The sequence below is a fragment of the Ruegeria sp. HKCCD8929 genome (assembly GCF_013031405.1).
In the GTDB taxonomy this organism is placed as follows: Bacteria; Pseudomonadota; Alphaproteobacteria; order Rhodobacterales; family Rhodobacteraceae; genus Ruegeria.
Map to the genome: position 1 here is coordinate 225,338 of NZ_WPZY01000006.1, position 55,369 is coordinate 280,706.

General features: G+C 62.4%; 56 protein-coding genes and 2 tRNA genes (2 of these 58 cut by a window edge). 32 read left to right on the forward strand and 26 right to left on the reverse strand.

Annotation, left to right across the window (positions count from 1 at the left end; genetic code table 11):
- The 5 genes from GOX53_RS12095 to GOX53_RS12115 all read left to right on the forward strand — a co-directional run.
- Positions 1-217, forward strand: the 3' end of a protein-coding gene (locus tag GOX53_RS12095) for an ABC transporter permease (protein ID WP_171176620.1). It extends 761 nt beyond the left edge of the window; the window shows 217 of its 978 coding nt (coding positions 762-978); its start codon lies beyond the left edge, outside the window; it ends in the stop codon at positions 215-217.
- Positions 214-1,164, forward strand: a complete 951-nt coding sequence (locus GOX53_RS12100) for an ABC transporter permease (RefSeq protein WP_171176622.1) — start codon at positions 214-216, stop codon at positions 1,162-1,164. Before GOX53_RS12095 ends, GOX53_RS12100 begins: the two co-directional genes overlap by 4 nt.
- Positions 1,165-1,228: 64 nt before the next feature.
- Positions 1,229-1,495, forward strand: coding sequence for a hypothetical protein (locus GOX53_RS12105; RefSeq protein WP_171176624.1), 267 nt, complete (start codon positions 1,229-1,231; stop codon positions 1,493-1,495).
- Complete coding sequence (locus GOX53_RS12110) at positions 1,492-2,457, forward strand: ABC transporter ATP-binding protein (RefSeq protein ID WP_171176627.1); 966 nt, start codon at positions 1,492-1,494, stop codon at positions 2,455-2,457. Before GOX53_RS12105 ends, GOX53_RS12110 begins: the two co-directional genes overlap by 4 nt.
- Positions 2,454-3,419 (forward strand): ABC transporter ATP-binding protein, encoded by a 966-nt coding sequence (locus GOX53_RS12115; protein ID WP_171176629.1) that lies wholly within the window; start codon positions 2,454-2,456, stop codon positions 3,417-3,419. The genes GOX53_RS12110 and GOX53_RS12115 overlap by 4 nt, the downstream gene beginning before the upstream one ends.
- Positions 3,420-3,502: 83 nt before the next feature.
- Here the strand turns inward: GOX53_RS12115 and GOX53_RS12120 are convergent, their stop codons facing one another.
- The 4 genes from GOX53_RS12120 to GOX53_RS12135 form a co-directional block, all read right to left on the reverse strand.
- The gene (locus GOX53_RS12120) at positions 3,503-3,928 is read right to left on the reverse strand and encodes a GNAT family N-acetyltransferase (RefSeq protein WP_254446544.1); all 426 of its coding nucleotides are present in this window, start codon (positions 3,926-3,928) and stop codon (positions 3,503-3,505) included.
- Between the two features lie 240 nt (positions 3,929-4,168).
- The gene (locus tag GOX53_RS12125; protein ID WP_171176633.1) at positions 4,169-4,600 is read right to left on the reverse strand and encodes a universal stress protein; all 432 of its coding nucleotides are present in this window, start codon (positions 4,598-4,600) and stop codon (positions 4,169-4,171) included.
- Entirely contained in the window at positions 4,597-7,206 is a 2,610-nt protein-coding gene (locus GOX53_RS12130; protein WP_171176635.1) for a TRAP transporter permease, read from the reverse strand. Before GOX53_RS12130 ends, GOX53_RS12125 begins: the two co-directional genes overlap by 4 nt.
- 110 nt (positions 7,207-7,316) lie before the next feature.
- Positions 7,317-8,285, reverse strand: a complete 969-nt coding sequence (locus tag GOX53_RS12135) for a TAXI family TRAP transporter solute-binding subunit (RefSeq protein WP_171176637.1) — start codon at positions 8,283-8,285, stop codon at positions 7,317-7,319.
- Positions 8,286-8,595: 310 nt separating this feature from the next.
- On the opposite strand from GOX53_RS12135, the gene GOX53_RS12140 reads away from it, so the two are divergent.
- The 3 genes from GOX53_RS12140 to GOX53_RS12150 all read left to right on the forward strand — a co-directional run bounded on the left by GOX53_RS12140 (position 8,596) and on the right by GOX53_RS12150 (position 9,848).
- A tRNA-Leu gene (locus tag GOX53_RS12140) sits at positions 8,596-8,681 on the forward strand.
- 124 nt (positions 8,682-8,805) lie between these two features.
- Complete coding sequence (locus tag GOX53_RS12145) at positions 8,806-9,384, forward strand: YqaA family protein (protein ID WP_171176639.1); 579 nt, start codon at positions 8,806-8,808, stop codon at positions 9,382-9,384.
- Positions 9,381-9,848: a disulfide bond formation protein B gene (locus tag GOX53_RS12150; RefSeq protein ID WP_171176641.1), complete on the forward strand. Its 468-nt coding sequence runs from the start codon at positions 9,381-9,383 to the stop codon at positions 9,846-9,848. The genes GOX53_RS12145 and GOX53_RS12150 overlap by 4 nt, the downstream gene beginning before the upstream one ends.
- Positions 9,849-9,855: 7 nt before the next feature.
- Here the strand turns inward: GOX53_RS12150 and GOX53_RS12155 are convergent, their stop codons facing one another.
- Positions 9,856-10,446 carry an HNH endonuclease gene (locus tag GOX53_RS12155; RefSeq protein ID WP_171176643.1) on the reverse strand — a complete coding sequence of 197 codons (591 nt, stop codon included), beginning with the start codon at positions 10,444-10,446 and terminating at the stop codon, positions 9,856-9,858.
- Positions 10,447-10,659: 213 nt separating this feature from the next.
- Here GOX53_RS12155 and GOX53_RS12160 point away from each other — a divergent pair, with 213 nt between their 5' ends.
- On the forward strand, positions 10,660-11,268 hold the full coding sequence (locus tag GOX53_RS12160) for a pseudouridine synthase (RefSeq protein ID WP_171176645.1): 609 nt from the start codon (positions 10,660-10,662) through the stop codon (positions 11,266-11,268).
- 50 nt (positions 11,269-11,318) lie between these two features.
- A complete protein-coding gene (locus tag GOX53_RS12165) occupies positions 11,319-11,744 on the forward strand; it encodes a VOC family protein (RefSeq protein ID WP_171176647.1) in 426 nt (141 codons plus the stop codon).
- Between the two features lie 83 nt (positions 11,745-11,827).
- Here the strand turns inward: GOX53_RS12165 and GOX53_RS12170 are convergent, their stop codons facing one another.
- Genes GOX53_RS12170 through GOX53_RS12185 form a run of 5 tightly spaced genes read right to left on the reverse strand, consistent with a single transcriptional unit; the run spans position 11,828 to position 13,923 of the window.
- Positions 11,828-12,130: a putative quinol monooxygenase gene (locus tag GOX53_RS12170; RefSeq protein WP_171176649.1), complete on the reverse strand. Its 303-nt coding sequence runs from the start codon at positions 12,128-12,130 to the stop codon at positions 11,828-11,830.
- Positions 12,124-12,324, reverse strand: a complete 201-nt coding sequence (locus GOX53_RS29805) for a GNAT family N-acetyltransferase (protein ID WP_254446545.1) — start codon at positions 12,322-12,324, stop codon at positions 12,124-12,126. The genes GOX53_RS12170 and GOX53_RS29805 overlap by 7 nt, the downstream gene beginning before the upstream one ends.
- Before the next feature lie 29 nt (positions 12,325-12,353).
- Positions 12,354-12,629: a GNAT family N-acetyltransferase gene (locus GOX53_RS29810; protein WP_254446546.1), complete on the reverse strand. Its 276-nt coding sequence runs from the start codon at positions 12,627-12,629 to the stop codon at positions 12,354-12,356.
- Positions 12,629-13,294 carry an alpha/beta hydrolase gene (locus GOX53_RS12180; RefSeq protein ID WP_171176651.1) on the reverse strand — a complete coding sequence of 222 codons (666 nt, stop codon included), beginning with the start codon at positions 13,292-13,294 and terminating at the stop codon, positions 12,629-12,631. Before GOX53_RS12180 ends, GOX53_RS29810 begins: the two co-directional genes overlap by 1 nt.
- Positions 13,291-13,923 carry a DNA-3-methyladenine glycosylase gene (locus GOX53_RS12185; protein ID WP_171176653.1) on the reverse strand — a complete coding sequence of 211 codons (633 nt, stop codon included), beginning with the start codon at positions 13,921-13,923 and terminating at the stop codon, positions 13,291-13,293. The genes GOX53_RS12180 and GOX53_RS12185 overlap by 4 nt, the downstream gene beginning before the upstream one ends.
- 103 nt (positions 13,924-14,026) lie before the next feature.
- On the opposite strand from GOX53_RS12185, the gene GOX53_RS12190 reads away from it, so the two are divergent.
- A complete protein-coding gene (locus GOX53_RS12190) occupies positions 14,027-15,253 on the forward strand; it encodes an MFS transporter (protein ID WP_171176747.1) in 1,227 nt (408 codons plus the stop codon).
- A 4-nt stretch (positions 15,254-15,257) separates the two neighbouring features.
- Here the strand turns inward: GOX53_RS12190 and GOX53_RS12195 are convergent, their stop codons facing one another.
- From GOX53_RS12195 to cysS, 3 genes are all read right to left on the reverse strand, one after another.
- Positions 15,258-16,034: a squalene/phytoene synthase family protein gene (locus GOX53_RS12195; RefSeq protein WP_171176749.1), complete on the reverse strand. Its 777-nt coding sequence runs from the start codon at positions 16,032-16,034 to the stop codon at positions 15,258-15,260.
- Positions 16,035-16,036: 2 nt separating this feature from the next.
- Positions 16,037-17,671: a citramalate synthase gene (cimA, locus tag GOX53_RS12200; RefSeq protein ID WP_171176655.1), complete on the reverse strand. Its 1,635-nt coding sequence runs from the start codon at positions 17,669-17,671 to the stop codon at positions 16,037-16,039.
- Between the two features lie 151 nt (positions 17,672-17,822).
- The gene (gene cysS, locus GOX53_RS12205) at positions 17,823-19,289 is read right to left on the reverse strand and encodes a cysteine--tRNA ligase (RefSeq protein ID WP_171176657.1); all 1,467 of its coding nucleotides are present in this window, start codon (positions 19,287-19,289) and stop codon (positions 17,823-17,825) included.
- Between the two features lie 214 nt (positions 19,290-19,503).
- Between cysS and GOX53_RS12210 the strand changes: the two genes are divergently transcribed.
- Both GOX53_RS12210 and GOX53_RS12215 read left to right on the forward strand, forming a co-directional pair.
- On the forward strand, positions 19,504-19,854 hold the full coding sequence (locus GOX53_RS12210; RefSeq protein ID WP_171176659.1) for an MmcQ/YjbR family DNA-binding protein: 351 nt from the start codon (positions 19,504-19,506) through the stop codon (positions 19,852-19,854).
- A gap of 53 nt (positions 19,855-19,907) precedes the next feature.
- On the forward strand, positions 19,908-21,110 hold the full coding sequence (locus GOX53_RS12215; RefSeq protein WP_171176661.1) for a pyridoxal phosphate-dependent aminotransferase: 1,203 nt from the start codon (positions 19,908-19,910) through the stop codon (positions 21,108-21,110).
- Between the two features lie 63 nt (positions 21,111-21,173).
- On the opposite strand, the gene GOX53_RS12220 is transcribed toward GOX53_RS12215, so the two are convergent.
- On the reverse strand, positions 21,174-21,755 hold the full coding sequence (locus GOX53_RS12220; protein ID WP_171176663.1) for an outer membrane protein: 582 nt from the start codon (positions 21,753-21,755) through the stop codon (positions 21,174-21,176).
- Positions 21,756-22,112: 357 nt separating this feature from the next.
- Here GOX53_RS12220 and GOX53_RS12225 point away from each other — a divergent pair, with 357 nt between their 5' ends.
- Positions 22,113-23,657, forward strand: a complete 1,545-nt coding sequence (locus GOX53_RS12225; RefSeq protein WP_171176665.1) for a trimethylamine methyltransferase family protein — start codon at positions 22,113-22,115, stop codon at positions 23,655-23,657.
- A gap of 98 nt (positions 23,658-23,755) precedes the next feature.
- Here the strand turns inward: GOX53_RS12225 and GOX53_RS12230 are convergent, their stop codons facing one another.
- Together GOX53_RS12230 and GOX53_RS12235 are read right to left on the reverse strand one after the other, a co-directional pair.
- Positions 23,756-23,998, reverse strand: a complete 243-nt coding sequence (locus tag GOX53_RS12230; protein WP_171176667.1) for a hypothetical protein — start codon at positions 23,996-23,998, stop codon at positions 23,756-23,758.
- 642 nt (positions 23,999-24,640) lie between these two features.
- Entirely contained in the window at positions 24,641-28,312 is a 3,672-nt protein-coding gene (locus tag GOX53_RS12235) for a vitamin B12-dependent ribonucleotide reductase (protein ID WP_171176669.1), read from the reverse strand.
- Positions 28,313-28,443: 131 nt separating this feature from the next.
- On the opposite strand from GOX53_RS12235, the gene GOX53_RS29815 reads away from it, so the two are divergent.
- The gene (locus tag GOX53_RS29815; protein WP_254446547.1) at positions 28,444-29,307 is read left to right on the forward strand and encodes a hypothetical protein; all 864 of its coding nucleotides are present in this window, start codon (positions 28,444-28,446) and stop codon (positions 29,305-29,307) included.
- Between the two features lie 6 nt (positions 29,308-29,313).
- On the opposite strand, the gene GOX53_RS12245 is transcribed toward GOX53_RS29815, so the two are convergent.
- The 4 genes from GOX53_RS12245 to pdxH form a co-directional block, all read right to left on the reverse strand.
- A tRNA-Pro gene (locus tag GOX53_RS12245) sits at positions 29,314-29,390 on the reverse strand.
- Positions 29,391-29,459: 69 nt separating this feature from the next.
- Positions 29,460-29,924: a DUF192 domain-containing protein gene (locus GOX53_RS12250; protein ID WP_171176670.1), complete on the reverse strand. Its 465-nt coding sequence runs from the start codon at positions 29,922-29,924 to the stop codon at positions 29,460-29,462.
- A gap of 13 nt (positions 29,925-29,937) precedes the next feature.
- On the reverse strand, positions 29,938-30,465 hold the full coding sequence (locus tag GOX53_RS12255; RefSeq protein ID WP_171176672.1) for a cold shock domain-containing protein: 528 nt from the start codon (positions 30,463-30,465) through the stop codon (positions 29,938-29,940).
- 121 nt (positions 30,466-30,586) lie between these two features.
- Positions 30,587-31,192, reverse strand: coding sequence for a pyridoxamine 5'-phosphate oxidase (gene pdxH, locus GOX53_RS12260; RefSeq protein ID WP_171176674.1), 606 nt, complete (start codon positions 31,190-31,192; stop codon positions 30,587-30,589).
- A 134-nt stretch (positions 31,193-31,326) separates the two neighbouring features.
- Between pdxH and fabI the strand changes: the two genes are divergently transcribed.
- The 6 genes from fabI (at position 31,327) to GOX53_RS12290 (ending at position 38,143) form a co-directional block, all read left to right on the forward strand.
- A complete protein-coding gene (gene fabI, locus GOX53_RS12265) occupies positions 31,327-32,133 on the forward strand; it encodes an enoyl-ACP reductase FabI (protein WP_171176676.1) in 807 nt (268 codons plus the stop codon).
- Between the two features lie 5 nt (positions 32,134-32,138).
- A complete protein-coding gene (gpt, locus tag GOX53_RS12270) occupies positions 32,139-32,648 on the forward strand; it encodes a xanthine phosphoribosyltransferase (protein WP_171176677.1) in 510 nt (169 codons plus the stop codon).
- Positions 32,649-32,952: 304 nt separating this feature from the next.
- The gene (locus tag GOX53_RS12275; protein WP_256415870.1) at positions 32,953-34,146 is read left to right on the forward strand and encodes an aminotransferase; all 1,194 of its coding nucleotides are present in this window, start codon (positions 32,953-32,955) and stop codon (positions 34,144-34,146) included.
- Positions 34,147-34,236: 90 nt separating this feature from the next.
- Positions 34,237-36,081 carry a peptidyl-prolyl cis-trans isomerase gene (locus GOX53_RS12280; protein ID WP_171176679.1) on the forward strand — a complete coding sequence of 615 codons (1,845 nt, stop codon included), beginning with the start codon at positions 34,237-34,239 and terminating at the stop codon, positions 36,079-36,081.
- Between the two features lie 10 nt (positions 36,082-36,091).
- The gene (gene trpE, locus GOX53_RS12285; RefSeq protein ID WP_171176681.1) at positions 36,092-37,603 is read left to right on the forward strand and encodes an anthranilate synthase component I; all 1,512 of its coding nucleotides are present in this window, start codon (positions 36,092-36,094) and stop codon (positions 37,601-37,603) included.
- A gap of 3 nt (positions 37,604-37,606) precedes the next feature.
- Entirely contained in the window at positions 37,607-38,143 is a 537-nt protein-coding gene (locus GOX53_RS12290; protein ID WP_171176683.1) for a HutD family protein, read from the forward strand.
- Positions 38,144-38,211: 68 nt separating this feature from the next.
- Here GOX53_RS12290 and GOX53_RS12295 read toward each other — a convergent pair whose 3' ends face one another.
- On the reverse strand, positions 38,212-39,543 hold the full coding sequence (locus GOX53_RS12295; protein ID WP_171176685.1) for a divergent polysaccharide deacetylase family protein: 1,332 nt from the start codon (positions 39,541-39,543) through the stop codon (positions 38,212-38,214).
- 199 nt (positions 39,544-39,742) lie between these two features.
- Here GOX53_RS12295 and GOX53_RS12300 point away from each other — a divergent pair, with 199 nt between their 5' ends.
- The 6 genes from GOX53_RS12300 (at position 39,743) to lexA (ending at position 44,569) form a co-directional block, all read left to right on the forward strand.
- Complete coding sequence (locus GOX53_RS12300) at positions 39,743-40,324, forward strand: aminodeoxychorismate/anthranilate synthase component II (protein WP_171176687.1); 582 nt, start codon at positions 39,743-39,745, stop codon at positions 40,322-40,324.
- Positions 40,321-41,340, forward strand: a complete 1,020-nt coding sequence (gene trpD, locus GOX53_RS12305; protein ID WP_171176689.1) for an anthranilate phosphoribosyltransferase — start codon at positions 40,321-40,323, stop codon at positions 41,338-41,340. The genes GOX53_RS12300 and trpD overlap by 4 nt, the downstream gene beginning before the upstream one ends.
- On the forward strand, positions 41,337-42,149 hold the full coding sequence (gene trpC / locus GOX53_RS12310; protein WP_171176691.1) for an indole-3-glycerol phosphate synthase TrpC: 813 nt from the start codon (positions 41,337-41,339) through the stop codon (positions 42,147-42,149). Before trpD ends, trpC begins: the two co-directional genes overlap by 4 nt.
- Positions 42,149-42,622: a cyclic pyranopterin monophosphate synthase MoaC gene (gene moaC, locus GOX53_RS12315; protein WP_171176692.1), complete on the forward strand. Its 474-nt coding sequence runs from the start codon at positions 42,149-42,151 to the stop codon at positions 42,620-42,622. Before trpC ends, moaC begins: the two co-directional genes overlap by 1 nt.
- The gene (gene glp / locus GOX53_RS12320) at positions 42,619-43,791 is read left to right on the forward strand and encodes a gephyrin-like molybdotransferase Glp (RefSeq protein WP_171176694.1); all 1,173 of its coding nucleotides are present in this window, start codon (positions 42,619-42,621) and stop codon (positions 43,789-43,791) included. Before moaC ends, glp begins: the two co-directional genes overlap by 4 nt.
- A 79-nt stretch (positions 43,792-43,870) precedes the next feature.
- Entirely contained in the window at positions 43,871-44,569 is a 699-nt protein-coding gene (gene lexA, locus GOX53_RS12325) for a transcriptional repressor LexA (protein WP_171176696.1), read from the forward strand.
- Here the strand turns inward: lexA and GOX53_RS12330 are convergent.
- Positions 44,563-46,614: a ComEC/Rec2 family competence protein gene (locus tag GOX53_RS12330; protein WP_171176698.1), complete on the reverse strand. Its 2,052-nt coding sequence runs from the start codon at positions 46,612-46,614 to the stop codon at positions 44,563-44,565. The genes lexA and GOX53_RS12330 overlap by 7 nt on opposite strands.
- A gap of 78 nt (positions 46,615-46,692) precedes the next feature.
- Here GOX53_RS12330 and gltX point away from each other — a divergent pair, with 78 nt between their 5' ends.
- Both gltX and GOX53_RS12340 read left to right on the forward strand, forming a co-directional pair.
- The gene (gene gltX, locus GOX53_RS12335; protein WP_171176699.1) at positions 46,693-48,093 is read left to right on the forward strand and encodes a glutamate--tRNA ligase; all 1,401 of its coding nucleotides are present in this window, start codon (positions 46,693-46,695) and stop codon (positions 48,091-48,093) included.
- 123 nt (positions 48,094-48,216) lie between these two features.
- Entirely contained in the window at positions 48,217-49,512 is a 1,296-nt protein-coding gene (locus GOX53_RS12340) for a citrate synthase (protein ID WP_171176701.1), read from the forward strand.
- 93 nt (positions 49,513-49,605) lie between these two features.
- Here GOX53_RS12340 and GOX53_RS12345 read toward each other — a convergent pair whose 3' ends face one another.
- Complete coding sequence (locus GOX53_RS12345) at positions 49,606-50,148, reverse strand: dihydrofolate reductase family protein (RefSeq protein WP_171176703.1); 543 nt, start codon at positions 50,146-50,148, stop codon at positions 49,606-49,608.
- Between the two features lie 172 nt (positions 50,149-50,320).
- Positions 50,321-51,394: a PA0069 family radical SAM protein gene (locus tag GOX53_RS12350; protein ID WP_171176755.1), complete on the reverse strand. Its 1,074-nt coding sequence runs from the start codon at positions 51,392-51,394 to the stop codon at positions 50,321-50,323.
- Positions 51,395-51,690: 296 nt separating this feature from the next.
- Between GOX53_RS12350 and GOX53_RS12355 the strand changes: the two genes are divergently transcribed.
- Together GOX53_RS12355 and GOX53_RS12360 are read left to right on the forward strand one after the other, a co-directional pair.
- On the forward strand, positions 51,691-52,389 hold the full coding sequence (locus GOX53_RS12355; RefSeq protein WP_171176705.1) for a B12-binding domain-containing protein: 699 nt from the start codon (positions 51,691-51,693) through the stop codon (positions 52,387-52,389).
- Positions 52,390-52,633: 244 nt separating this feature from the next.
- Positions 52,634-53,287, forward strand: a complete 654-nt coding sequence (locus GOX53_RS12360) for a DUF1638 domain-containing protein (RefSeq protein ID WP_171176707.1) — start codon at positions 52,634-52,636, stop codon at positions 53,285-53,287.
- 8 nt (positions 53,288-53,295) lie between these two features.
- On the opposite strand, the gene GOX53_RS12365 is transcribed toward GOX53_RS12360, so the two are convergent.
- Positions 53,296-53,706 (reverse strand): SufE family protein, encoded by a 411-nt coding sequence (locus tag GOX53_RS12365; protein WP_171176757.1) that lies wholly within the window; start codon positions 53,704-53,706, stop codon positions 53,296-53,298.
- Between the two features lie 141 nt (positions 53,707-53,847).
- Here GOX53_RS12365 and GOX53_RS12370 point away from each other — a divergent pair, with 141 nt between their 5' ends.
- On the forward strand, positions 53,848-54,360 hold the full coding sequence (locus GOX53_RS12370; RefSeq protein WP_171176709.1) for a hypothetical protein: 513 nt from the start codon (positions 53,848-53,850) through the stop codon (positions 54,358-54,360).
- Between the two features lie 9 nt (positions 54,361-54,369).
- Here the strand turns inward: GOX53_RS12370 and rnd are convergent, their stop codons facing one another.
- On the reverse strand, positions 54,370-55,369 hold the 3' portion of the coding sequence (gene rnd / locus GOX53_RS12375) for a ribonuclease D (protein ID WP_171176711.1). 158 nt of this gene lie beyond the right edge of the window; the window shows 1,000 of its 1,158 coding nt (coding positions 159-1,158); the start codon falls outside the window, past its right edge — the gene reads right to left on this strand; its stop codon occupies positions 54,370-54,372.

Below are 55,369 nucleotides of genomic sequence, written 5' to 3' on the forward strand. Positions count from 1 at the left end.
GGGCTCGATCATCGCCTTTGCCATCATCACCGAGACGGTATTCCAGTGGCCCGGCGTCGGGCTTTTGTTCATAAACGCCATTCAGTTCGTGGATATCCCGGTGATGGCAGCGTATCTGATGCTGATTTCGGTGATGTTCGTGACCATCAATCTGATCGTCGACCTGCTCTACTACGCCATCGACCCGCGCCTGCGCATCGACGGGAGGACCGCATGACCGAAGTGACGCAGAAACCCGTCGAGGCCAAGCTCTCGCGGCTGGCCGAGTTCTGGAACAGCGATTTCGTCTGGTCCTTCCGCCATTCGCCGGTGGCCATCGTGGCGCTGTTCATCGTGGCGGTGCTGCTGTTGGCGGCGCTCTTTGCGCCCCTGATCGCACCACATGATCCGTTCAACCCGGCGACGCTGAATCTGATGAACGGCTTTACCCCGCCGGGTGAGCCCAATGCGTTCACGCAGGAAACCTTCCTGCTCGGCACCGACGACCAGGGCCGCGATGTGTTTTCGACCATCCTCTACGGTCTGCGCATCTCGCTCTTCGTGGGCATCTCGGCGGTGGTGCTGGCGATGATCGTCGGCGTCATCCTTGGGCTGGTCGCGGCCTATGTCGGCGGCTGGACCGAGACGCTGATCATGCGGATCGCAGACGTGCAGCTGACATTCCCGGCCATTCTGGTGGCGATGCTGATCTTTGGAATCGCCAAGGGCTTCACCCCGCCGGAATACCGGGACGAGATGGCGATCTGGGTGCTGATCATAGCCATCGCCCTGTCCGACTGGGTGCAGTTTGCGCGTGTGGTGCGCGGCGCGGCGCTGGTCGAGAAGAACCGCGAATACGTGCAGGCGGCGCGGATGATCGGCCGCTCGGGTCCTGCGATCATGATGCGGCACATCCTGCCCAACATCCTGTCACCGGTGCTGGTCATCGCCACCATCTCGTTGGCGCTGGCGATCATCGCCGAGGCAACGCTGTCCTTCCTCGGCGTCGGCGCGCCGCCCACCCAGCCTTCACTCGGCACCCTGATCCGCATCGGGCAAGGATTCCTGTTCTCGGGCGAATGGTGGATCCTGTTCTTCCCCGCAGTCACCCTTCTGGCGCTGGCCCTGTCGGTCAATCTGCTGGGCGACTGGTTGCGGGACGCTCTGAATCCGAAGCTGCGGTGACCTCGTGACGGCAACCTCAAGTATCCTACTGTCGTTTCTTAGAATGACCGCAAGACGACCGGGAATGTTCTTTGGTAGTAACGATCTCCGAGATGTTCACATCCACTTAGAAGGTTGGCGCGCGCACAGACGTTATGCCACCGACAAAGACTCCTTTGCGGACACCTTCTTCGAAGAATTTCACGGCTTTGTCGAAAGTCATTACGACGACCACCGCACGATCGGCTGGCAAGGCTTGATCTGCGAATACGAAGGCAAGGACAAACAATTTGAGAAGTTCATGGAACTCGTCGAAAAATTTTTCCGACAAAAAGTACTGGTCGAGAAATGACTGAACCGGTCCTCTCCGTCCGCGATCTCGTTGTCGAGATCCCGACCCGCCATGGCGTTCTGCGGCCCGTGGACGGCGTCAGCTATGACCTCGCCCCAGGCGAGATTCTCGGAGTCGTGGGCGAGTCCGGCGCCGGCAAGTCGATGACCGGCAACGCCGTCATTGGCCTGCTGGACCGCCCTGCCCATATCGCCAGCGGTGAAATCCTGCTGAACGGACGGCGCATCGACAACCTGCCCCTGCGCGAGATGCGCAAGATCCGGGGGCGCGAGATCGGGATGGTCTTTCAGGACCCGCTGACCTCGCTCAACCCGCTGATCCCGATCGGAGAACAGCTCTCCGAGACCATCGAAACCCACCTAGGCGTCTCCAAGGCCGAGGCGCGCAAACGGGCGCTGGCCTCGTTGGAAGAGGTCGGCATCCCTGCCGCCGCCGAGCGGCTCGACAGCTACCCGCACGAATTCTCTGGCGGCATGCGACAGCGGGTGGTGATCGCGCTGGCGCTCTGTGCCGAGCCGTCGCTGGTGATCGCGGATGAACCCACAACGGCGCTGGACGTGTCGGTGCAGGCGCAGATCATCGCGCTGCTCAAACGGCTCTGCCGGGATCATGGCACTTCGGTCATTCTCGTGACCCACGACATGGGCGTGATCGCCGAGGCCGCCGACCGGGTGGCGGTGATGTACGCGGGCCAATTGGTCGAGATCGGCCCGGTTCGCGATGTGCTGACCCACCCGAAGCACCCTTACACCGACGGGCTGGTGGGCTCGATGCCCGCGAACTCGCACGGTCAAGCCCGGCTGCGGCAGATCCCCGGCGCCATGCCACGGCTCAACGCCCTGCCCGAGGGCTGCCCGTTCAACCCGCGCTGCCCGGTTGCCGACGCCACCTGCCGCGCCGCGCCGCGCCCTGCCCTGACGGAGGGCGCCGCCTGCTGGCACCCGATCGGAGAACACGCATGAGCATGGTCACGATCCGCAACCTGACCCGCACTTTCGACGTGTCGAAGCCCTGGCTGAACCGGGTGCTGGAGCGACTGCCAAAGCAGACGCTGACCGCCGTGTCCGACGTCACCTTCGAGATCGAAGAGAAAACCGTTTATGCGCTGGTGGGCGAATCCGGGTCTGGTAAATCCACCATCGGCAAGATCTTGGTGGGGCTGCTGCCGCCTTCGAACGGCGCGGTTGAGGTTGAGGGGGTCGATCTCGCCCATGAGACCGACAAAGCAGTGCTGAGCGATCTGCGCTCGAACATCCAGATGATCTTTCAGGACCCATACGCCTCGCTCAATCCGCGCTGGCGGGTGAAGGATATCATTGTCGAGCCGGTCCGGGCGCGTGGCGGCAAGGTAGAGAGGCTGGCGGAGAAACTGTTGGAACAGGTGGGGCTGTCGGCGCTCGATGCCGACAAATTCCCGCACCAGTTCTCAGGCGGTCAGCGGCAGCGCATCTGCGTGGCGCGCGCACTGGCGTCCGAGCCGCGCCTGATCGTGTGCGACGAGCCGACCTCGGCGCTGGATGTGTCGGTGCAGGCGCAGGTGCTGAACCTGATGTCGGATTTGAAGGAAAATCTGGGGCTCACCTATCTGTTCATCAGCCACGACCTGACGGTGGTGCGGCACATGGCCGACCGGATCGGAGTGCTGTATCTGGGGCAACTGGTGGAAGAGGCCAGCCCGGATACATTGTTCGAAACACCGAAACACCCCTACACCCAGATGCTGCTGGCCGCCGCCCCCAAACTGGACCAGTTCGGGCGCGAGGAAGAGCCACCGCAGGGCGAAATCCCCGACCCGATCAACCCGCCACCCGGCTGTGTCTTTAACCCGCGCTGCCCGCTGGCCGCTGATCGGTGCCGCAGCGAACGTCCGGTGTTGCGGCGGGTGGGCGAGACGCGGGTCGCCTGTCACATGGTGGAGGGGTGATGCCGACACGGTTGGGGCTGTCCGAGACAACCTAACTGATCCACTGTTGGCGCAACTGCGCCTGAACGATCAGTTCGCAATCGCTACGAGATATCTTTGACAAAGAAATGCATATGTGGGCGCAGCATTGGCTGGTCATGATATGTGGTTGTCTCGATTGGATCCTCGACCTCGGTGAAACCGAGCTTGGGATAGAGGCTGCGCATTTCGACGTTCGGCGTCAGCGTGTCCACGACCAAGCGCTTCAGTCCCATTTGCCGCGCGGCCTCGACCCGAGCCTCGACCAGTTTTCGGCCTGCTCCGGTGCCGCGCGCTTCTTTGGTCACAAACAATCGCTTCAACTCTCCTGTCTCTTCGTCCAGGCACTTCAACATGCCGCATCCGACGATCTGCCCCGTCCCATCCCGGGCCAAAACCAGGCATCCTTTCGGGGGCAGATAATCCGTTGCATTCGCCCAAAACTCGGCAAGTGCGCTTTGCGGTGCGGCCGGGTCAATATCGAAACCCATTCCCCGCATTCTCTGAACAATCAGGTCGTAGTACTGGGTGAGTATTCCGTTCAACTGACCTCGGGGCGGCAGGCTGTCACAGAACTCAATTTCGACGTTTTTCAAAGGCATGTCAGTCAAGGGTTGGTGAGTAGGCGATGACAATTGAACTTAGTAGATCAGCATAGCTCCGAAAAACCACCATTGGGCAACAAAAAGCCCCGGACAATGTCCGGGGCTCAATCGATTTCAATAGATCGCTCAGCGCACCACGTAAACCGAGGCCGTTGAGTGCCGCACCACACGTGCGGCGTTGGGGCCCAGCAGATAGTCCTTGAGGTCGGGCGTGTGCGCGCCGATCACGATAAGGTCGCTGCCGGCGCCTTCAGCGGTCTTCAGGATCTCCTGATAGGCCGTCCCGGTCGCCACCACGTGCCGGATCGAGGCGTTTCGCTCTTCGCCCAACGCGGCAGCGCACAGATGCACCAGTTGGTCGTGCGCTTCGTTCACGGCCTTTTCGTGGAAGTCGGGCTCAAAGAACCCCGAGACCCAGCGTTCCCCGAAATCGGGCAGCACAGTCACCACGTCCAGCTGCGCCCCGTCCAGATCGGCCAGACGCGCCGCCTGTTTCAGCACCGGGGCGTCGTGATCGCCGTTGCTGATATCAACGGCGCAGAGCACGGATTTGGTCATGCGGGTACTCCTTCTCTGGCGGCCCGGCCGCGTTGCAGAAAGGCGATCAGGCCAAGCAGGATCAGCGCCGGGATGAACACCAGCTCTTTGGGCGGCTGGCTGGACGGCGCCTGGATCGTGGCGATCCGCACCGCGTCATCGGCGTAGAAATCGAAGCTGTCCAGATTGGCCGAGACCGGCGAGCCAAAGATCGGCTCTTCCAGCTTGACCAACCCGTCCTCTTCCAGCAGCAGCAGACCAAAGGCATCGACCCGCGCCTCGCCGCCCTCCTCCGGACCGACGGTCAGGATCAGGGTGGTGTCCTTCATGTTGCCGGTATCGAAGTCCGGGCCGCTTACCGTCAGGCGCAGCTCAGACCCCGGCTCGGCCTCACCCACGGCCTGCACGAAGCCGGCAGGTTCGATGACCTCAAACGGCGGAGCGATCCGGTTCATGAAGAAATCCGGCCGGAACAGCGCGAACGCGATCAGGATCAGCGCAACACTTTCATAGATCCGGTTGCGGGAGACGAAATAGCCCATCGTCCCGGCGGTGAAGACGAGGATCGCGATGGTGGCGGAGATCGCCACGATGATGCCCCCGATCCATCCCACATCGATAAGCAGTAGATCGGTGTTGAAGATGAAGACGAAGGGCAGCGCCACGGTCCGCAGGGAATAGAAGAAGGCCGTGAACCCGGTCTTGATCGCATCGCCCCCCGACACGGCGGCGGCGGCGAAACTCGCCAGACCCACAGGTGGCGTCACATCCGCCATGATGCCGAAATAGAAGACGAAGAGGTGCACCGCGATCAGAGGCACGATCAGGCCCGATTGCGCGCCCAGTTCCACCACGACCCCGGCCATCAGCGAGCTGACCACGATATAGTTGGCCGTGGTCGGCAGGCCCATGCCCAGGATAAGACTGAGCAGGCCCACCATCACCAGCATCAGGATCAGGTTGCCGCCGGACAGGAACTCAACCAGATCGGCCATCACCTGCCCCACACCGGTCAGCGTCACCGTACCCACGATCACGCCCGCGGTGGCCGTGGCCAGCGCGATACCGATCATGTTGCGGGCACCGTCGATCAGACCCTGCCACAGGTCGCGAACGCCTTCCATGAAGGTGTCAACCATGTTGCTCTGCCCGCGGAACATCGCCTTGAGCGGTTTCTGCGTCAGCAGGATCACGAACAGCAGTGCGGTGGCCCAGAACGCCGAGAGGCCGGGCGATTTCTGCTCGATCATCAGGAAATAGACCAAAACGATGATCGGCAGCAGATAATGCAGACCGGCCTTGTAGATCTCGGCTACGACCGGCAGTTCGACCTCCTTGGCATTGGGATCGTCGGGAACCAGATCCTCGACCCCGGCAGCCAGTTTGAGCAGCAGGATGTAAGCCACCACAACCGCCGCCGAGAGCGTCAGGCCCGAGGCACCGGGCATCAGGTCCGAGATCCAGCGCACGGGATATTGCACGCCGTAGCAGAGGCCCGCGAACCCGGCAAAGAACAGTGCCATGCCGCCAATGGTCCTGCCCATCGACACGACCCGGTTGCCCAGCGTCGGCATGTTCCGCTTCACCGCTTCGAGGTGCACGATATAGACCAGCGCGATGTAGGAAATCGCAGCGGGCAGGAACGCGTGGGTAATCACCTCGACATATGAGATGCCCACATATTCCACCATCAGGAAGGCGGCGGCCCCCATCACCGGCGGCATGATCTGACCGTTGACCGAGGATGCGACCTCGACCGAACCGGCCTGTTCGCTGGTAAAGCCCACGCGCTTCATCAGTGGGATGGTGAAGGTGCCGGTGGTCACAACGTTGGCGATCGACGAGCCCGAAATCAGGCCGGTGGCGGCCGAACCCACCACGGCGGCCTTGGCCGGCCCGCCGCGCAAGTGGCCCAGAGCACCAAACGCCATCTTGATGAAGTAGTTCCCCGCGCCCGCTTTATCGAGCAACGCGCCAAAGAGCACGAAGAGGAAGACGAATTTGGTGGACACGCCCAGGGCAATGCCGAACACGCCTTCGGAGGTGATCCACATATGGCTCATCGCCTTTTTCAGGCTGGCGCCCTTCCAGCGGATGACCTCGGGCACCCATTCCGAAGCGCCGAAGAAGACATAGGCCAGAAAGATCGTCGCGATGATGGCCATTGCCGGGCCAAGCGCGCGGCGGGCTGCTTCGAACAGCAGGATCAGTCCGACCAGGGCAACCCATTTGTCAGTGTCATCGGCCAGACCGCCCGCATTCACGATCTTCTGGTAGAAGATATAGCCGTAAAGCGCGATCACGGTGCCGACAATCCCCATGATCCAATCCTGGATCGGGATGTAATTTCGCGGGCTGGATTTCAGCGCCGGATAGGCCGAAAACGCCAGGAACATCGCAAAGGCCAGATGGATCTGGCGCGAGTTGTTCACCACCGACCCCGGCAGCAGCAGGTTCGAGACCGGCGAGGCCAGGATCACCTGAAACACGGACCAGATCACGGCCACGATGGCCAGAAACAGCCCGACATTGCCCGCCGGATCCCGCGCGCCCGCGTCCGACGATGCCACCAGTTCCTGTAGTTCTTCTTCGGATAGCGGACGATTGCCCTGAGAATCAGAGGTCATCAAAAAGTCTCCCCGTCCTGCCGCCCTCTTTTGTCCAGCGGCGTTTTTGACCCGGTATCGGGTGAGAACGAGGCGCCCGTAGGCGCCTCGTCAATTGCGCATCGGGTGGATTAATCGATCCAGCCCTTTTCCTTGTAGTATTTGGCCGCACCGGGGTGCAGCGGAGCGGACAGACCGTCCTTGACCATCTCTTCGGGCTTCAGGTTGGCAAAGGCCGGGTGTAGCTTTTTGAAGGCATCGAAATCTTCAAAGACCGAGCTGACCACCGCATAAACCGCGTCATCCGACACGTTCGCCGAGGTGACGAAGGTGGCGCCGACACCAAAGGTCTGCGTGTCCCCGTCCGAGCCGCGATACATGCCGCCGGGGATGGTGGCTGCGCGGTAGTACGAGTTGTCGTCGATCAGCCCCTGAATGGCATCACCGGTTACGTTCACCAGAACCGAATCGCAGGCGGTGGTCGCCTCCTGGATCGAGCCCGAGGGGTGACCCACGGTGTAGATCATCGCGTCGATCTGGTTATCGCAGAGCGCAGCCGACTGTTCAGCCGCTTTCAGTTCCGAGGCCAGAGCCAGATCGTCAGTGGTCCAACCCATCGCTTCAAGTACCACGTCCATCGTGCCGCGCTGGCCCGATCCCGGGTTGCCGATATTGACGCGCTTGCCTTTCAGGTCCTCGAAGCTCGAGATGTCCGCATCGGCGCGTGCGACAACGGTGAAGGGTTCCGGGTGAACCGAGAAGACGGCGCGCAGGTCCTCGAAGGGCCCCGCCTCTTCGAATTTCGAGCTGCCGTTATAGGCGTGGTACTGCCAGTCCGATTGCGCCACACCGAATTCCAGCTCGCCTTCGCGGATGGTGTTGATGTTGTAAACCGAACCGCCGGTCGACTCGACCGAGCAGCGCACACCATGTTCCTTGCGCCCCTTGTTCACCAGACGGCAAATGGCGCCGCCGGTCGGGTAATAGACGCCGGTCACGCCGCCGGTCCCGATCGTGATGAACTCTTCGGCATAGGCTGCCGGAGCCATGAGCGCCGCCGTGACGATTGCGCCGAGGCTGAGTTTGCTGGTTTTTTTCATTTATGAACTCCCAGATTTATTATTCAGCGGACGAAAGATGAGCTTGGTCATCCCCGTGATTGGGGATCGTGGCCTTGTAGAATAACCGCGCCTCTTTTGCCGGACGCAAATGTTTGAAATTCCTGTCTCTCCCGCTGAGCCGAGCGTTTCATTCCGATCACGGACTTGTCAAGTCTCGCTCTGAGATGAGGGCGCGTGAAACGCATATTTGGCGAGCGCAGGTGTTTTTTCCCCGTCTCTCTGCGATCCGGGGCCCATGCATTTTTGCCTCTGGACCTTCCCTGCCCCGGACGCTAATCCAATACCCGTGGCCCAAGTGGCGGAATGGTAGACGCAGGGGATTCAAAATCCCCCGCCTTCACGGGCGTGAGAGTTCGAGTCTCTCCTTGGGCACCACATCAATTCCAGCATTGCGATTTTTCGCAAATGGATGCCGCACGCTTCGGCGACACAGGTTGACGCCCGGCTATTGGCATGATTTGCCATCGGGACGATTTTCTTTTGCCGGATACTGCGTCCCATGTTGCAATCGCTTTATGACCGTACCATCCGCCTGGCGGAGCACCCGAATGCGATGTGGGCCCTTGCGGTGGTGGCTTTCCTAGAAAGCTCGGTTTTTCCGATCCCGCCCGATGTGCTGATGATCCCGATGATCCTCGCCCGGCCGTCCAAGGCCTGGCTCATCGCGCTGGTGGCGCTTGTTGCGTCGGTGCTGGGTGGGATGCTGGGCTATGCCATCGGTGCCTTCTTTTACGAGAGCATCGGCCAGCCGGTGCTCGCCGCCATGGGCAAGGGCGCCGCCATGGAAGAGTTCAACACGCGCTTCAACGATTTCGGCTTCTGGGCCGTGCTGACCGCGGGCGTGACGCCGTTTCCATACAAGGTCATCACCATCATGTCCGGCTGGACCGGCATGCCGCTGGGCACCTTCGTCGCCACGTCGATCCTGGCTCGTGCGCTACGGTTCTTTGTGGTGGCCGGGCTGCTTTGGGGCTTCGGCGAGCCCATCCGGGACTTCATTGAGAAGCGGTTGGGTCTTATGTTCACGCTGTTCATGATCCTCCTGATCGGAGGATTCGTTCTGGTACGGTACCTATGACACGACGCGATACATTGGTTCTTTTGGCGGCGGCCGGGTCGGCGGCAATGCTGCTGGGTGCCTTGGGATTCCAGCATCTGGGCGAACTGGCGCCTTGCAAGCTGTGTATTTGGCAGCGCTACCCGCACGGCGTGGCGGTTCTGATTGGTCTGGCTGCCCTGATGATCTCCGTCCGTCTACTGCCGGCCCTTGGTGCGCTGGCTGTGCTGAGTACAGCCGGCATCGGGATCTATCACACCGGGGTCGAGCGTGGATGGTGGGAAGGCCCCTCGACCTGCACATCGGGCGAGATCGGCGGGCTGACGCCGCAACAGCTCATGGAACAGATCATGGCTGCGCCGCTGGTGCGCTGCGATGAGGTGCCGTGGGAGATGTTGGGTCTGTCGATGGCCAGCTGGAACGCCGTAGTTTCGCTGGCGCTTATGTCTATCTGGCTGATGGCCATGCGCACACACGCGGCCTGAGGGCCGGTCAAACGTCGGCGTCGAGTTCCGCGTCCCAGTACAGAAAGTCCATCCAGCTTTCGTGCAGATGGTTAGGCGGGAATTTGCGCCCGATATTGCGCAACTCCTCAGCCTGAGGCTGGCGCGGCGGCTTACGCAGAGACATACCCGCCTGCCGCAGCGATTTGGAGCCCTTGCGCAGGTTGCAGGGGCTGCACGCGGCCACAACGTTCTGCCAGCTGGTCACGCCTCCTGCGGCGCGCGGCACGACGTGGTCAAAGGTCAGATCCCCCCGGCCACCGCAATACTGGCAGCAGAACTCATCCCTCAGAAATAAATTAAAGCGCGTGAAGGCCACGCGCTTTTGGGGTTTCACATAGTCCTTCAGCACCACGACCGAAGGTATTCGTATCTCGATACTCGGGCTGCGGACCACCTCGTCGTACTCCGCGACGATATCCACTCTGTCAAGCCAGGCAGCCTTGATCGCCTCCTGCCAGGGCCAGAGGGACAAAGGATAGTAGGAAAGCGGACGGTAATCGGCGTTCAGGACCAACGCGGGGTTTTGCCTCAACGCCCCCGGTTCCCTGACAAATTCGGTCCTGAAGTCTCCGTCCATTACAGATTCGCTCCTCGCTCTGAACTGCCCGTTGTGACACCAGAGCGGGGAGCACCCGCCCCGGCCTTACTACGACTATATATCGTGTTAAATCTCTGACAAGCCCCGAGTTTCCACAATATCTCGGCATCTGCATATCGCTGTCGGGTAACAGCGGCGTGACAGTTATCCACAGCTTGCCCTGCCACCGCGGGGCCGGTAAGGGCTTGGGTCATGTCCTGGTTTATCCGCTTCAACAAGCCCTTCGACGTGTTGTCACAATTCACCGATCGGGGTAGTGCGGAGTCGCCGCGCCGCACCCTGTCGGACTTCATCGACCTGCCCGGAGTGTATCCCGCGGGGCGGCTGGATCGCGATAGCGAGGGACTGATGCTGCTGACCGATGATGGGCGGCTGCAGGCAAGGATCGCCGACCCGAAACACAAGATGGCCAAGACCTATTGGGCGCAGGTCGAGGGCATTCCCGATGCTGCCGCACTCGCGACGCTACAGGATGGGGTCGAACTGAACGACGGTCTGACCCGCCCGGCCAAGGCCAGGGTCATTGACGAACCGCCCGGTCTCTGGCCTCGGACCCCACCGATCCGCGAACGGAGGTCGGTGCCTGATTGCTGGATCGAACTCACAATTCGCGAGGGCCGCAACCGGCAAGTGCGCCGCATGACCGCTGCCGTCGACCACCCTACCCTGCGCCTGATCCGCTGCCGGATCGGTGACTGGACGCTGGACGGCTTAGACAGCGGCACGTGGGAGACCCTACCTTTGCCACCACGATCAGAGGCACCCCGCAAAAATCGCTCCGGACGCAAACCGCGCCGCTGAGGCCTTGCAGCGCAGCTGACAGCACGGGACGCAGACGCTACGCTCTGGCCATGAACAAACTGCCTGACGCGCCCCGCCCTACTGCCATCCTCGAGGCCGCGCTTTATGTCGACGATCTGGACGCCGCCGAGCGGTTCTACGGCGAATTGCTGGGGCTCGAACGCATCCAGCGGGTGGGTGAGCGGCATGTGTTCTTTCGCTTGGGAACCTCAGTGCTGCTGATCTTCAACCCGGACCAGACCGAGTTGCCGCCAACCAACCCGCGCTTGCCGGTGCCACCCCATGGCGCGCACGGACCGGGACATGTGGCGCTGGTCATGACGCGCGCCGAGATGGAGACTATGCGGGATCGCCTGGCCGCCGCCGGTGTGCAGGTCGATGCCGAGTTCGATTGGCCCAACGGCGCGCATTCGCTTTACGTGCGCGATCCAGCGGGAAACTCCGTGGAGTTCGCCGAAGGGTGGCTGTGGGAATGAAGCTTCGAAGCTTCATTCGCCCGGCTCAGACCGGGCATCAAAGCCGCTTCAAGCGGCTTGTCACGGGGTGTCGACCTCGCGCCTCACCCCAAGGGCTGTTTCTCACCACCCACCACCCGGTAGATTTCGCGAGAGACCACGTCAACCTCACCCAACGCTGCCCGAAAGGCCGCCATATGCGGTGTTGCAAAATGCGCATCGAGCGCGGCCTGATCCCGCCATTCTTCATAGACCCGGAACCGGCTGTCCTGCCCCAGCACCTGGCTGAACTCATAGATCAAACAACCCGGCTCTTCTACTGTCTCGGCCACCATTGCTTGTGCAGCCGCGCGTGCCTTGTGCACGCCATCGGCGGCAACTTCGACCACTCCCGTCACGATCAGCATTCCATCTCCCCTTTCAGATCATAGCGTTTCGAGATCCGGTCCACCGGCGTGCCGTCCCGAAGCGGCACGCCATGTGCAACCGAATGCTCCTGAAATCCCATTCGGGAATAGTAGCCCAGGCCTGGCACATTATCCGCCCGGATGGTGGCGTTGATGGTGGCGAATCCCATGCTCCGGGCGGTCTCGGCAGTCACCGCGAACAGCGCCCGCCCCACACCCCTCACTACCGGGTTGCGGCGGCAAAGGTTGCGATATCGGCGCAATCGGCGGGCAACTCATCATATATGCCCAGCCATTGAAACCCTGCCACCCGGCCTGCGTCGTCCAGCGCCACGTGGCAGCAGATCTTGTCCGGCCCGTTCAGATAGCTTTGCGCGAACAGCGCCTCGGAGAACGGAATCTCAAAGGCGGTCGTCCCCCCGATCTCGATAATCTCGTTGAGAATGCGGCAGGCCGCGGGCACATCCTCGGGCATCATCGGGCGGACAGCGATCTGCATCAGAGGCTCAGCTTGTCCCGCATGAAGGCCAGCGCCACGCTCAGCCCGTCCGGCGCGATGCCGTGCCCAGTGCCCTTCATCACATGGGCATAGACCTCCTTGAACCCAGCGCCTTGCAACGCCTCTGCCGCTTCGGGCAGCGATTGCGGCGGCACCACGTCGTCGGCATCCCCATGCACCAGCAGCACCGGCATCCGGCTGACCACTTCATCGGCGAGCAGTTCCGTTTCCAGCAGACGGCCCGAGAAGGCCACGATGCCCGCCACCGGGTCCTCGCGACGCGGGGCCACGTGCAGGCTCATCATCGTACCCTGGCTGAAGCCGAACAGAACCACCTGTTCCGGCAGCACGTCCTCATCCACCATCAGTGCGTCGAGGAAGGCGTTGAAATCGTCAACTGCCGCTTCCATGCCGCGCCGGGCTTCTTCCTCGGACGAGCCGTCGATCCACGGGATCGGGAACCACTGAAAGCCGAAGGGCATGCCCGGAATGGTCTCGGGCGCGTCGGGCGCCACAAACAAGGTGTCGGGCAGATGCTCGCCCAGCACATCCGCCAGCCCCAACAAGTCCTGCCCGTTGGCCCCATAGCCGTGCACGAACACCACGACCGAGCGCGTGCTGCCCGAGACCGGCTCTTTGCGGAGCGCATTCAAAACCCGAGTCATCTGATACCTTCCCTGTCCTTGGCCACGCGGTAATAGGCCCAGAGCACCCGGGCCGCAACCGAGCGCCAAGGCGACCATGCCTCGGCCATCTGCCGCAACTCCTTGTCGGTGGGGCGTTTGGGCAGGTCATAGAGGATGCGCGCGGCCTCTTGCAGGGCCAGGTCGCCGGGCGCGATCACATCGGCGCGGCCCAGAGAGAACATGGCGTAGACCTCGGCGGTCCAGACGCCGATGCCGGGCACCTCGGTCAGGGTCGCCACCACTTGCGCGTCTGGCGCATCGCGCAACGCCTTATAATCTATGCGCGCCTCGGTCAGTGCGCGTGCATAGCGGATTTTCTGGCGGCTCAGACCCACCGCACGCAGATCGTCATCGGTGGCCCACATGATCTTGCGCGGGCCGGTCAGTTTTGCGGCCTTCATCCGGCCCCAGATCGCATTGGCCGAGGCCACGCTGACCTGCTGGCTGACGATGGCGCTTAACAACTGGGCAAAGCCGTCTGGCCTGCGCCGCAGCGGCAGCGGGCCGGTGCGGTTCATGGCAAAGGCCATACGCGGGCAGGTCTGCGCCAGCCATGCCGCCCCTTCGGCCACGCAGGCGTCTGTTTCGATGATGCGGCCGACGGACATGTTCCCTCTCACCTGCGGCAAAGTCACGCCCCGCACGTTAGGGGTGCCTGCCGCATATGCAAGCCGCTTGTGCGCAAACGGATTCGCCGATACCCATACGCCCATGACCATGACCGCCACCGCCCCAGACGACAGACAGGCCAAACGGAACGTCGCCGTTTTGGTGGCAGCGCAGGCGATTCTGGGCGCGCAAATGCCGATGATCTTCACCATCGGCGGGCTGGCGGGGCAGTCTCTGGCCACCAATGCCTGTCTTGCCACACTGCCGATTTCGCTGATCGTTCTGGGCTCGATGCTGGCGGCGACGCCGATCTCGTCGATCATGCAGAAATGGGGCCGCCGCGCCGGGTTCCTGATCGGCGCCACCGCTGGTGCGACCGGGGGTGCGGTCGGGGCCTATGGGCTCTATCTGGGCTCGTTCCCGATCTTTCTGGCGGGCAGTCTGCTGACTGGCATCTACATGAGTGCGCACGGGTTCTACCGCTTTGCCGCCGCCGACACTGCCTCGGACGCCTACCGGCCCAAGGCGATTTCCTATGTCATGGCAGGCGGGCTTGCGGCGGCCATCATCGGGCCGCAACTGGTCAAGGCGACCTCGCAGGCCTTTGTGGTGCCGTTCCTCGGCACCTATTTGGCGGTGATCGCATTGAACGTTTTGGGCTCGGTTCTGTTTTTCTTCCTCGACATACCCAAGCCGCCCCCGCCCGCCGCCGACAGCCCCCGCGGGCGCACCCGGCTGGAGCTACTGAAAACCCCACGCATCGCAGTGGCCGTGATTTGTGCCATGGTGTCTTATGCGCTGATGAACCTGGTGATGACTTCGACCCCGCTGGCCGTGGTTGGGTGCGGCTACACCGAGGGTAACGCGGCGGATGTGGTGTCGAGCCACGTGCTTGCCATGTTCGTGCCCAGCTTCTTCACCGGCCACCTGATTGCCCGTTTCGGCGTGGAGAAGATCGTGGCATCCGGTCTGATCATTCTGGCGGGTGCCGGTGTCGTGGCGCTGCAGGGCGTTGATCTGGGCAATTTTTTCGTGGCACTGATCCTGCTGGGCGTGGGCTGGAATTTCGGCTTCATCGGCGCCACCGCCATGCTGGCGGACGCCCATGAACCGCATGAACGTGGGCGGATGCAGGGCCTGAATGACCTCTTGGTCTTCGGCGGTGTCACCCTGGCCTCGCTGGCCTCGGGCGGATTGATGAACTGCTCGGGTGGCTCCCCGGTCGAGGGGTGGACGGCGGTCAACCTCGCCATGGTGCCGCTGCTGACATTGGCGGGTGGTGCGCTGATCTGGCTCACGCTGCGGCCTGCCGAACCCGGCACACGCTAGGCCTCTACCAGCGCCCGGTCGCCGCGACCCACATCAGGGATGCCCGGCGTTTGAACTCGCTCTGCTCCAAAGCGCCAGAGGCAACGCGGTCAGGCGCGCGCATGGCCTGATGCAGGATCGGACCGGCCTGCCAACCAGCCAACAGCGCCGGACGTGCTTCCGGAGACACAGCACCACGATTGGCGCGCGCACGGGCCAGCCGATCCAGCGCCTCTTGCGCCATCCGCCGCACCCCGTCCGGAGTGCCGTCGAGCAAGGGGATGCGCCCGCGCGCCTCAAGCTCGGGGATGGCGCGGAACCAGTTCGCCACGCCCGCCGCAAAGCCGAAATCGCGCACAACGCTTTCCTTGGCGTCTCCCAGAACGCAGGCGGTCACCCAGGTCAGGGCCCCCGCACTCTCGTCAATATATTTGGTGAAGTGCCTGGTGTCGTCGAACGGGTCTTTGTAAATATCCCAGCGCCTTACGGCCACATATTCATCCAACAAGCTCGCCTGCTCCGCAGACAGAACCGCTGCCAAAGGCGTCACCACCTGATGCCGCCGCACCGGCTGACCTGAGGCGATCTCACTCAGTGCATCGCGCCACCATTGCAACCGCATCTCGGCGATCATCGGTTCCTGCGTGACCCAGGGCGCGCGCGCCACTTCGACATTTAGCGCGTAGAGCGGGAACAGCACCTTGCGTGCGGCCACCGGCGCGGCCATCGCTGCCAGAAACCGGTCGGGATCGCCCCGCTGCACCAGCGCCGCGCAGGCGTTCAGGTCGTCGCTGAATTCCACACTCACTGCGCCGCAGCCGTATGCGCCCCGCAATCTCGGGTCAGCTTCCACTGGATCGCGTCGAGTAGTGCCTCAAAGGACGCGTCAACTATGTTCGCGCTGACCCCCACGGTGGACCAGCGCCGCCCCTGCCCGTCTTCGCTGTCGATGATCACCCGCGTCACCGCCTCGGTGCCGCCCTGGGTGATCCGCACCTTGAAGTCGACCAGATGCATGTCCTTCAGGATATCCGAATACTGCCCCAGGTCCTTGGCCAGCGCCTTGGCCAGCGCGTTCACCGGGCCCCGGTCGCTGCCGCTGTCATCCAGCGATTCACTGACCGAGAGCTTCTTTTCCCCGTCCACCTTCACCACAACGACGGCCTCAGACAGGCTGACCATCTTGTTGTACTTGTTCTTGCGCCGCTCGACGGTGACCTTGTAGCGCTTGACCTCGAAGAACTCGGGCAATTGCCCCAGTTCCTCCCGCGCCAGCAACTCAAAACTGGCCTGCGCGGTGTCGTAGGAATATCCCTCACCTTCACGCACCTTGATCCGCTCCAGTATGCGCCCCAGCGCCGGGTCACCCTTCTCAACCGTCAGCCCGGCCTCGGCCAGACGATTGCGCAGGTTCGATTGCCCGGCCTGGTTCGACATCGGAATGATGCGCGCATTGCCGATGGTGGCCGGGTCTACGTGTTCATAGGTCGTTGGGTCCTTGAGGATCGCACTTGCATGCAGCCCCGCCTTATGCGCAAAGGCCGAGGCGCCCACATAGGCCGCCTGTTTCGTCGGCACCCGGTTCAGGATATCGTCCAGCATCCGGCTGATCCGCGTCAGCCCCGCCAGCGCCTCGCGCGTCACGCCGGTCTCGTATTTGCTGGCATAGGGCTCTTTCAACAGCAGCGTCGGGATCAGCGCGGTCAGGTTGGCATTTCCGCACCGCTCGCCCAGCCCGTTGAGCGTGCCCTGAATCTGGCGCGCGCCGGCATCGACGGCAGCCAGAGAACACGCCACCGCCTGCTCGGTGTCGTTATGGCAGTGAATGCCCAGCCGCTCGCCCGGTATGCCCGCCGCGATCACCTCGGTCACGATCCGCCCGACCTCGGACGGCAAGGCGCCGCCATTGGTGTCGCACAGTACGATCCAGCGCGCACCGGCGTCGAGCGCCGCCTTGCAGACCTCGACCGCATAAGCCGGATTGTCCTTATAGCCGTCAAAGAAATGCTCGGCATCATACAGCGCCTCGCGCCCCCGGCCTGCGAGATGCGCCATCGAAGCGCGCACATTCTCGACATTCTCTTCCAGCGGGATGCCGAGCGCGTGGGTCACGTGATAATCATGCGCCTTACCCACCAGACACACGGCCTGCGTGTCCGCGTTCGTCACGGCGGCCAGCACATCGTCATTTTCGGCGGACCGGCCCGAGCGCTTGGTCATGCCAAACGCCGTCAGCCGCGCCTTGGTCGCCGGGACCACGTCAAAGAACGCGCTATCGGTCGGGTTCGCTCCGGGCCAACCGCCTTCGATGTAATCCAATCCCAACTCGTCCAAAGCCTGCGTGATCTGTACCTTCTCGGCGGTCGAGAACTGCACGCCCTGCGTCTGCTGCCCATCGCGCAAGGTGGTGTCGTAGAGATAGAGGCGTTCCTTGGTCATGTCTCCTGCTCCCAACACTTACAGCGGCAGACATCATCACCACTCGGTCGTGCCGCTTGCGGCACGGCCATAGCCCGACCACCCCCATGGGCGGGCGCTACAGCGCCCACCCGCGATCGAGCACTGGCCTGTGTTTCGAAAGAACCGGCCATTACACCGCCTCCAGCTTCGAGGCGTCGAAGTCAGGACCTGGCAACAGTTCAACTCCTACCTTGCTCATGCGCACCTCTAGCCCTGCTGCGACATAAGCTGCTTTGAGGCGATCAACTTCCGAGAAGTCCTTGGTCTGCATCGCTGTCTCGCGGGCCAACGCCAATTTCTCGACGAATGCGAACAGATCCACATCAGCCATTTCAGCCCAAGCGCCCAGATCGTCCAACAGCAATCCCAGAAATTGTGCAGATGCAAGGAAGTTGGATAGCAAACCCTTGTGTAAATCCATCGGGTCATTCGAAGCTGTCTTTTGACGGCTTGCCGAACGTTCCAAGCGAAAAAGCTCTGCAATCGCACCAGCAGTGTTGAGGTCATCTTTTAAAGCAGAAAGCACTGCCTCATCTACTCGGCCCGGCTTTACGTCGGATGTCATTTTGTGCCATCGCCTCAACGTTGCTTCAGCGTCTTTCGCCTTTCTCTCTGTCCAATCCATCGGCTTGCGATAGTGGGTCTGCAGGAACACGAAGCGGATCACCTCGCCGGGCACGCCCTGCTCCAGCAAATCACGCACAGTAAAGAAATTGCCAAGCGACTTGGACATCTTCTTGCCTTCGACCTGCAGCATCTCGTTATGCATCCAGACACGCGCGAACTCTCCGCCCGGGTGAGCGCACCGGCTTTGCGCAATTTCGTTCTCGTGATGCGGGAACATCAGGTCGTTGCCGCCGCCATGAATGTCGAAACTCTCGCCCAGCAATTCGTGGGACATGGCCGAGCACTCGATATGCCAGCCCGGACGCCCCCGGCCCCAAGGTGACTCCCAGCCCGGCAGATCATCGGTGGAGGGCTTCCACAGCACGAAATCCATCGGGTTCTTCTTGTAAGGTGCCACCTCGACCCGCGCACCGGCAATCATGTCGTCGACCGAGCGGCCCGAGAGCTTGCCGTATTCCTCTTTCCACGAGTCGACCGCGAACAGCACATGACCCTCGGCGGCATAGGCATGGCCCTTGCCGATAAGGTCCTCGATCATCGCGATCATCTGCGCGATATACTGGGTCGCGCGCGGCATCGCCTTTTCATGGCTTTCACCGAGAATGGATGGCTCAAGCGTGCCAAGCTCGCCCATATCCTTCAGGTACCAGCCAATCGTCTCATCCGAGCGTGCCTGCACCAGCTCTTCCAATGTTCCCTCCGCCCCGGCCTGTTTACGGGCTAGCGCGGTGGCGTTGATCTTGTCGTCCACGTCGGTGAAGTTGCGCACGTAAGTGACGTGATCGGCGCCGTAGACCTCGCGCAACAGGCGGTAGAGCATGTCGAACACCACCACGGGCCGCGCGTTGCCTATGTGAGCCCGGTCATAAACGGTTGGTCCGCAGACATACATCCGCACATTTGCTGGATCGAGGGGGACGAACTCCTCCTTCTTCCGGGTCTTGGTGTTGTGCAGCTTGATCGTCGTCATCGGGTCAGTTCCTTAAGCAACAGGCGCAAACGCGTTGGCGCGGGCTTAGCAACTTGTCTCAGGGATGAAAACGAAAGAAACCGGCCCGCGTGAAGTTCAGCAGGAAATGCAGCAGATAATGATGCAAATGGTCCGGTTCATGCCCCTCGCATAACACGGGAAGCCGCGCGCGCCAAGTCTTGAGTAAGCGACGCGCCTTCGGCAAAGTGAGGCCATGAGCCGCGAAACCGTCAATTCGATCTGCAAAAACCTGCCCGGGGCCGAGGTCTCGGACCCGTGGGGCGGCGGGCATGATGCGTGGAAGGTGGGCGGCAAGATGTTCGCCTGTATCGGCACGGCAAATGACGGCGTCTCGGTCAAGACGCCTGATATCGAAACCGCGCAGATGCTGATCGATGCGGGCGTGGGCGAAAAGGCCCCGTATTTTCACCGCAGCTGGATTCGTCTGCCCTGGGGCACGGATGAGGATGAGCTGCGCCACCGTCTGTTCACGTCTTATGACATCGTGCGCGGCGCGCTCACGAAAAAGCTGCAGGCGACGCTGCCGCCGCGCGATCCCGATTGACAAAACGGCAATGCTCTGCCCCTCTCCGCCTTGAAGAGAGAGGGAGGCAGAGAATGAAGCTGTCGCATCGCATCACCCATCTGACCGGCGGCGGGTCGGACGGTTGGGACGTGTTCTATCGCGCGCGACGGATGATTTCCGAGGGCGTCGCGGTGACCGAACTGACCATCGGCGAACATGACATCCGCACCGACCCTTCGATTCTGAGCGTCATGAACGATGCAGCCGTGGGTGGGCATACCGGTTACGCGATGGTGCCGGGCACGGCGCTGCTGCGCGATACGGTTGCCGCCCGGGTACAGGCGCGCACCGGCGTGCCGACAACCCGCGACAACGTGCTGATCACACCCGGCGGTCAGGCCGCCCTGTTCGCCACCCATAGTGCTGTCTGCGATGCGGGTGATACGGCGCTGTATCTAGATCCCTATTACGCCACCTATCCCGGCACGATCCGGGGTGTGGGTGCGGTGGCGAAAGCGGTGCAAACCCGGGCCGAGGATGCGTTTCAGCCCCGGGCCGAGGACATAGACGCCGCCGCCGAAGATGCGGTGTCGCTGCTGATCAACTCGCCCAACAACCCCACCGGCGTGGTCTATTCGCGCGAGACGCTGGAGGGCATCGCCGGGGTCTGCCGGGATCGCGATCTGTGGCTGATCTCGGACGAGGTCTATGACACGCAGGTGTGGGAGGGTGAGCATATCTCGCCCCGGTCCCTACCCGACATGGCCGCGCGGACGCTGGTGGTGGGGTCGATGTCGAAATCGCATGCCATGACCGGGTCGCGTTGCGGCTGGATCGTCGGGCCGGAAGAGGTGATTGGCCACCTGATCAACCTCGCCACCCACACCACCTACGGAGTGCCGGGGTTCATTCAGGATGCCGCCAGCTATGCGCTGAGCGAGGGCAATCACCTTGAGGATGAGATTGCCGAGCCCTTCCGCCGCCGCCGGGCACTGGCCAAGGAGATCCTTGCGCGGCAGAACACGGTCGGTCTGATCCCGGCGCAGGGCGCGATGTATCTGATGCTGGACACGCGCGCGACCGGCATGAGCGGTGAGGCCTTCGCCAATGCCCTGCTGGACACGCATCGCATTGCCGTCCTGCCCGGCGAGAGTTTCGGGCAGGCAGCGTCGGGCCACGTAAGAGTGGCCATGACAGTCGCGGATGAGGCCTTTGCCAAATCGCTGGAAACTCTGTGCGATTTCGCCGCACAACTGGTTGCCGACAAATCCATGCGTTTCAGTGAGACCGGATAACTCCGCCGCGCGAAACCCGGAAAACGGCGCGGCTCAACCGAACCGCGCCGCCGTTGTCAGCTATCAGAAGCGGAAGGTGGCCCGCACCGATGCCGATGTGGCGTCCGCGCCAATACCCGAACCGCCGATATCGTCGAACTGGTGTTCCAGCACTTCGGCACCGAGCACCCATTGAGGGGTCATTTGATAAGCCAGGCCTACCCCGTAGAACTCACCGGTTTCATCGCCAAGTGAGGTATCCACCTGGGCCACGCCACCTGTGGCATAGGCCAGCACACGGCCAAAGTCATAGCCGGCCTTGACCTTGCCGCGCAGCACCGAATCCACCGTGGCCGCGCCACCCAGATCGATGTCGGTCCAGTCATAGTCGACTTCACCCCCCAGAACGAAGCGGCCAAAATCGTAGTTGTAACCGGCATGCAGGCCATAAGAGACATCGTCGCCCCCCGCGCCTGCCGAAGGATCAACATCCAGCTGACCGATCTGGCCACCCAGATACGCGCCGGTCCAGTCGCCACCCTGATAAGGCGCCGGTAGCGGCGGAGCGGCCGGGACCGGCTCGATCACCGGTTCGGTGATGTTGCCAGCCAAGACGGGACTGCTCAGTGCCGCGACCAGTGCGGCCATTGATACGATACGGGTCATTGTGACTTCTCCTGTCAATCGGGACGCCTTTGCGCGCCCGCAGCCCCTACCAAGGAACGCCGACACCCGGTTTCCAGAGGCCGCGCGGGCGGCGTCCGAGCAGGCGGCGGGGACTGGCCGAAATCGCTGCGCCGCGGCATCAAACCGCCCAAAAAATCGGTCGCATTTGGAATAGACAGGCGGGTTTTTGCGCCTCAGGATGATCCGAAACGGAGGCACGCGATGCAGGTCCAACAGTGCAAAATCAACCTTGTGTGTCGCACCATCGGTGCGGACCGGGGTCGTGCCGCGCGGGGCCGTCCCGGGTCAATCTGACGCAATCCCACTTTTTCTCAGATTAAACTCCGGAACTCACACATGAACGATCAATCCCGTAGCTCATCTCGTAGCGGCGGCCGCGCCGCGCGTCGGGCTGCCCGCGCAACCGCTCTGCCCGACCATCTGCGCCCGGTGCGGCCGGGCATGGAAGGTGGCACGTACAAGCCGCTCAGCCAGCAGGATATGGAGCGCATCCACACCGCAGCCCTCGACGCCTTGGAGCAGATCGGCCTGGCCGATGCGCCGCAAAGTGGCGTCGACTATCTTGTCGGCGCCGGGTGCATTCTGGGCGACGACGGCCGCATCCGGTTCCCCCGCGCGCTGGTCGAGGATACGCTGGCCAAGGCGAACCGGTCGGTCACGCTCCACAGCCGCGACGGCAAAACCGATCTGGAGCTGAGCGGCAGCCGGGTGCATTACGGCACTGCGGGGGCCGCGGTACACATGGTGGATGTCGAAGGGCGCGAGTATCGCGATTCAACCGTGCAGGACCTGCACGATGCCGCCCGGATCTGCGACCGGCTGGACAATATCCACTTTGTCCAGCGCCCCATGGTCTGCCGCGACATTCCCGACAACCGCGAGATGGACCTGAATACCATCTATGCCTGCTGCTCGGGCACCACCAAGCATATCGGCACCTCGTTCACCGAACCCGACTTTGTGGCCCCCGCAGTCGAGATGCTGCACATGATCGCCGGAGGCGAGGACAAGTGGCGCGAGCGGCCTTTCGTTTCGAACTCGAACTGCTTCGTCGTGCCGCCGATGAAATTCGCGACCGAAAGCTGCGAAGTCATGGAGGAGTGCATCAAGGCCGGTATGCCGGTATTGCTGCTCTCGGCCGGCATGGCGGGGGCCACCGCGCCCTCGACGGTGGCGGGCGCCATCGTGCAGGCCACCGCCGAATGTCTGGCCGGTCTGGTCTATGTGAACGCGGTCAAACCCGGCGCTCCGGCAATTTTCGGCACCTGGCCGTTTGGCCTGGACCTGCGCACCGGCGCGATGACCGTGGGATCCGGCGAACAGGCGCTGCTGAGCGCGGGCTGTGCCCAGATGCACAAGTTCTATGGCCTGCCGGGCGGAGCCGCCGCTGGCGCATCCGACTCGAAACTGCCCGACATGCAAGCCGGGTGGGAGCAGATGTGCTCGAACGTCATGGCAGGCCTTGCAGGGCTCAACATGGTCTATGAGGCGGCAGGCATGCACTCGTCCCTGCTGGGCTTTTGTTTCGAGAGCCTCATCCTGAGCGACGATCTGATCGGTCAGGCGTTGCGCTGCGTGCGCGGGATCGAGGTGACGGATGAAACCCTGGCGCTGGATCAGATCGCCGAGGTCTGCCTGGGCGGTACCGGGCACTACCTTGGAACGGACCAGACTCTGGGCCGGATGCAGGCCGATTATGTCTACCCGACCCTTGGCGACCGCACCTCGCCCAAGGAATGGGTGGAGCTTAAAAAGCCCGACCTGATCAAGAAGGCCATCGCGAAAAAGGAAGAGATCCTGTCCGAACGCGCAGCGGCTCGGTTCGACCCGGCGCTGGATGCCGCCATTCGCGCCAGGTTCAACATTCACTTGTCGTCCTAACCCATTGAAAAAGCCGGGAGCGTACTCCCGGCTTTCACGAGGCATTTGCAATGGCGGCCGTGCAAGATGATGGCCGCCGTTGTTTTGAGAGGCGCCGATCAGCCGTCGGTCGCGGGCATCAGACCTGCTTCTTGAGCGGCTGTGACCTCTTCCTGATCCAGCGACCCGTCCCCGTTCACATCAATGTTGGCAAAGCCTTCCGCATCGATTTCGGGAAAGACAGCCTGCACTTCGTCAATGGTCAGTACACCATCACCGTTTGCGTCTGCCGTTTGGGCCGATGCCACTGCGGGAATGGCAAGGGCAAGGGCAGCCAGAAGAGGCAGGGTTTGCGGTTTCATTGCGGTGTCTCCTGTGTGAGTTTGAATGTCTTGTCCGGACAGACCCAGAAACACCTTTCCGCATACCGGCGTCACGGCAAGAAATGCGTTTTCGCGGATTCGCGCCAATGCCCGCCTGATTCGCCCTTGGATTTACGCGGTCCCCCGCGCGGCCAAACGGCTTTGAGGCCGTTCGGCAATTCTTCCCCTGCTTGAAACCCGCGTTCCGGCAGACACCCGCCGCATGTGTGAAACGACTCACTTCATGCGGTTGAAATCGCATGTCCATACACATGTCGGTGAGATTCGGCATGTTCACCCGGAAACATCGCCTGATTCACATCGGCTATCCGATGAAAAAAGGGGGGCCAAGGCCCCCCTGTCAGTTTCGCCGTCCAGGCTCCGTTCATTGACCGCCCGGTGTTTTTTGCCTGCGGCCTGGACGTCGCATGGGGCGAGCGCACCCGCCCCGTGAGAGAGTGGGAAGGACTGATATTCCGCCCCACCCTGTAGCCGGCGAAACACGGGCATGTTTCGCCGTGTGAGATGGGGCGCCTTTGGGTAAGTCTCGGGCCATGCCTCATCTCGGGTTTCGTCGGGACCGGGCCACCAAGGGAGGAACCCCGGTCCCTACACACCGTTGCCGGTGCGTTTCCGGTCAGGTCACGAGCAGCCGCTCGTAGCCCCGCAGGTATTGCACTTCATGCAGGTGCCGTTGCGCACCAGCGTGTAGTTGCCGCATTCGCCGCAGGGATCGCCTTCATACCCCTGCATCTTGGCCTTGGTGCGGGCATCCATTCCGCTGACGGTTCCGGTGGAAAGCGCGGTTGCGCCCTCTGCCACTCCGCCGGCTTCCGGCACCAGCGTCTGGATTGCGGCGACGGGGTCGGCCGCACCGTTCAGCGCCGTGGCCCCGGTGCCCTGCCCGCCATTCAGCACCACCAGTTCCTGCGGCAGGCGCTTGCGCAGATACCCGGTCGAGGAAATCTGTTTCAGCACCTCCAACGATTTCGACGCAGCGGTTTCGCTGACATCGGTGAAATTCGACACGCCCTCTTCCTCGCCCCGGCCCAGATCGTCAAAGCTGGCGCCTTCGGGTTTCACATGTGCCAGATCGGTGCGATCGAGATAACTGACGGCCAACTCACGGAAGATGTAGTCGAGGATTGAGGTGGCGTTCTTGATCGAATCGTTGCCCTGCACCATCCCCGCCGGTTCGAACTTGGTGAAGGTGAAGGCGTCGACGAATTCCTCAAGCGGCACGCCATATTGCAGGCCGACCGACACCGCGATGGCAAAGTTGTTCATCATCGCCCGGAACCCGGCGCCCTCTTTGTGCATGTCGATGAAGATCTCGCCCAGCGAGCCGTCGGAGTATTCGCCGGTCCGCAGATAGACCTTGTGGCCGCCCACGATCGCCTTCTGGGTATAGCCCTTGCGGCGTTCCGGCATCTTCTCGCGATGCGATCGGACGATTTCCTTGACCACCACCTTCTCGATGACCTTCTCGGCCAGCACGGCGGCCTTTTCGGCGGGCGAGCCGCTTTCCAGCGCTTCCGCCGCCTCGTCGTCATCCTCGACCAGCGCTGCCGCCAGCGGCTGGCTCAGCTTCGAGCCGTCCCGGTAGAGCGCATTGGCCTTGATGCCGAGGGACCAGGACAGCTCATACGCCTTCTGGCAATCCTCGATAGTGGCATCGTTGGGCATGTTGATCGTCTTCGAGATCGCGCCCGAGATGAAGCTCTGCGCCGCCGCCATCATGGTGATGTGGCTGTCGACCGACAGGAAGCGCTTGCCCTTCTTGCCGCAGGGGTTGGCGCAGTCGAAGATCGAATAGTGCTCCTCCTTCAGATGCGGCGCGCCTTCCAGGGTCATGGTGCCACAAACATGGTCGTTGGCCGCGTCGATATCGGCGCGGGTAAAGCCCAGATGCCGCAGCAGATCGAAGGTCGGGTCGGCCAACTTGGGTGCCGGGATGCCCAGCACACCGGTGCAGAACTCCTCACCCAGTGTCCACTGGTTGAAGACAAAGCGGATGTCAAAGGCCGATTCCAGCGCCTCGTCCACCTTGCGCAGCTCGTTGGGGCCAAAGCCATGGCCGGTCAGCGAGGTGTGGTTGATCCCCGGCGCGTTGCCGATGGTGCCGTGGCCCACGGCGTAGGACACGATTTCCTCGATCTGACTGGAGCTGTAGCCCAGATGCTCAAGTGCTGCGGGCACCGAGCGGTTGATGATCTTGAAATAGCCGCCGCCTGCCAGCTTCTTGAATTTGACCAGCGCGAAATCCGGCTCGATCCCCGTCGTGTCGCAATCCATCACCAGACCGATGGTGCCGGTGGGCGCGATCACGGTGGCCTGCGCGTTGCGGTAGCCGTTCTTTTCGCCAAGGCTCAGCGCCTCGTCCCAGGCCGACATGGCCAGATCGACCAGACGCGCATCCGGGCAGTTGGCGTGATCCAGCGGCACCGGCTTGACCGCCAGCTTCTCATAGCCGTTGGCGGCGCCATAAGCGGCGTTGCGATGGTTGCGCATGACGCGCAGCATGTGATCGGCGTTGCGCTCATAGCCCGCGAACGGCCCCAGCTCTCCGGCAATCTCGGCCGAGGTGGCATAGGCGACACCGGTCATGATCGCGGTCAGCGCGCCACACAGCGCCCTGCCCTCATCCGAGTCGTAGCTGTAGCCCATGTTCATCAGCAGGCCGCCGATATTGGCGTAGCCCAGACCGAGCGTGCGGAAGTCATAGGACAGTTTGGCGATTTCCTTGGACGGGAACTGCGCCATCATCACCGACACTTCCAGCGTCAGGGTCCACAGACGCGTCGCATGCATATAGTCGTCGGCCTGGAACACACCGTCCTTGAGGAAGGTGAGCAGGTTCATCGACGCCAGGTTGCAGGCGGTATCATCGAGGAACATGTATTCCGAGCACGGGTTCGAGCCACGGATCGGGCCATCCTCGGGGCAGGTATGCCACTCGTTCACGGTGTCATGATACTGAATGCCCGGATCGGCGCAGGCCCAGGCGGCATGTCCCACCTTTTCCCACAGATCGCGTGCCTTGACCGTCTTGGCGACCTCGCCGTTTGTGCGATTGATCAGCTCCCAATCGGCGTCCTTCTCGACCGCCTTGAGGAAGGCGTTGGTCACCCGGATCGAATTGTTGGAGTTCTGACCCGAGACCGAGCTGTAGGCCTCACTGTCCCAATCGGTGTCGTAGGTCGGAAATTCGATGCTGTCATGGCCCTGGCGGGCGTAATCCAGCACGCGTTTGATATAGGTTTCCGGGATCGCGACCTTCTTGGCCTCGCGGATCGCCTCTTTCAGCCCCTCATTGGTCTTGGGGTCATAAGCGTCGTCCTGCACCCCGTCCCAGCTGCGGATCGCGGCGAAGATGCCGTTCAGCATTTTTTCGTGCATTTTCGAGCCGGCGACGATGCTTGCCACCTTCTGCTCTTCGAGCACTTTCCACTCGATGAACTGCTCGATATCCGGGTGATCGGCGTCCACGATCACCATCTTCGCTGCCCGACGGGTTGTCCCGCCTGATTTGATCGCGCCAGCGGCGCGGTCGCCGATTTTCAGGAAGCCCATGAGGCCCGATGATTTGCCGCCACCCGACAGCGCCTCGCCCTCGGCGCGCAGGTGGCTGAAGTTGGTCCCGGTGCCTGAGCCATATTTGAACAGCCTAGCCTCGCGCACCCACAGGTCCATGATGCCACCTTCGTTGACCAGATCGTCGTCGACCGACTGAATAAAGCAGGCATGCGGCTGCGGATGCTCATAGGCCGATTTCGACTTGGTCAGCTTGCCGCTTTTGTAGTCGACATAGTGATGCCCCTGCGCGGGACCGTCGATGCCATAGGCCCAATGCAGACCGGTGTTGAACCACTGCGGAGAGTTGGGCGCGGCACGCTGGGTCGCGAGCATGTACCGCATCTCGTCGAAATAGGCGCGCGCGTCCTCCTCGGTCGAGAAATAGCCGCCCTTCCAGCCCCAGTAAGCCCAGGCACCGGCCAAACGGTCGAAGACCTGCTTGGACGAGGTCTCACCCGTGAACTCGACATCCGCATCAGCCGGGGCCGAACGCCACAGGAATTCGGGAACATCCTTTTCCTTAACCTTCTTGAGGCGCGAGGGGACGCCGGCCTTGCGGAAATACTTTTGCGCGATCACGTCGCTGGCGACCTGGCTCCAGCGGGCGGGCACTTCGATCTCGTCGAGGCGGAAAACGATGGTGCCGTCGGGGTTGCGAATCTCGGACGTCGCGGACACGAAATCCAGATCTGCATATGCGTCCTGACCTGCCTTGGTGAATTTTCTTTCAATCTTCATGACCGCTGTCCCAGCTTCAACTCAACTCAAATTGCGGCCCTCGGGCCACGGAAGATTCCAGGCGCGTAAAAGCCGCGCCGAATGCCGGGTGGATTAGAGACAGAAAAGGCCTGCACGCCACGACCCGCAGCGTGAAACCGTCCTTCGGCAACACGAATTCTGGTTGTGCCTTTCCGTCCCTCGGTGCGTCGCTTTTCTGGTTATTGCCTACCAGATTTAGTGGCGATGCTTCCGGCCTACACAATCTGGCGTATCTTCCCATATCAGGTCAACGCAAATTTTACCTGTTGATCGCAATCTTTTCTGTTGACCGGATTCCGCGGATCTCGGCGCGGGGCGGCGATACCGATTCCTCCACAACTTGTCCCCAATGCGCGCAGCGGAGTATTTCGGGGCGGCGGTGGAAAATTCCTGTGATTTCCAGCACCTTTACGGAATTGGTTAATATCCCGGATGTGATTTTCGGTGATCGCGGACGCGACAGAATCACTGTCGCTTCCGCCCCGCCAATGACGTACAGTCAGTCATGCACCACATCTGATTTTTGGACAGCCACGGCCATGCGCATCCCCCGGATCATCCTGTTTCTTGCCCTCACCGTGTCCTGCACACCACAAGATGTTGTGCCATTGTCTCGTAGCGCGCAATTTCCCGAAAACCCCGTGGCGCTGTTTCGGGCCTTTGAAAACTCCTGCCAGGAGCCGGGTGAAACCCTGTCTCGGCCAGCCCCAACGACACTGGAATGCAGGCAGTTGCTGTCACCGGACGCCACCGCTTATCTGATTCTGACCTATGACGGGTATCCGCAGGACCTGCCTGAGAGCGTCACGCGGCTGACCGCGACCGAGAATCCTGCGGGTTACCGCGTCGATGCAGAGATGTTTCTGGATGTGCCGCAGAAAGACGGAAGGTCGCTGAATGTTCAGTTCGAAAGCCGCCGGCTCGATCGCATGCTCGCGCGCCTCTATCGCGCTGCGGGTGGCACGCCGATCTGAAGAAAGTGGTCGGGGCGGCGAGATTCGAACTCACGACCCCCTGTACCCAAAACAGGTGCGCTACCAGACTGCGCCACGCCCCGGACCGTGCGCCTTCCTAACGATGTGATTTCGATTTGAAAAGACCAAAAGCGCGTCGGTTTCCAGTCCGATCAGCAAGGCCAGGCGGCAGGTCCTTCGGAAAAAACCTCGTGCCGCATTACCGTGCCGGGCACGATTGCGTAACGGTCGGACAAACCCGCATTGATTTCGAGCACGGCATAGACCTTATCACCACCATCGATCGGGGTTTCGTCGCCGGGAACGGCACCCTCATGCACACGTGTCACCATACCGGTGCGGTCCACAAAGATCATGTCCAGAGGAATCAGCGTGTTCTTCATCCAGAACGCCACGCGCTGAGGCGGATCGAAGACAAAGAGCATTCCGGACCGCTGTGGCAGGTGCTCGCGAAACATGAGGCCGCGGGATCGCTCCTGTTGCGTCATCGCCAACTCAATGTTGAACCGGATTTCGGCTGCATCATTGCGCAGGTCCACGACATCACCACGACACGCGGCATGCGCCGCCCCGGCGCTGATCCATCCGATCAAGGCAAGAACCGCAAACCGCATCATTGTTGTGATCCGCTCAAGGGTTCAGTGCGGCTTCCCATGCCAGCACTTGTGCCGCCATACGGCCCCGCTTACCGTCGATCACCCGCATGGCCAGCGCCTCACCCGGCTGCAGATCGGCCAGGCCGGACCGGCGCAGAACTTCGATGTGCAGGAACACGTCCTCATCCCGGCCAAAGACATTGGCAAAGCCAAAGCCCTTGCCCTTGTCGAACCATTTGACCCGCGCAGCCTCCAGCGGCGCCTGCGCGATCACATCCGGATCCAGATCGGCGAAGTCGGACAGTTGCATCGCGTCGCTCCGCGACGGAGGCTCGATGCTGAGCACCTCGACCGCTTGCGCACCACGGTCGGTCCGGTGGGTCATGATTTCAATGCCTGCGCCGTCTGCCACCGAGCTCTGACCAAAATTCCGCAGCACGTTGACATGCAGCAGAATATCCGGCCCGCCGGTGTCAGACACAACAAATCCGTATCCCTTAGCGGGATCGAACCATTTGACGTGTCCACGAACGCGATACATGCAACTCAGATCTTCAGGCACTTCGTTCCTAACGTGGATTTGGTCCAGTGTTTAAGCACTCGATGTGTAAGGTTTCGTGTCGCAAATTCAAGCTCAAAAACCTTTGGCTTATCAACGGACTGCATTTCACGATACGCAAGATTCATGGATTCAGCCTTTGTACATACCACTCTGAGTCTTGGTCTTCACGCCTCCAGACGAAGCGATCGTGAAGGCGAAAAGCGCCATCTGCCCAGAACTCGATCTCACAGGGCACCAGCCGATACCCTCCCCAAAACGGCGGGCGGGGCGGGTTCGTTCCCAGCTTTGCCGTCACCTTGGCCACTTCGGCCATCAATGCTGCCCGACTCGACAGCGGACGCGATTGCTTTGACGCCCACGCCCCAAGTCGGCTTTTGAGAGAGCGGGACGCGAAGTAGTCGTCGGCCTTGTCGCCCTCTTCTTTCAATATGTCGCCCCGCACTCGGATTTGGCGGCGTAATGACTTCCAGTGTAACACAAAAGCGGCCTTACCGGCGGTGTCCAGTTCTCCGGCCTTAGCACTTTCGTAATTCGTATAGAAAACAAAGGCATCAGGCTCGATATCCTTCAGAAGCACCATGCGTGCATTGGGCATACCCTCTGCATCCACGGTCGACAGAGCGATCGCGTTGGGATCATTCGGTTCGGTCTGCTCGGCCTCTTTCAGCCACCGATCCGCAATCACTAACGGATCGGCGCCGGCAAAGATGCCATCGCGTTCACTCATGTCCATCCCCTAGAACGTCTGAGGTTGACCCTACGGCGAGAACCCGCAACGGGCAAGAGTGCGTGGCCTTGAAGCACTGGGATCAATGGCATAAACCACATCAACACAACGCGACGACAGGCGGAGAACCGAACATGTCAAATCAGTTGATGGCCGGCAAGCGCGGCCTCATCATGGGACTGGCCAATGACAAGTCCATCGCGTGGGGCATCGCCCGCGCCTTGTCCGAGGCCGGGGCTGAGCTTGCCTTTTCCTATCAGGGCGACGCGCTGAAAAAGCGGGTCGATCCCTTGGCCGCGCAACTGGGCAGCGAAATTGTTCTTCCCTGCGACGTGAGCGACGAGGACTCGATCGACTCACTTTTCTCTGCGCTTGAAGAGAAATGGGGCCGTCTCGATTTCGTCGTCCACGCCATCGGTTTCTCCGACAAGAACGAACTGCGTGGCCGCTATGTCGATACCAGCCGTGCCAATTTCAAACTGACCATGGATGTCTCGGTCTATTCCTTTACCGCCGTGATGCAGCGCGCCGAGAAGCTGATGACCGAGGGCGGCAGCGCCATCACCCTCACCTATTACGGTGCTGAGCAGGTGATGCCGCATTATAATGTCATGGGTGTCGCCAAGGCCGCGCTTGAGGCGTCCGTTAAATACCTGGCCGAGGATCTCGGCAAGGACGGCATCCGCGTCAACGCGATTTCCGCCGGTCCGATCAAGACGCTGGCTGCATCTGGCATCGGCGATTTCCGCTACATCATGAAGTGGAACGAGTACAACTCGCCCCTGCGCCGCAACGTGACCATCGACGATGTGGGCAATTCGGCGCTCTATCTCCTCAGCGATCTCAGCGGCGGCGTGACCGGTGAAAACCTGCATGTGGATTCGGGCTATCACATCGTCGGCATGAAGGCCGTCGACGCGCCTGATGTGGAAAAGGGGTAATAGCCATGACCGGCAAGGACCGCCTGCCCCATGAAAAGGGGTTTCACATCAGTTGGGACCAAATCCACCGCGATTCGCGCGCACTGGCCTGGCGGCTTGACGGGCAAGGCCCCGATGAAGGTGCCTGGCGCGCCGTGGTGGCGATCACCCGTGGCGGCATGGCGCCTGCGATGATCGTCAGCCGCGAGTTGGACATCCGCACGGTCGACACCGTCAGCGTCAAATCCTACCACCATCAGGAACAGGGTGAAGCTGAGGTACTCAAGTCGCCAGATGCCGATCTGATGGGCGATGGGACCGGCGTGCTGATCATCGACGATCTGGTGGACAGTGGCAAAACTCTGGAACTGGTGCGCGAAATGTACCCCAAGGCGCATTTTGCCACTGTCTATGCCAAGCCCAAGGGCCGCCCGATGGTGGACACGTTCATCACCGAGGTCAGTCAGGACACCTGGATCTTCTTCCCGTGGGACATGGCCCTGCAATATGTCGAGCCGTATCGCGGCACGGACTGAGGCCGAATTCGGCCTCAGTTCTTTTGTTACACTACCTTTTGCTGTCAGGTGTGCGTTTTACCGGCTTCCAAGTATGACCAGGTTTTGAAGTCGGGGGCAGAGGTTTGTTGTCCGGCACAGTGGTATAGTTGTCCTTCTTACCACCGCGCGGTCCTACCTCTTGAAAAATACCCCCGCTTTTGCCTGTGCTTGTACCAGGTTTCTTGCCCATGAGATCACCTCCTTTCGTCGGGCGCAGACATCAAGTATCAATTCGATACCATGAGAACGAGTCAGGAACAAGAGCTTGAAAGAGGTCTATCAATTGACAAAATTGTCGCACCTTAACCAAACCCGCACCGCCACCACATTCGCGCCGCCGGTCATGGAGGCACGCCGCTGGATCGAAGGCGTCTCCTTCCCGGCGGATCGCCCGCTCATCAATGTCAGTCAGGCCGCTCCGGTCGATCCGCCGCCACCGCCCTTGCGGCAGGCGATGGCCAATTTCGCGCTGACTGAGGACAGCGCCCATCTCTATGGCCCAGTGCTTGGCAACCCGGATCTGCGTGCGGAACTCGCAAGCCAGATCTCGCGACACTATGGTGCCGAGGTGCAGGCCGAACAGACCGCCATTACCTCGGGCTGCAATCAGGCCTTCTCGGCTGCCATCGCCGCCATCACCGGCGAAGGGGATGAGGTCATCCTGCCAACGCCGTGGTACTTCAATCACAAAATGTGGCTCGACATGGCGGGCGTCGCAGCCGTGGACCTGCCCACCGGGGATGACCTGCTGCCCGATCCGCAAGCCGCTGCGGCGCTCATCACCGACAAAACCCGCGCCATCGCGCTGGTGACACCCAACAATCCCGGCGGGGTTGAATATCCGGCGGAATTGGTCCGTACCTTCTACGATCTGGCCCGCGCGCATGGGCTTTATCTGATGGTGGACGAAACCTATCGCGATTTCGACAGTCGCAGCGGCGCTCCGCATGCGCTCTTCACCCTACCCGGCTGGGACCGGACGCTGATCCACCTCTATTCTTTCTCCAAAGCCTACCGACTGACCGGCCACCGCGTCGGCGCGCTGGCGACCAACGCGGAGTTGCTGGCGGAGATCGAAAAGTTTCTCGATACGGTCGCCATCTGCCCCGGCCAGATCGGCCAGCACGCCGCCCTCTGGGGGATGCAGAATCTCAGCCAGTGGCTGGCCGGCGAACGCCACGAAATCCTCGACCGCCGCGCCGCCATCGCCGAGGGGATGCCCCGGCTGGAGGCCAAAGGCTGGAAGCTGCTCGGCCTTGGTGCCTATTTCGCCTATCTGGAACATCCGTTCGACCTCGCCTCGGACGATCTGGCCCGGCGACTGGTCACGGATGCGGGCGTTTTGCTGCTGCCCGGCACCATGTTCATGCCCGAAAGCGATGCGGCGGGAAAACGGCAGGTTCGCATCGCTTTTGCCAATCTCGACCGCGCCGGCATCGGGCAACTCTTCTCACGGTTGGAACAGGTGGCCTTCTGACCTTGCCCCCCGCCTGTGCCCGTCGTAGACAGGGCCGCAATCAACGGGGCAAGGCAAAAAGCCGAGACCGAACCGCGACAAGGGGGCGACATGGCCGCAGGCGTCAAGAGCTTTTCGAAAACCTTCATGTGGATCCTGATGGGCCTTCTCATGCTGGGCCTTGCAGGCTTTGGCGCGGTCAATCTCAGCGGCACGATCCGGACCGTGGCGCAGGTGGGCGATCAGAACATTTCCGTCGATGCCTATGCCCGCGCGTTGCAAAGCGAGATCCGCGCCATCGAAGCCCAGACCGGCCAGCCCCTGCAAATGGCGCAGGCGCGTGAACTGGGTCTGGACCAGCTGGCGCTCTCTCGCCTGGTGGCTCTGGCCGCGCTGGACAATGAAGTGGCGCAGATGGGCGTGTCGATTGGGGATGAGAACCTGCAGAAGGAGATTGTCGAAATCCCCGCCTTTCAAGGCGTCGACGGCAATTTTGACCGTGAGGGTTACCGTTTCTCGCTGGAACAGGCGGGTCTGAGCGAGTCCGAGTTTGAAGATGACCTGCGCCGCGAATCCGCCCGAACACTGGTGCAAGGCGCGGTAATCGCGGGCGTGACGATGCCTGCCACCATGGCCGAAATGCTGACCGAGTTCGTGGGCGCCCGCCGCAGTTTCACCGTCGCGACACTCGACGCCGAGGCGCTGGACACCCCGATCCCTGACCCCACAGACGAGCAGGTGCAGGCCTATTACGATGAAAACACCGACCGGTTCACCCTGCCCCGCACCAAGCGCCTGACCTACGCGATCCTGTCGCCAACGATGCTGCTGGATCAGATCGAACTGGATGACGCCTCGGTCCGCCGGCTTTTCGAGCAGCGTGAGGCTCAGTTCAACCAGCCCGAACGCCGTCTGGTCGAGCGTCTGGTGTTTGCAGATGAAGCTGCGGCGCAGGATGCCATGGCGCAGATCGAAGTGGGCGGAACCACGTTCGAGCAACTGGTCGAACAGCGCGGCCTGGCGCTGAGTGACGTGGATCTGGGCGACATGACCGCCACCGATCTGGGCGAGGCTGCCGAAGCGGTCTTTGGCGCCGAGGTCGGCGATGTTGTCGGCCCCCTGCCCTCGGATCTTGGTCCTGCGCTCTTCCGCGTGAACGGTACGCTGGCCGAACAGATCACCGCGTTCGAACAGGTCGAGGCCGAGCTGCGCGATGAACTGGCCGCCGAACGCGCCCACCGCCAGATCGAGGCGCAGTCCGAAGACATCAATGACCTGCTCGCGGGCGGTGCCACGCTTGAGGAACTCACCAGCGAGACGGAAATGGAACTGGGTCAGATCGACTGGACCGATCAAAGCTCGGACGGCGTCGCCGCCTATGCCGAGTTCCGCGCCGCCGCCGAAGCGGTGCGCGCCGAAGATTTCCCCGAGATCGCCTTCCTTGAGGATGGTTCGATCTTCGCCATGCGCCTGGATGAGGAACTGGAGCCGCGCCCCGAGCCGCTGGACAGCGCCCGCGACCGCGTGGCCGCAGCCTGGACGCAGGATGAGACCTCCAGGGCGTTGCAGGAACAGGCCAACACCTTGCTGACGCAACTGGCCACAGATGGCGATTTCACCGCGACCGGCCTGCCCTTCCGGGTGGAAAACGGTCTGACCCGCACCGCGTTCATCGACGGCACTCCGATCGATTTCATGACCCAGGTCTTCGAGATGGAGCCGGGTGAGCTACGCGTGATCCCCGGCGACGGCTCCGCGCTGATCGTACGTCTGGACGAGGTACTGCCGCCTGCCGAGACCGAAGAGCTGACGCAGATGCAGAACGCGCTGGCCACCCAGTTGGATCAGGCGCTGGCGCAAAACATCTTTGACATCTATGTCCGCGCCGCCCAGACCCGCGCCCGTCCGACACTGGATCAGCGCGCGCTGAACGCCGTGCAGGCCAACTTCCAGTAAGAGACCAGACATGGCCCTGACCCCCGAGTTCGACAGTTTCGCCCGCGCCTATGAGGCGGGCGAGAATCAGGTCGTCTATGCAAGGCTCGCCGCCGATCTGGACACACCGGTCTCGCTGATGCTCAAGCTGACGGGCGCGCAGAAAGACGCGTTCATGCTGGAATCGGTGACGGGTGGCGAGGTGCGCGGACGCTATTCGATCATCGGGATGAAACCGGACCTGATCTGGTGTTGTCATGGCGAACAGTCCGCGCTCAACCGCTCGGCCCGTTTCGATGCCGAGGCGTTCGAGCCGCAGGACGGCAATCCGATGGACAATCTGCGCGCGCTGCTGGCCGAGAGCCGTATCGCGCTGCCCGACGACCTGCCGCAGGCGGCGGCGGGGCTGTTCGGCTATCTGGGCTATGACATGGTGCGGCTGGTGGAATACTTGCCGGACGTGAATCCCGACCCGCTGGGCCTGCCCGACGCGGTGATGCTGCGCCCTTCGGTCGTGGCGGTGCTCGATGGGGTCAAGGGTGAGGTCACCGTGGTCTCCCCGGCCTGGGTCAGCGACGGACAGTCAGCCAAGGCCGCCTATGCACAGGCCGCCGAGCGGGTGATGGACGCGGTGCGCGATCTGGAACGCGCCATGCCCGCCGAAACCCGCGATCTGGGTGAGGCATATGAAGTGGCTCCGCCGGTCTCGAACTTCACCAAATCCGGCTACATGGAAGCGGTCGAAAAAGCCAAGGAATACATCCGCGCGGGCGACATCTTTCAGGTGGTCCCGGCACAGCGCTGGACACAGGATTTCCCGCAGCCGCCCTTTGCGCTCTACCGCAGCCTGCGGCGCACAAACCCTTCGCCTTTCATGTTCTATTTCAACTTCGGCGGCTTTCAGGTGGTGGGCGCATCGCCGGAAATCCTCGTGCGCGTCTTCGGGGATGAGGTCACCATCCGCCCCATCGCCGGTACCCGTCCGCGTGGTGCGACGCCGGAGGAGGATCGCGCGCTCGAGGCCGATCTGCTGGCCGACAAAAAGGAACTGGCCGAGCACCTCATGCTGCTCGATCTGGGCCGCAACGATACCGGCCGCGTGGCAAAGATCGGCACCGTGCGCCCGACCGAAAAGTTCATCATCGAGCGCTACAGCCACGTAATGCATATCGTCTCGAACGTGGTGGGCGAACTGGCCGAGGACAAGGACGCGCTGGACGCTTTCTTTGCCGGCATGCCCGCTGGCACCGTCTCGGGCGCCCCCAAGGTGCGCGCGATGGAGATCATCGACGAGTTGGAGCCCGAAAAACGCGGCATCTATGGCGGCGGCGTGGGTTATTTCTCGGCGGGCGGAGACATGGATATGTGTATCGCGCTGCGCACAGCAGTGGTGCAGGACCAAAAACTCTATATCCAGGCCGGTGGCGGCGTTGTCTATGACAGTGACCCCGAGGCCGAATACATGGAGACGGTCCATAAATCCAACGCCATCCGCCGAGCGGCAGCGGATGCGGCGCGGTTCACCGGCAGCGGCAACCGCTGAACGATGCGTATCATCACCCCATCGGATTTCACGACAACCCGGTGGAAGAACGGCGGCGGCATCACCCATGAAATCGCCCGTGCGGACTGCGACGGTTTCCTGCTCTGGCGGTTGAGTCTCGCCGAGGTCTCCTCGGATGGGCCGTTCTCGACGTTTAAAGGGCTGGCTCGGATTCTGACGGTTGTCGAGGGTCCCGGCATGAACCTGCATGGCCCTGACGCGATTCGGCACGCACGTCCAGATGCGCCACTGGCTTTTTCAGGAGGCTTGCCTGTTCACGGTGAGCTATTTGACGGTCCCGTCAAAAACCTGAACCTGCTCTACGATCCGGTGCGGATCAAGGCCTCAGTCACGTGCGTCACACGACCAATAAAGCTGGCGCCGAAATCAGATCTGACAGCGCTCTATGTCACTGCAGGATCCGTCAGCTTTAACGAAACAGCGGTTTCGAAAGGGCACGTCGCGCTTTTCCACTCAGATGAACTCGACCTGCCCGCGAACTGCGCCGCACTGAACTGTACGCTTCAAGACCGGGGCTGAGCCCCCCACCTTCTTCTGTTCAAAAATATCCCCGCCGGAGGCATCGCGCATCGCGCGATATCCCAACCCTATTGCTGGTCGTTCTGAAGCGCTGCCGATATCGGTGCCAGCGCCACACGGCTGGCACGATCCTGCAAGCCCCAGACCAGCAGGGCCGAGATGGTCTCGGGCCGCACCCGGCCCAGCATGACCACGGCCCCCTCCTGCCCGGCGCGGAACGCGGCCTGGTCCAGGAAGCGCCGCATCACCTTCGCCTCTTGCCCGGCGCCATCGAAATCCCGGAACACAACAGCCGACGGTACCCCGTTGCGGGCGGCCAGCTTTTGCACCGTGTTCAGACCATTGTCCTGCGTGACCAACCCGCGCCCGGTGCCGCCTGCAATGGCCGAGACCTGATCCGCCAGTTTGCGGTTGCCCTGAATGCCGGTTTGCGTACCTTCCAGAATGGCCACCGTCTCGGGCAGGGTTTCCAGCCAGACCGACAGCGATACTTCGGCGTCTTGCGCGGTCGCGGCCTCGGGCATGTCGGTCAGCGCCAGAACCTCGAACCCGGCAGCCCGGTAACGGGCCATTTTCGCCGCGGCATCCGGATCGGTCGGGCTGACGGCAAAGCTCAGTGGATAGGGAAAGTCCTGCAGGGCTTCCGCGCCAAGCGAGTTCTCGTCATCGATCAGCACGATCGACATCAGCGGTTTGTCTTCCGGGTTCTCGAATTTGGAGGCATAGGCAATGATCGGATCGACCTGTGGGAGTTGCGGGGCAGCCGGCGCCTCGTCTCTTTCGGTCAGGGGTACGACCCGCGTGCCGACCCCTGTGCCCGTTCCGCCGGATTGATCGCCGCCAATCTGCGGCAAGGCAGCCAGACGCGGACGTTGAGCGGTGATGCCACTCTCGGCCGTGGGTTGCGCCTCAGGTTTCGATCCCGGAAGCTCCGCCACTTCCGGAGGTGCAGGTTGCGATGGCTGGTCATCCACCACGACGGGCTGAATGTCGTCTGTCGGGGATTCCGGTAGCGACGCAGGCGATGGCGGGGCGACAGGCGCGACCGATTCAACCTCGACATCCGTCTCGCTTCCGGCTGCGGGCTTGCCCAGTTCAGCGGTGGCGGAGCCAACATCGGGCTGCTCGGCCGGGGCGGTGTCCGCCTCTTCGATTGCTTCAAGGGTGTCGGGGCCATTCCGGCTGCTTTCCGGGGCATGCGGCGCAGCCTCGACCAGATCGGCATCGGTGCCGGGCTCATCGATCTCGCTGCTGCCAGGCTCGGCGCCAGCGGGCGTCGCCGCCGGCACATCGCTTGCCAGTTCAGGGCCCTGAGGCAGCGGTGCTGCCAGCGACAAAAGTACCGCGACAACAATCATCACGATTGCCCCGGTGATCAGTCCTCCGAGAAATCTGCCCATAACTGCTTGCCCTCTTGCTGGTCCTCTTGGCCCGGTCTGCAACACACCGTCTCATGCGGTTTTCTCTTGCCCCGGCACTGGGTATGGATGCGCCCTTGACGCTGCCACCCAAGCCTGAGCATGTATGTCGCCAACACTATACCGTGGCTAGGGACTGTGCCGCCAGTCCCCAAATGCCAAAGGAAAGAAACGTGCCCAAATGCTGCTGCTGATCGACAACTACGACTCGTTTACCTACAACCTCGTCCACTATCTTGGCGAGCTTGGCGCCGAAATTGAAGTCCGCCGGAACGATGCGCTGGATGTGCAGGAGGCGATGGCGATGAACCCAGCTGGCATCCTGCTGAGCCCCGGCCCCTGCGATCCGGATCAGGCCGGCATCTGTCTGGCGCTGACCGAAGCGGCGGCAGAAACCCGCACACCGCTGCTGGGCGTGTGCCTGGGCCATCAGACCATCGGTCAGGCGTTCGGCGGCAAGGTGGTGCGCTGCCATGAGATCGTGCACGGTAAGATGGGCACCATGCAGCATACGGGCAAAGGCGTGTTCTCCGGGCTGCCGTCGCCGTTTGAGGCGACCCGCTATCACTCACTGGTGGTCGAGCGTGAAAGCCTGCCGGACTGCCTTGAAATCACAGCGGAACTCGACGATGGCACCATCATGGGTCTGCAACACAACGAACTGCCGATCCACGGGGTTCAGTTCCACCCCGAGTCGATTGCCTCCGAGCATGGCCATGCCCTGCTCAAGAACTTCCTGAACGAGATGAAAGTCCCCGCATGAGCGACGCGCTGAAACCGCTGATCGGAGCCGCCGCCGACCGGCCGCTGACCCGGGCCGAGGCCGAAGCAGCCTTTACCATCCTGTTCGAGGGCGAAGCGACACCCAGCCAGATCGGCGGCCTGCTGATGGCACTGCGCACGCGCGGCGAGACGGTGGACGAATACGCCGCCGCCGCCGCCGTGATGCGCGCCAAGTGCCATGCGGTGAAGGCGCCCGAGGGGGCGATGGACATCGTGGGCACCGGCGGCGACGGCAAGAACACGCTGAACATCTCGACCGCGACCGCCTTCGTCACTGCCGGTGCAGGTGTGGTGGTGGCCAAACACGGCAACCGCAACCTCAGCTCGAAATCCGGCACCGCCGATCTTCAGTCTCAGATGGGCGTGAACGTGATGGTGGGCGCGGATGTGGTCGAACGCGCGCTGGCCGAGGCCGGGATCGGCTTTATGATGGCGCCGATGCACCACCCTGCCACGGCGCATGTGATGCCGACGCGCGCCGAACTGGGCACGCGCACGATCTTCAACATCCTTGGTCCGCTGACCAATCCCGCGGGCGTCAAGCGCCAGCTCACCGGCGCCTTCAGCCGCGACCTGATCCGCCCCATGGCCGAGACGCTGGGCGTGCTGGGTTCGGACTGCGCCTGGCTGGTGCATGGCTCGGACGGCACCGATGAGTTGACCATCACCGGCATCAGCTGGGTCGCCGCCCTTGAGGATGGCACTGTCAAAGAGGTCGAGCTGCACCCCGAAGACGCAGGCCTGCCCGTACATCCGTTCGAGGACATCATCGGCGGCACGCCTGAGGAAAACGCCACCGCCTTCCGCGCGCTGCTCGACGGCGCGCGCTCGGCCTATCGCGACGCGGTGCTGCTGAACTCTGCCGCTGCGTTGGTCGTGGCCGGGGCCGCAAACGATCTGCGCGAGGGCGTCGCCATGGCCGCCGAAAGCATCGACAGCGGCAAGGCCAAGGACAAGATCGCCGCTCTGGCCCGTATCACACAGGACGCCGCATGACCGATACTATTCTCGACAAGATCAAGGCCTATAAGCTGGAAGAAGTTGCGGCTGACAAGGCACTGAAAACACTTGGAGAACTTGAGGTAGAGGCTCGCGATGCCAGCCCCGTGCGTGGTTTCGCCGAAGCGCTGTCCGAGGCGACGCGCGACGGCTATGGCCTGATTGCCGAGATCAAGAAGGCCAGCCCCTCCAAGGGCCTGATCCGTCCCGAGTTCGACCCGCCCGCGCTGGCGCAGGCGTTTGCCGCCGGTGGCGCCGCCTGTCTGTCGGTACTCACCGACACGCCCAGCTTTCAGGGCGCCAAGGATTACCTGACCGCCGCCCGTGCCGCCTGCGACCTGCCCGCGCTGCGCAAGGATTTCATGTACGATCCCTATCAGGTGGTCGAGGCCCGTGCCTTGGGGGCCGACTGTATCCTGATCATCATGGCCTCGGTCGAGGACGCGCAGGCCGCCGAGCTGGAACAGAGCGCGTTCGACTGGGGCATGGACGTTCTGATCGAGGTGCATGATGAGGCGGAACTGGAACGGGCCGCAGCGCTCAAAAGCCCGCTGATCGGCATCAACAACCGCAACCTCAAGACCTTCGAGACCACGCTCGACACCACACGGCGGCTCTCGAAACTGGTTCCGGCGGACCGCACCATCGTCTGCGAGAGCGGCTTGAACACGGCCCAAGACCTGGCTGACATCGCCCGCTATGGCGCCCGCTGCTTCCTGATCGGCGAAAGCCTGATGCGGCAGGACGACGTGGCCGCCGCCACCCGCGCCCTGCTCTCTAGCCCGCTGGTCCCAGGAGCGATGTGATGGCGCTGTCGCATTTCGACACCAAGGGCGACGCCCATATGGTCGATGTCTCGGACAAGGCGGTGACCGACCGGGTCGCCGTCGCCGAGGGCCACATCAGGATGGCACGCGAAACCTTTGATATCATTGGTGAAGGCCGCGCCAAGAAGGGCGACGTTTTGGGCGTTGCCCGGCTGGCCGGGATCATGGGCGCCAAACGCACGCCCGACCTGATCCCGCTCTGCCACCCTCTGCCGGTGACCAAGGTCGCGGTCGAGCTGACGCTGGACCCGGACCTGCCCGGCGTGCGCATCGAGGCCACCGTCAAGACCACCGGCCAGACCGGCGTCGAGATGGAGGCGCTGACGGCGGTCTCGACCGCCGCGCTCACCGTCTATGACATGGCCAAGGCGGTGGACAAGGCGATGGAGATCGGTGGTATTCGTGTGTTGATGAAAGATGGCGGCAAATCAGGGCGTTACGAAGCAGAATGATCACCGTCGAAGAGGCTCGCGCACTACTGTTCGATCTGGTCTCACCGCTTGAGGCCGAAGAGGTGCCTCTGGCCGATGCGGCGGGCCGGGTACTGGCCCGCGATGTGGCGGCGACGCGCGATCAGCCGCCCTTCGCCGCCTCTTCGATGGATGGTTACGCGGTGAAGTCGGCCGAGGTCGAGTTGCACGCCATGTTCAAGGTGATCGGCGAAGCGGCAGCCGGCCATGCCTTCGGGGCCCGTGTCGGCGCCGGTCAGGCCGTACGCATCTTCACTGGCGCCCCGGTGCCCGAAGGCGCGGATTTCGTTGTCATTCAAGAGGATGTGGACCGCAAGGGCGACCTGATTACCATTACGGACGCCCCCGGGACCAAGGACAATATCCGCCGCGCGGGCGTCGATTTCACCAAGGGCACCACGATCTCCGCCCCCAGCCTGCTGCGGGCCGAGGATGTGGCGCTGTTGGCCTCGATGAACATCCCGCAAGTGCCAGTGGCCCGCAAACCGGTGGTTGCGCTGATATCGACCGGAGACGAACTGGTGATGCCGGGGGATGAACCGGGACCGGACCAGATCATCGCCTCGAACACCTTCGGCCTCAAGGCGCTGCTCGAGGGGCTGGGTGCGCATGTGCGAGTACTGCCGATCGCGCGCGATACCGTCGCCTCGCTGGAAACCGCCTTTGGGTTGGCCCAGGGTGCGAATCTGGTGGTAACCATCGGCGGCGCCTCGGTCGGAGATCACGACTTGGTCGGCGATGTGGCCCAAGGGCTGGGGATGGAGCGCGCCTTTTACAAGGTCCGCATGCGCCCCGGAAAACCGCTGATGGCCGGCCGGCTCGGCGATGCCGCCATGGTCGGCCTGCCGGGCAATCCGGTCTCGGCCATGGTCTGCGGCTACCTGTTTCTCGCGCCGATGATCCGCCGGATGCTGGGGCTTGAAGATGTCGTGCCGCCCCTCCGCCGTGCCCGCCTGACTGCGCCGCTGGCCGCCAATGGCCCGCGCGAACACTACATGCGCGCCACGCTGGATGAAAACGGCATCGCCGCCTGTGAAGATCAGGACAGCTCGCTTCTGAGCGTTCTGGCACTCGCCGATGCGCTGCTGATGCGGCCACCGGATGATCCGGCGCGGGATGTAGGCGATGAGGTCACCTACCTACCACTCTGAGCCCAACCTCAAATCCGTTGACACAAAACGGGAACATGCGTAGAACAAAAGCAAACGCATGAAGCGCGAGGTACGAGCGATGCTGACAAAGAAGCAGTTGGATTTGCTGGAATTCATCCACAAACGCCTGCAAGCGGACGGGGTGCCGCCGAGTTTCGACGAAATGAAGGTGGCACTGGATCTGCGGTCGAAATCGGGCATCCACCGACTGATCACGGCACTGGAAGAGCGCGGCTTCATCCGCCGCCTCGCCCATCGCGCCCGCGCCATCGAGATCGTGAAGCTGCCCGAAAGCCTTGGTGGAGAGCCCACCGCGGGCTTCAAACCGCGCGTGATCGACGGCGACCGGCCCACCGGCCCCCGCCCGGCCAACACCGAGCCGGTGGCGATACATGCGCTGGAGCTGCCGGTGATGGGCCGCATCGCGGCGGGTGTTCCGATCGAGGCGATCAGCCACGTGTCGCATCAGGTTGCCGTGCCGGGCTCGATGGTCTCGGGCTCGGGCGAGCATTACGCGCTTGAGGTCAAGGGCGACTCGATGATCGACGCCGGGATCAACGACGGCGACGTGGTTGTGATCCGCGAAACCTCGGCAGCCGACAATGGCGATATCGTGGTGGCCCTGGTCGAGGATCAGGAGGCGACGCTGAAACGCTTCTTCCGCCGCGGCAATGCCATCGCGCTTGAGGCGGCAAACCCTGCCTATGAAACCCGCGTATTCCCCGAGGACAAGGTCAAGGTGCAGGGCCGCCTTGTCGGACTGATCCGCACCTACTGAGCCTGCGCCGCGTGACCGTCCTTGGCCCGCGCCGGGCTCCATAGACGGTCGCCGGACAGTTCGGTTGCGGTGACCACGTCCTTGTTTCCCAACGCAACGCTGCCCGTCAGGCGCAGCCGGTCTGGATCGTAGATTTCGCAGCCGCCCGTGAGAGTCAGCGGCACCTGTGAGATCACGATCTGGGTCTTGTCGCATTCCGTCAGCCCCTGTGCGGCCCGCTTGCCGGTGATGTGGATCAGCTCTCCGCTCGCCAGATCGTATCGGCGCAGCTTGCCCTCATCCTGCGGCCAGCGCGCAGCGGCGCCGGGCTGATCGGCCCCGTCGCCGTCATTCTCCAGCCAGACCGAGGCGATGAAGCCGCTGCCCTTCGCCTTGCTCAGCGCCCGGCCTTCGTCAGTCATCACGCCGACTAGGGCCCCGGTATCCGCGACCAGAACCTGGGGACGTTCACCCTGCCCCCAAAGCGACAACGCGACGACCAAGGGAATAGCCCCGGCCCAGCGACTGCGACCCTGCCACAGGATGATCCAAAGCGCCCCAAGCGCCAGAACCGGCAGAACATAAGTTGGCGGACTGGCCACGAAACCCCGGGCGCCTTCCATCTCTGCAACCCAATGCGCCACGCCGAGAATCCAGCGCAGGCCAAGGCCCATGATCTGCAATCCGATCCACTCCAGGCCGACCGGCGCCAGCAGCGCGGCCAAAACCGCCGCCGGGATCACCACCGTGCCCATCACCGGCACCGACAGCAGATTGGCCAGCAGCCCGTAATGCGCCACCGCGTTGAAATGCGCTGCTCCGACTGGTGCCGTGGCCAGCCCGGCCACCGCCGAGGACAGCGCTAATCCGACCGCCGGGCGCAACCAATCCGGGCCGGGCCGAATCTCGGCATCGCGCAGCCCGCCGAACACGGCAACCAGCGCGGTGGTGGCAGCGAACGACATCTGAAACCCGGGGCTTAGCAGCGCCTCGGGCCGCAAGCCAAGCACGATCAGCGCTGCAACCGCGACCGCGCGCAAGGATATGGCACGACGGTCCACCAGAATGGCGCAGAGCATGACGGCCACCATGACAAAGGCGCGCTCGGTCGCCACGCTGCCGCCCGACAGCGCCAGATAACCGGCCGAGGTCGCCAGTGCGCCCACGGCCGCAATCTTACGCGCCGGTATTCGCAGCGCCAGTGTCGGGATCAGAGATAAACCAATGCGGAGCGCGGCAAAGACGAACCCGGCCAGCAGTCCCATATGCAGCCCGGAAATGGCCAGCAGATGCGCCAGATTGCTGGCCCGTAGCGCCTCGAGCGCCTGTTGCCCAACCGCGCTACGGTCGCCGGTGGTCACAGCGGAGCCAAAGCCTCCGACATCGCCCGGCAGCACCGCCTGAACCCGGGCCGAGGCCGCCATGCGCACCGACGAGACCCGCAGCCCCGCCACACCCGCCTCGGGCGGAGCGATGGTCAGAACCGGAACACGTGTGTAACCGACCGCACCCAGCCGCTGAAACCAGGCATGACGGCGGAAATCGAAGCCGCCGGGCTCGACCGGGCCTTGCGGCGGCGACAGGTGGCCGGTGGTCATCACCCGCTGTCCGGGGGCCAAGGACGCCTCGCCCCCATGCAACGATATGCGGATGCGTGCAGGCCGTCGCGGCGCCGAAACGCCCCTGAGGCGCACCCGGTCCAGCGTGACCCGCAGCGCATCCGAGGCAGAGCGGTCCAGCGCCACGACCCGCCCCTCAATCGGGCCATAGTAGCGCCAGTTCAATACCGGCTCTGCCACCCAGTGCGCACGCGCACCGGCCATCGCGAATCCGGCAGACGCCAGAAGCAGCGCCCATAGCAGCGGTGACCAAGCGGAGGGCATGAACCGACCCAGCCACAGCCCCGCGGCGACGACACAGGCCAGACCCGGATAGACCCAGACCTGAGGCTCCCATGTCAGCGTGAAATAGAGGCCGATCCCCAGCGCCAGAAACACCGGCGACCAGGGAAACAGATACCCGCGCTGACGCAACAACGCGGCCTCGGCCCTTGCCAGAACGCGCATGGTTGCTCCTGTCCGTCCGGCTCGCTAGACAGGCGCCAAGCTAAATCCGTCTCGGTTACCAAAAGGTAAATGCCCCACATGTCCGATCAGGTCGTCACCCGTTTCGCCCCCTCGCCCACCGGTTACCTGCATATCGGCGGCGCCCGCACGGCGCTGTTCAACTGGCTCTATGCGCGCGGGCGGGGCGGCAAGTTCCTGCTGCGGATCGAGGATACCGACCGCGAGCGCTCAACCCCCGAGGCAACGGCTGCGATCCTGCAGGGCATGGCGTGGCTGGGGCTGGATCACGATGGCGATGTGATCAGCCAGTTCGAGGGCGCTGCGCGCCACGCCGAGGTGGCACATCAACTGCTGGCCGAAGGCAAGGCCTATAAGTGCTTCTCGACCCAAGAAGAAATTGCTGCTTTCCGCGAACAAGCGCGCGCGGAGGGCAAATCCACCCTGTTCCGCAGCCCCTGGCGCGACGCCGATCGCGCGACCCACCCCGACGCACCCTTTGCTATCCGCATCAGGGCGCCGCAGGACGGGGCGACGGTAATCCGCGACCAAGTGCAGGGCGACGTCACCATCCGCAACGACCAGCTCGACGACATGATCCTGCTGCGCTCGGACGGCACGCCGGTTTATATGTTGGCAGTGGTGGTGGACGATCACGACATGGGCGTGACCCATGTGATCCGGGGCGACGATCACCTCAACAACGCCGCGCGCCAGATGATGATCTACGAGGCGATGGGGTGGGACGTGCCGGTCTGGGCGCATATCCCGCTGATCCACGGCCCCGACGGCAAGAAGCTTTCCAAGCGCCACGGCGCGCTTGGCGCGCAGGAATATCAGGCCATGGGATACCCGGCGGCGGGCATGCGCAACTATCTGGCGCGGCTGGGCTGGAGCCACGGCGACGACGAGTTCTTTACCGACGAACAGGCGCGCGAGTGGTTCGATCTGGACGGAATCGGCAAGAGCCCGGCCCGCTTCGATCTGAAAAAGCTGGAAAATCTCTGTGGCCAGCACAATGCGGTCACAGATGACGCTGCGTTGCGGCATGAAATCGAGGCATATCTGGCCGCCGCCGATCTGCCCGCTCTCATCGCCACACAATCGAGTGATCTGGAACGTGCGATGTATTGCCTCAAGGATCGCGCGCGCACCTTCCCGGAACTACTTGAAAAAGCGCACTTTGTCCTGACGTCCCGCCCGATTGAGCCGGATGAGAAGGCGGCAAAGGCGCTCGCTTCGGTATCCGACGGTATACTGAGCGAATTGACGCCGCACGTGCAAAATGCTAGCTGGACGCGAGACGGACTGGAGGAGGCCCTGAATGCGTTCGCTGAAGCGCGCGGGCTTAAGTTCGGCAAATTGGCGGGTCCGCTCAGGGCCGTGCTTGCAGGCCGGGCAGTGACACCTTCGGTGTTCGACATGATGCTCGTGCTGGGGCGGGATGAAGCCCTGGCGCGACTTTCTGATGCAGTGGACTAAGCCCCGCGTTTATATTCGGGCAACGCTGCTCCGCAAAAACCCGGCCTGCGCGTGCGCGTGCAGCCTTTGCCCGCATGGGAGATTTCCGGATCTGACCCGTGCCTGAAAATGGAAGGGACAACCATGACAGAAAGCCAAAAAACAGCCAACCTGACTGTGAATGGCGAAAGCTACGAGCTGCCGGTCTTTTCGCCGACGGCGGGGCCGGATGTCATCGATATCCGCAAGCTTTATGGCACGGCGGGCGTGTTTACCTATGACCCGGGCTTTACCTCGACGGCCAGCTGCGACAGCACCATCACCTATATCGACGGTGAAAAGGGCGAGCTGCTGCACCGGGGCTATCCCATCGATCAGCTGGCCGAGAAATCGCACTTCCTCGAGGTGTGTTTCCTGCTGCTTTATGGGTATTTGCCGCAAGCGGATGAGCTGGAACAGTTCGAAACCACTATCACCCGCCACACCATGATCCACGAGCAGATGCACTATTTCTTCCGTGGGTTCCGCCGCGACGCGCATCCGATGGCCACCATGGTGGGTGTCGTGGGCGCAATGTCTGCCTTCTACCATGACTCGACGGATGTCGGGGACGAGCGCCAGCGTGAAATTGCGACCCATCGACTGATCGCCAAGATGCCGACCATTGCGGCGATGGCCTACAAGTATTCGATCGGCCAGCCCTTCATGTACCCGCGCAACGATCTCGATTACGCGTCGAACTTCCTCTACATGTGCTTCGCCGTGCCGGCCGAGGAATACGAGGTCAATCCGATCCTCAGCCGCGCGATGGACCGCATCCTAACGCTGCATGCGGATCACGAACAGAACGCCTCGACCTCGACCGTGCGTCTGGCGTCGTCTTCGGGGGCAAACCCGTTCGCCTGTATCGCAGCCGGCATTGCCTGCCTTTGGGGGCCCGCCCATGGCGGTGCTAACCAGGCCTGCCTGGAAATGCTGGAAGAGATCGGGTCGGTCGATCGCATTCCCGAGTTCATCGAACGCGCCAAGGACAAGAACGATCCGTTCCGCCTGATGGGTTTCGGCCACCGCGTGTACAAGAATTTCGACCCGCGCGCGAAGGTGATGAAGCAGTCTGCGGATGAGGTGCTGGAGCTTCTGGGCATCGACAACAACCCCAAGCTTCAGGTCGCCAAGGCGCTGGAGAAGCAGGCGCTGGAAGACCCGTATTTCATCGAGAAGAAGCTGTTCCCGAACGTGGACTTCTACTCGGGCATCATTCTCGAAGCGATGGGTTTCCCGACCTCGATGTTCACCCCGATCTTCGCACTGTCGCGCACCGTTGGCTGGGTCAGCCAGTGGAAAGAGATGATCGCCGATCCGCAGAACAAGATCGGCCGTCCGCGTCAGCTGTATCTGGGCGAGACCAGCCGCGATTATACGGATATCGAAGGCCGCTGATCGCGTACCGGCTCAGAAACCCTCCGGGCGATCCGCCCGGAGGGTTTTTCTTTGCCCAATGCCACAAAAAACGCCTCGCGCCCTTATGTGCGTTCACGGATCAGGTTTGCCGACCCGGAACTCCTGATAGACATATCCGTTCCCGTAATCCTTCGTGCGGGTGCAGAACAGCTCCGGCGCGCATGTCTTGTCATGAAACAGGCGCACGCCGTCACCCAGCAGGATTGGCGCGCGCTTCAGGCGGATCAAATTGATCAGCCCCAGGGACAGAAGCGCACTGCCAAACGCCCCGCCTCCGCACAGATAGATTGGCCCGTCCGAGGTCTCTTTCAGATCCGCAATGACCTGCTCCACCGGATCGCTCACAATGTCGATCTGCGCGTCCGGAGGACATTTCAGGGATTTCGAAAACACGTATGTTTTCATATGGGTATAAGGATTCTGGCCGGGTTCCAGCCCGAACCGATACCCAAACTCATAGGTCGCCCGCCCCATGATGGCGGTCGCATAGGCCGACAGGCGCTGCCGATAGTCATCGACGACCGGCCCGTCATGCGCAAAGCGGGAGATGTCCTCTGCGGGACCCGAGATGAAACCGTCCACCGAAACGGCGACGTCGTAGATGATGGGATGCATTTTGTGCTCCGAAACAAGAAACCGATTGGCCCGTGGGCATGGTATGGCGGGTTCTTATTTGATCACTGCCAGAGCACTCCTGTTTGGCCAAATGGTACGCCCGGACACCCAGACACACAAGCGGCCGCGTATCGGCCGGACAAGCCGCCTGCAATCTGCCACCAAACCGGGGTCATAATTGCAGGCTCAGTTGATCTCCTGCCTGCGGAGGAACCTGAAACAGGTCGGTGCGCAGCGGATCACCTTCCTCTGCCAGACCCAGCCGCTTGATCGCAGCCCTGAACCGTTGCGCGACCATTTCGGCATAGCGCCCCTCGCCCCGCATCCTGTGCCCCCAGCGCGGATCGTAGTCCCGCCCGCCATGCATCTCGCGCAGCCGGGCCATGACTTTCTCTGCCCGGCCGGGTTCATGTTCGGTCAGCCAGCCCTGCCACAGCTGGGACACTTCGCGGGGCAGGCGCAGCATGATCCAACTGGCGGTGTCAGCCCCGGCATCGCGCCCAGCCCGCAAAAGGTCCTCAAGCTCGTGATCGGTCAGCCCCGGAACCAGAGGCGACGTCATGACCCGCACCGGAACCCCTGCCCGGCTGAGCCGCTCGATCATCTGCAACCGCCGTTTGGGCGATGGCGCCCGCGGTTCCATCCGGCGTGAAAGCCCCGCATCCAGTGTCGTAAGCGAGATACCGACACGGGTCAGCCCGCGCGCGGCCATGGGGCCCAGAATGTCCAGATCCCGCTCGATCAGGGCCCCTTTGGTGACAATGGCCACCGGATGGTTGAACTCGGCCAGAACCTCAAGACAGCCGCGGGTGATCACACGCTGCTTCTCGATCGGCTGATAGGGATCGGTGTTTGTGCCAATGGCGATCACCGCCACCTTGTAGCGCCGCGCGCTCAACTCCTTGCGCAGGATGTCGGCGGCATTCGGGCGCGCAACAAGGCGGGTTTCGAAATCCAGCCCCGGAGACAGACCCAGATAGGCATGGGTGGGCCGCGCAAAACAGTAAACGCACCCGTGCTCGCAGCCCCGATAAGGATTGATAGACCGGTCAAACGGCAGATCCGGCGAGCGGTTGTACGTGATCAGACTACGCGCCAGCTCTTCTCTGATCTCAGTGCGGACAGGTGGCAGATCCTCGTCCACCTCCCAACCGTCATCGACGGCCATGGTCCCGAACTTCTCGAACCGGCCGGCCGGATTCGCGGCGGTTCCGCGCCCTCGGGCTTTTTGTCTGAGGCTCCCTATGTTCGCTGATTGTTCCACATTTCCAATTTAGAACAATAAGGGAACATTCACAAGTTCCACAAACACCCTACTGACGGCTTCAACTGATGCTCAGATTTTCCTTCTGTTGGTCTATGATGCATGAATTGCAGGAAGATGCTGCGGATTATTCATGGGCGTTTCATCAAAATCCGGGCTATAGGTCGGTTGCAGAACCGCCTATGTCGCAATCAACGCAGTCGAACTGCGACGAAATGGCAAAAACGGAAAAAATGCCACTTGGGGGCGCTGCCCCACACAGCTCAGGGAATCGGCTCATGTCGGATGAAGAAGACATCGTCCTGTCGGAACTGAACGACGAGGAACTTGTCGAGCAGATGTTTGACGACCTCTACGACGGTCTCAAGGAAGAGATCGAGGAAGGGGTCAACATCCTGCTGGAGCGGGGCTGGGCGCCCTACGACATCCTCACCAAGGCGCTGGTGGGCGGCATGACCATCGTCGGCGCCGACTTCCGCGACGGCATCCTGTTCGTGCCCGAGGTGCTGCTGGCCGCCAACGCGATGAAGGGCGGCATGGCCATCCTCAAGCCGCTGCTGGCCGAAACCGGTGCGCCACGTGTCGGCAAGATGGTGATCGGCACCGTCAAGGGCGACATCCATGACATCGGCAAGAACCTGGTGTCGATGATGATGGAAGGCGCCGGTTTCGACGTGGTTGATCTGGGCATCAACAACCCGGTCGAAAACTATCTGGAAGCGCTGGAAAACGAACAGCCCGACATCCTGGGCATGTCGGCCCTGCTGACCACCACCATGCCTTATATGAAGGTCGTGATCGATACGATGGTCGAACAAGGCATACGTGACGACTACATTGTGCTTGTGGGCGGCGCACCGCTGAACGAAGAGTTCGGCAAGGCCATTGGCGCCGATGCCTATTGCCGCGATGCGGCCGTGGCCGTGGAAACCGCCAAGGATTTCGTCTCGCGCAAGCACAACCAACTGGCAGGATAACGAATTCGTCTCCAGACACTAAATGGCAGGCCGCCCCGAAACGGGCGGCCTTTTCTGTTGTGATTGCAGGTTCGGTGAAACCGGATTGCGGGTTTGCGGCTCAAATGATTCTGGTCGCTATCCAATGTGGAACACTGGTGTCGGTTGCCTGATATCCTGTGTCGGATCGGGGCTTGCTTCGCTCCGGTTCGCGCTATCTTCTGGTATCGGCCTGCACAGGATGAAAACCCAAGGGACCGCTCGAATGACGCGCCACAAGCTGCCAGATGATCACGTACTGACGACCGAGGGTGTGGCGGCGCAAAACGGCGCGGGACGCATCCTGCTGATCGCGTGCGGGGCATTGGCCAGAGAAATTCTGGACATCAAGACCCGCAATGGCTGGGACCATATCGCACTCACCTGCCTGCCCGCGATACTTCATGTGCATCCCGAGCGGATCACCAGTGCTGTTGAAGAGGCCGTCGCAAAACACCGCGACGCCTATGATCAGATCTTTGTCGTCTATGCCGATTGTGGCACCGGCGGGCTGCTGCGGCAGGCGTGTGACCGGTTGGGCGTTAAGATGGTCGAAGGCCCGCATTGCTACTCATTTTTCGAAGGAAATGAGGCGTTTGCAGGGCGTGATGAAAGTGAAACCACCGCCTTCTACCTGACCGATTTTCTGGCGCGGCAATTCGATGCGTTCGTGTGGAAACCACTTGGCCTCGACCGCCATCCGGAACTGCGCGACATGTATTTCGGAAACTACACCAAGCTTGTCTATCAGGCCCAGACCGACGATCCCGATCTCACCGCGCGGGCGAAAGACTGCGCCGACCGCATGGGCCTCGCCTTCGAGCGCCGTTTCACCGGTTACGGTGACCTTGAAACCACCATGGCCGGTTGGGCCAGGTAAACGTCTACTCAGGCGTTCTCGGACGCGACCTCACGAATCCGTTCGATCATCGACCGCAACCCGTTGGATCGCTGCGCCGACAGGTGATCGTTGAGCCCCAGCCGCGCCATTTCCGCCCGCGCATCGACTTTGGGAACGTCTGAAACCGGCAGGTCGTTGTAAAGCGCCCGCAGCACCGCGATCAGACCGCGCACGATCATCGCATCGCTGTCGCCGTCAAAGCGAAAGATGCCGCCCTGGATCATCGGATGCAGCCAGACCTGACTGGCGCAGCCATGCACCTTGGTCGCGGGTACTTTCAGCGCGTCGTCCAGCGGCGCCATCGCCTTGCCTTGTTCGATGACATGGCGATACCGGTCCTCCCAGTCCTCAAGGAACTCGAAATCCTCGACGATTTCTTCAAAGGCGGGGCTGGCCATGCGGCATTCCTTCGGCATTGGGTCTCTTACGTGGTGACCTAAGCCTCCCCTGCCCGGCTGTCCAGTCCCAGCCATGGCTTTTCAAGCCACGCAGGATGCGCTAACCCGTTGACAGGAAAAACCGAAGAATTGGCAGGCACCATGCAAAAACCTCTGACGCTTCTCCTGGTCGCGGCGCTGACGCTGTCCGCCTGCAACGCCTGGCGCAATTCCCGCGTGAACCCGTCGAACTGGTTCGGCAATAGCAGATCGGTGCCTGCCGACACTGCAACCGCCGGTGAGGTCAATCCGCTTCTGCCTGCCACCCGAGGCCGCGATGCGGCACTGGTGGACCGCAGCATTCCGATCACCGCCATCACCGAACTGAAGGTCGAGCCGACCCCGACCGGCGCCATCATTTATGCCACCGGCGTTGCCAACCGCCAGGGCGCCTACGCCGCCCGGCTGCGGCCCGAGTTGACCGAGGAAAACGCCAAGAACGGCGTGCTCGCCTTCAGCTTCCGCGTTCTCTACCCGCGCGACCCCACGCCGCAGGGGCCGGAGCAGACCCGCCGGATCACCGAGGCGATCAGCGTCACCAATCAGGATCTGGAAGGCATCCGCCTGATCCGGGTCACGGGACAGCAAAACGCCCGCGAAGCGCGCAGGCGCTAAAAACCGCGATCAGAGCGGCACGACCTGCACCGCCTGCCCTTTGGCGGACAGGGCGATCTTGCCATCGCACAGGCGCAATGCGTCTTCGCCAAACACCTCATAGCGCCAGCCGGACAAGGCCGCCACGGACCGCTCCCCAGCAGCGATTTGATCCAGTTCGGAACTGGTGGCGATCAGCTTGGCCGCCACGCCTGCGCTTTCGGTCTTGGATTTCAGCAGCACCCGCAACAGATCGGCCAGTGCCGGGTTCACTTGCAGCTTGTCGCGGCTGTTGTCCAGACGCGGCATCCGGTCCGGCGGGCAATTCACCCCGCGCTTGACGGCGGCCAGAATACCCTCGGCGATCACCCCCTTGCGCGCCTCACGCAAGAGCAATCGCGAACCGCCCAGATCGGCGGGCGTTTTGGGCTTGGTCGAGGCCATCTCGATCAGCGCGTCGTCCTTGAACACCCGGTTGCGGGGCACGTTGTTTTCCTGCGCATAGGCCTCGCGAAACTGCGCCAGCTCGCGCACCACGGCCAGGAACTTGGCCGAACTGGTCCGGGTCTTGATCCGCCGCCACGCCTCTTCGGGGCGAATGTCATAAGTGGCCGGATCGGTGAGGATCTGCAATTCCTCTGCCACCCAGTGCTGGCGGCCGGATTTCGCAAGCTCAGCCGCGAGATGTTCGTATATCCGCCGCAGATGCGTGACATCGGCCAGCGCATAGGTCTTCTGCGCCTCGCTCAGCGGGCGCCGCGACCAGTCGGTAAAGCGTGAGGTCTTGTCGAGCCCCTGTTTGCAAATCTTGCGCACCAGGGTTTCATACCCGACCTGCTCACCAAAGCCGCACACCATCGCCGCAACCTGCGTGTCGAATAGCGGGATCGGGAATACGCCGGATTCAACCCAGAAGATTTCGAGATCCTGCCGGGCCGCGTGGAACACCTTGACCACGTTTTTGTTGCGGAAGAGATCCAGCAGAGGTTCCAGCGACAGGCCCTCGGCCAGCGGGTCGACCAGAACGGCG

What these genes read in the sequence shown, in the direction of transcription:
- GOX53_RS12100 (WP_171176622.1), top strand. Translation starts at nt 214, where the DNA reads ATGACCGAAGTGACGCAGAAACCCGTCGAGGCCAAGCTCTCGCGGCTG.
- GOX53_RS12105 (WP_171176624.1), top strand. Translation starts at nt 1,229, where the DNA reads ATGTTCTTTGGTAGTAACGATCTCCGAGATGTTCACATCCACTTAGAA.
- GOX53_RS12110 (WP_171176627.1), top strand. Translation starts at nt 1,492, where the DNA reads ATGACTGAACCGGTCCTCTCCGTCCGCGATCTCGTTGTCGAGATCCCG.
- GOX53_RS12115 (WP_171176629.1), top strand. Translation starts at nt 2,454, where the DNA reads ATGAGCATGGTCACGATCCGCAACCTGACCCGCACTTTCGACGTGTCG.
- GOX53_RS12120 (WP_254446544.1), bottom strand. Translation starts at nt 3,928, where the DNA reads ATGGGTTTCGATATTGACCCGGCCGCACCGCAAAGCGCACTTGCCGAG.
- GOX53_RS12125 (WP_171176633.1), bottom strand. Translation starts at nt 4,600, where the DNA reads ATGACCAAATCCGTGCTCTGCGCCGTTGATATCAGCAACGGCGATCAC.
- GOX53_RS12130 (WP_171176635.1), bottom strand. Translation starts at nt 7,206, where the DNA reads ATGACCTCTGATTCTCAGGGCAATCGTCCGCTATCCGAAGAAGAACTA.
- GOX53_RS12135 (WP_171176637.1), bottom strand. Translation starts at nt 8,285, where the DNA reads ATGAAAAAAACCAGCAAACTCAGCCTCGGCGCAATCGTCACGGCGGCG.
- GOX53_RS12145 (WP_171176639.1), top strand. Translation starts at nt 8,806, where the DNA reads ATGTTGCAATCGCTTTATGACCGTACCATCCGCCTGGCGGAGCACCCG.
- GOX53_RS12150 (WP_171176641.1), top strand. Translation starts at nt 9,381, where the DNA reads ATGACACGACGCGATACATTGGTTCTTTTGGCGGCGGCCGGGTCGGCG.
- GOX53_RS12155 (WP_171176643.1), bottom strand. Translation starts at nt 10,446, where the DNA reads ATGGACGGAGACTTCAGGACCGAATTTGTCAGGGAACCGGGGGCGTTG.
- GOX53_RS12160 (WP_171176645.1), top strand. Translation starts at nt 10,660, where the DNA reads ATGTCCTGGTTTATCCGCTTCAACAAGCCCTTCGACGTGTTGTCACAA.
- GOX53_RS12165 (WP_171176647.1), top strand. Translation starts at nt 11,319, where the DNA reads ATGAACAAACTGCCTGACGCGCCCCGCCCTACTGCCATCCTCGAGGCC.
- GOX53_RS12170 (WP_171176649.1), bottom strand. Translation starts at nt 12,130, where the DNA reads ATGCTGATCGTGACGGGAGTGGTCGAAGTTGCCGCCGATGGCGTGCAC.
- GOX53_RS29810 (WP_254446546.1), bottom strand. Translation starts at nt 12,629, where the DNA reads ATGCAGATCGCTGTCCGCCCGATGATGCCCGAGGATGTGCCCGCGGCC.
- GOX53_RS12180 (WP_171176651.1), bottom strand. Translation starts at nt 13,294, where the DNA reads ATGACTCGGGTTTTGAATGCGCTCCGCAAAGAGCCGGTCTCGGGCAGC.
- GOX53_RS12185 (WP_171176653.1), bottom strand. Translation starts at nt 13,923, where the DNA reads ATGTCCGTCGGCCGCATCATCGAAACAGACGCCTGCGTGGCCGAAGGG.
- GOX53_RS12190 (WP_171176747.1), top strand. Translation starts at nt 14,027, where the DNA reads ATGACCATGACCGCCACCGCCCCAGACGACAGACAGGCCAAACGGAAC.
- cimA (WP_171176655.1), bottom strand. Translation starts at nt 17,671, where the DNA reads ATGACCAAGGAACGCCTCTATCTCTACGACACCACCTTGCGCGATGGG.
- cysS (WP_171176657.1), bottom strand. Translation starts at nt 19,289, where the DNA reads ATGACGACGATCAAGCTGCACAACACCAAGACCCGGAAGAAGGAGGAG.
- GOX53_RS12210 (WP_171176659.1), top strand. Translation starts at nt 19,504, where the DNA reads ATGAGCCGCGAAACCGTCAATTCGATCTGCAAAAACCTGCCCGGGGCC.
- GOX53_RS12215 (WP_171176661.1), top strand. Translation starts at nt 19,908, where the DNA reads ATGAAGCTGTCGCATCGCATCACCCATCTGACCGGCGGCGGGTCGGAC.
- GOX53_RS12220 (WP_171176663.1), bottom strand. Translation starts at nt 21,755, where the DNA reads ATGACCCGTATCGTATCAATGGCCGCACTGGTCGCGGCACTGAGCAGT.
- GOX53_RS12225 (WP_171176665.1), top strand. Translation starts at nt 22,113, where the DNA reads ATGAACGATCAATCCCGTAGCTCATCTCGTAGCGGCGGCCGCGCCGCG.
- GOX53_RS12230 (WP_171176667.1), bottom strand. Translation starts at nt 23,998, where the DNA reads ATGAAACCGCAAACCCTGCCTCTTCTGGCTGCCCTTGCCCTTGCCATT.
- GOX53_RS12235 (WP_171176669.1), bottom strand. Translation starts at nt 28,312, where the DNA reads ATGAAGATTGAAAGAAAATTCACCAAGGCAGGTCAGGACGCATATGCA.
- GOX53_RS12250 (WP_171176670.1), bottom strand. Translation starts at nt 29,924, where the DNA reads ATGATGCGGTTTGCGGTTCTTGCCTTGATCGGATGGATCAGCGCCGGG.
- pdxH (WP_171176674.1), bottom strand. Translation starts at nt 31,192, where the DNA reads ATGAGTGAACGCGATGGCATCTTTGCCGGCGCCGATCCGTTAGTGATT.
- fabI (WP_171176676.1), top strand. Translation starts at nt 31,327, where the DNA reads ATGTCAAATCAGTTGATGGCCGGCAAGCGCGGCCTCATCATGGGACTG.
- gpt (WP_171176677.1), top strand. Translation starts at nt 32,139, where the DNA reads ATGACCGGCAAGGACCGCCTGCCCCATGAAAAGGGGTTTCACATCAGT.
- GOX53_RS12280 (WP_171176679.1), top strand. Translation starts at nt 34,237, where the DNA reads ATGGCCGCAGGCGTCAAGAGCTTTTCGAAAACCTTCATGTGGATCCTG.
- trpE (WP_171176681.1), top strand. Translation starts at nt 36,092, where the DNA reads ATGGCCCTGACCCCCGAGTTCGACAGTTTCGCCCGCGCCTATGAGGCG.
- GOX53_RS12290 (WP_171176683.1), top strand. Translation starts at nt 37,607, where the DNA reads ATGCGTATCATCACCCCATCGGATTTCACGACAACCCGGTGGAAGAAC.
- GOX53_RS12295 (WP_171176685.1), bottom strand. Translation starts at nt 39,543, where the DNA reads ATGGGCAGATTTCTCGGAGGACTGATCACCGGGGCAATCGTGATGATT.
- GOX53_RS12300 (WP_171176687.1), top strand. Translation starts at nt 39,743, where the DNA reads ATGCTGCTGCTGATCGACAACTACGACTCGTTTACCTACAACCTCGTC.
- trpD (WP_171176689.1), top strand. Translation starts at nt 40,321, where the DNA reads ATGAGCGACGCGCTGAAACCGCTGATCGGAGCCGCCGCCGACCGGCCG.
- trpC (WP_171176691.1), top strand. Translation starts at nt 41,337, where the DNA reads ATGACCGATACTATTCTCGACAAGATCAAGGCCTATAAGCTGGAAGAA.
- moaC (WP_171176692.1), top strand. Translation starts at nt 42,149, where the DNA reads ATGGCGCTGTCGCATTTCGACACCAAGGGCGACGCCCATATGGTCGAT.
- glp (WP_171176694.1), top strand. Translation starts at nt 42,619, where the DNA reads ATGATCACCGTCGAAGAGGCTCGCGCACTACTGTTCGATCTGGTCTCA.
- lexA (WP_171176696.1), top strand. Translation starts at nt 43,871, where the DNA reads ATGCTGACAAAGAAGCAGTTGGATTTGCTGGAATTCATCCACAAACGC.
- GOX53_RS12330 (WP_171176698.1), bottom strand. Translation starts at nt 46,614, where the DNA reads ATGCGCGTTCTGGCAAGGGCCGAGGCCGCGTTGTTGCGTCAGCGCGGG.
- gltX (WP_171176699.1), top strand. Translation starts at nt 46,693, where the DNA reads ATGTCCGATCAGGTCGTCACCCGTTTCGCCCCCTCGCCCACCGGTTAC.
- GOX53_RS12340 (WP_171176701.1), top strand. Translation starts at nt 48,217, where the DNA reads ATGACAGAAAGCCAAAAAACAGCCAACCTGACTGTGAATGGCGAAAGC.
- GOX53_RS12345 (WP_171176703.1), bottom strand. Translation starts at nt 50,148, where the DNA reads ATGCATCCCATCATCTACGACGTCGCCGTTTCGGTGGACGGTTTCATC.
- GOX53_RS12355 (WP_171176705.1), top strand. Translation starts at nt 51,691, where the DNA reads ATGTCGGATGAAGAAGACATCGTCCTGTCGGAACTGAACGACGAGGAA.
- GOX53_RS12360 (WP_171176707.1), top strand. Translation starts at nt 52,634, where the DNA reads ATGACGCGCCACAAGCTGCCAGATGATCACGTACTGACGACCGAGGGT.
- GOX53_RS12365 (WP_171176757.1), bottom strand. Translation starts at nt 53,706, where the DNA reads ATGGCCAGCCCCGCCTTTGAAGAAATCGTCGAGGATTTCGAGTTCCTT.
- GOX53_RS12370 (WP_171176709.1), top strand. Translation starts at nt 53,848, where the DNA reads ATGCAAAAACCTCTGACGCTTCTCCTGGTCGCGGCGCTGACGCTGTCC.